Genomic DNA, 56,717 nt, shown 5'->3' with positions numbered 1-56,717 from the left:
TGTTGGGCACGACGCTTGCTCAAGCAGGTTGACGACGCTGCCTGGTCCCACGCACGCCAATCAAGCGTGCGAGGCTCCTCGATAGGCAGCTCCATCAACCAAGCGGAGGTCATATATGTTGGGAACTATTCTTCTGGTTGTGCTGATTCTTCTCCTCATTGGCGCGTTGCCGACGTGGCCGCATAGCCGTTCATGGGGCTATGCGCCGACGGGTGGTCTCGGTATCGTGCTCATCGTTGTGATCGTGCTGCTTGTCGCCGGCGTCGTTTAGCCGATCCGTGATGCGGTCACATCATCAATAAGTCCACGCAGGCCAGGCCGCCGGATCGCGATGCAGTGAACTGCGCGCAAATCCGGCGGCCTCGCTATATTCGTACTTAGACAAAAGGCACGTTCAACCCCCAAGGAATTGCGATGGAAAAGTTACTCGCCAATCAATTCGCATTGGTCACGGGCGCAAGCTCGGGCATCGGCTATGGCGTTGCAAAGGCGCTCGCCGATGCGGGCGCGTCCGTCGCTCTGAATTATCATTCGCACGCTGAATCGGCCGAGAAGCTCGCCGACGAAATCAATCAATCGGGCGGCGCTGCAATCGCGGTTAAAGCGGATGTATCGAATCCCGCTGATGTCGACGCGATGTTCGAAGCGTGCCGCGCTCGCTTCGGCACGTTGGATATCGTCGTCGCCAATTCCGGTTTGCAGAAGGACAGCGCTTTTGCGGAAATGACGCTGGAAGATTGGCAAACGGTGTTGGCCACCAACCTGACGGGGCAATTCCTCACCGCTCAGGCAGCCGTAAAAGAATTCCGCCGACGCGGACCGACGTCGGTATCGAAAGCGGTCGGCAAGATCATCTGCATGAGTTCCGTCCACGAGGTGATTCCGTGGGCCGGACATGTTAACTACGCCGCGTCGAAGGGTGGGATTCAGATGTTCATGAAGTCACTCGCGCAGGAAGTGGCGCCGGAGCGCATCCGCGTGAACTCGATTGCGCCCGGCGCGATCCGCACCCAGATCAATCGGGACGCGTGGGACACGAGCGCGGCGCGCGACAAACTATTGCAACTGATCCCTTATGGCCGCGTCGGCGAAGTGGAAGACATCGGCAAGGCTGCCGTCTGGCTTGCATCGGATGAAAGCGACTACGTTGTGGGTACAACCTTGTTTGTCGACGGCGGCATGACGCTGTATCCGGGATTTGCCGACAATGGCTAGACGTCAGTACAGTCGTTGTCGCCGTGACCTTCCAGCAGTTTTTCGAACAGATCGATCTCGCCCATCTGACCGCCTTTGAGCATTAGCTCGATGCCATCCAGTTGAGGACTGTCGGCGTGGACACGGCACACGCTCACCCCAGCCGACAGCGGTGCAAGATACGACAAGCCCCATGCGCCGAGTGCTCGCACAGCGATACTCGATGTGTCACCGCCCGCAATGCCGACACGCTGTAATTTCTCCGCGTCGAGCACTTGCCTCAACAGAACCGCACAAGCGTGAGCAAGCCGAGGTAACGCGCCGGACGATTCAACAGCGCTCGGTTCGCGCCGCGACGTGAAGGCCAGTACATTGCTTCCATTGCGCAACGCGTCGGCGATTGCTGCCACTTGCGCCATTAGATAGCTGTGTGCCGATTCGCCCGTCATCTGCAGCGGGTCCAGTTCAATGTGGCGATATGAGCGCGCGGCGCGAATCTGCACCTCGGTCAACGGCGACAGGCTGCCCGCCATCACGAATACCGGACTGCGCGCACGAGCCAACCGTTCGCACCGCGGCGTCGCTTCACCCGCGGCCGATTGGCCAAGCGTGGAGACATACGCCTGCGCGACACTGCTTGCGCCCACCGCAAGGAGCGGCGCGGCGCTTCTCGCCTGATTCGCCAGCAAACGCCCAATCGTTTGAAGATGCGAATCGTCGAGTACATCGAATAGCACCGCATCGGGCCGCAAAGTGAGCCGGCGTTCCAGCTCTGTTTGCAGCGCGGCGTCGCCTGCCGCATAGCAGCGCCAGTCGATGGACTGCACGTTCTCCACGCCCTGCCGCTGCAGATGCACGCGCAGGTCCGCCTCGCTCATCGGCGTAACGGGATGCCGGCTCATGGTCGGATGACGATCGATCCGGTAGATGGACGATTCGCCATCGTCAGCGCCCGCCGCTGCATACAACTCACCGAACACGCAATAGCGCCGCAGACTGGGCTGTCCGCCAATCACTGCGACAAGCGGGTTCGCGCAATACTCGCGCAATGTGCGGATCGCCACGCCGATGCTGCCCGTTCGCGGCGCGCTGTCGAAAGTCGAGCACACCTTGTAGTGCATCACCCGCACGCCGAGTTGGGCAAACGCCTGACCGACACGTGTCAGCTCCGCGCGCTGCTGATCCGGCGACATCGTCCGCGCGGCGCCCGCCACGCCAATCGCATCGAGCGGGCCGAGCTTTCCCAGATGCGTTGGGTCCGGTGGCGCTAACAGCAGCATGGTGCGCAATCCGGCGCGTGCCAGATGCGCGAGCGTATCGGTCGCGCCGGTGAAATCGTCGCCGTAAAACGCGTATTGAGGGCCGCCGGCGATATTGCCGCTGCTCGTGTCGTCGTTGTGTGTGTTCACCCGCGGCCACCGAAAAACTCGAGCGCGCGCCGCAGTTCCGGCATGCGCTCCGCGTAGACGGGCACAGGCGTGCGCGCTTGCACTGCGGCCCATGCCTGCCTGACACTCGTGACACCGGCCGCGGGGCCATCGGGATGCGCGAGGATGCCGCCGCCGGACATGAACAGCAAGTCGGTGGATTGCACGGCATCGAACGTAGCCTGTGCGGTACCTGCCCACTGTCCTGAAGAAAACGCCGGCAATACCGTGTCATCGCAGCCGGGAGCGAGCGGCGTCGCGCAGTCGCGTGCGGACTCGATGACCTCGGCATCGCTCTGTGCGAATTTCCCGGCGAGACCATGTACATGCATATGATCGACGCCAGCGAGACGCCACAGCGTCTGATAAGCCTGAAACGATATGCCAAGCGAGGGATCGCGCGACATCATGCCGTAGCCGTTGCGATGTGCGTGCAGCACCAACGGCGTGGCGCGGCGCAGCGTCTGAATAGCGGAAAAGCCGCACCAGTTGATGCTCGCCATCACACACGCGCCGCCCTCGCGCTCCACCAGTTCGGCGTGCCGACGCATCGCGTCCAGGTCGTCGGTGATATTGAAGGCGACCATTACCGGGCGGCCGCTGCGTTCGCGATAGCGACGCACTTCGGCCATGACCGCGCGCACCCGTTCGGCAAGCGGTGCATGCGCGGGGTTCGCGCTTACTTCGTCATCCTTTATAAAATCTACGCCTGCCTCGCACAACTCGCGCACGAGCGCCGCGGTTTCCTGCGCACTCAGACCCACGTTCGGTTTGATGATGGTGCCGATCATCGGCCCGTCGATTACCTGAGTCAACGCACGCGTACCCTTCACACCATGACGCGGCGTCTCAAAGCGTGCGCGATAAGACGCCGGCAAACGCAGCGACAATAACCGCATGCCGGTGACTTCGCCGAGGTCGTATAAATTGCCCGCGACGGTTGCGGCGAGCGTCGGCAAGTTCGCGCCAATGTTGGCAAGCGGAAAAGACAGCGTAACGCGCGCGCGCCGCCAGGGTCCGAGCGCGCCTTTCCGGGCGAGCCATGCGCTATGAAGGCTCGGCTGCGCCACGGGTTCCAGCTCCTCGATGCGCAGCACGCTTGCGCGGCTTCGCGCGCGCAATGCGTCGGTTTCGTTGGCCACGCGCACGAAAGTGCCGCTAGACTGCTCGCCAGCCATGATTTCGGCGACGCGCGCGAGATCGAGCGGCGTCTCGATCAGATAATCGGCTTCGAGCGAATCGCGGTCGCCGCCACGCGGCTCCTGTGTGTAGGTCATAACGTGCTCAAATCGGGAAAGCGGCGCACCGGCTCACGGCCGTCCCAATCGCGTGAGGCCGCGTAGATCATGTCGAAGAGCTTCCCCTTTGGTCCCGCAATCTCCGAAAGCTCGATCACCGTTCCCGGATGATTCTCAGTATCGAAGTACACGAAGCGGCCATTGCGGCCGACTTCGCCGCTCATCGCAACCTTGAAGCCTTGCTGCTGCAAACGCGCGAGGTCGGCGTCGAACGAAGTTGTCCAGTATGCGTTGTGCTGAAGCCCTGTATTGCCGGCGGTGAGAAAGTCGCGATACATGGAGGGCGCCTCGTTTCTCGTCTGAATCAGTTCGACTTGAAGCGGCCCGGAGTTGGCGAGCGCAACCGAGTTATGAACTTCGTATGATTGCCCGCGATAGGTGTAGTTCTCAATGGGCACTCGCTCGTTGTAAAACCACGGTCCCACACCGAGCACGCGGCTCCAGTAATCCATGGCGGCCTCGATATCGCGCACCACGTACCCCGCCTGGCGAATCTCGCCAAAGAATCGACTCATGAAAATCTCCCCACGCAGCAATTATTGATAGACGAGCAACTCCCGGCGCGGCAGAAAATGCAGCGCCCGAAGGTCGAACGGAAAGACGGCAGTTAGAGAAAGCCGGTTGAAATCCAGGGTATCGCGGCCACGACAATCAGCCCCACGATCAACGCCCCCATATAGCCGACAATAGGACGAATGCCCGCGTCGGGACTGACCTTGCTGATCGCGCACGCCGAGTAATAGCCCACGCCGAACGGCGGCGAGAAGAGGCCCACTCCCATCGAAAGAATCACCACGATCGCGTAGTGAACTTCATGCACGCCCGCAAGCCGCGCGATTGGAAACAGCAGCGGTCCGAACAGCACAATCGCCGGAATGCCTTCGAGTACGCTGCCGAGCATCACGAACACGACGATCGACACCGCGAGAAAACCGTATGCGCCGCCGGGCATCGCACCCATCCATTGCGCAAGATCCTGCGAGAAGCCCGACTGCGTAAGCGCCCATGCCATTGCTGTGGCGCAGCCGATAATGAACAGAATCGCGCCCGACAATGTGGCTGCATCGACAAGCATGCGGGGAAGGCGTCGCCACTCGAAACGCCGATAGATCAGGAGGCCGATTAGCATCGAGTACGCAATACCGATAGTCGACACTTCGGTGGCAGTCGCGACACCTTCGACGACCGCGGCCCGGATCACGAATGGCAACGCCAGCGCGGGCAGCGACACGATGAACAGCCGGCCTATCTGCCGCTTGCTGAAACGTTGCGTGCCGCTCAGATCTTCCTTCCTATAGCGCCACCACACGACGACGCACAAAATGAGCGCAAGCACGGCGCCCGGTAACATGCCCGCAGTGAAGAGCGCGGAAATGGAAAGTCCTGTGACGGAGCCGATCGTAATCAGCACGATGCTCGGCGGAATGGTTTCGCTTTGCGCGCCGGTGGTGGCGAGCAGCGCGACCAGGTCGCCCTCGGACGCGCCGCGCTTTTTCATCTCGGGAAACAACACGGGCGCGATGGCTGCCATATCGGCCACTTTCGAACCGGAGATGCCGGACACGAGATACATCGCGCCGATCAGCACAAACGACAGACCGCCACGCACGTGACCGACAAGACTCGCGAGGAACTGGATCATCGCGCGCGCCATGCCGGTCATTTCGATGAGCAGACCGAGAAAGACGAAGAGCGGCACCGCCAGCAGCACGAGATGCGACATGCCTTCGTCCATGCGCCCCACGACTACTTCCAGCGGAGTGAAGGTCGAAAGGCCTAGATAACCGAACGTGGCCAGCGCGAACGAAAATCCGATTGGCACGCCGGAGAAGATGCCGATAGCAACCACGCCCACGAAGAAGATGATCAGATTCGCCTTGCCGAGCGTCTGGAACCACGGTCCCGCCCATATCGCCGCCGCGCCGAGAAGCGCCGCGATCGCCAGCGCAATAACGACGTCACGCATCCGGCTAGTCTGCGCAAGCCGGATCAGGCCGACGACCAGCATCAGCGCGGCGCCAATCGGCAATGCAAATGCACGCCACGCGTTGCTGATTTGCAAAGCAGGGGTGACGATGGCCGCTTCGCCGGACGCGTAGTTATAAGCGGGCGCGACGAGCAGCGCCAGCAACGCGACCGAGGCGGCGATGGCCAGCGTATCGACAAAGGCGCGACGCTCCGTGGATAACCGGCTGACGAGCACGGTCATACGCATGTGTTCGCCGCGCCGCAATGCGAGAACAGCGCCCAACATGGCGAGCCAAAGGAACAGGATGCCGGCCAGTTCATCCGACCACACCAGAGGCTGATGCAACGCGTAGCGCGATACCACGCCCGCCAGCATGACCACGATTTCCACAGCAAGCAGCAACGCCGCGCACACTTCGACGACCGAAATCAGGCCGCGGTCGAGCACCTTCAGCCACCGGCGCGGCGTGCTCACCGTCGGCAACGGCACAGCGGCTTGCGCTGCATTCAATGCGTGATTCGACATGCTGCTATCTCCTCGCGGCGGGGCGCCGCGCGTAGTCCGATGCTTGCCCGCGCGATGTTGCATCAGGCCAGTTTGCCGACCGATTGTTCGAGCAGGTCCCACGCCTGATTGCCGAATTTATCTTTCCATTGCGCGTAGAAACCCGCTTGACGCAGCGCCGCGCGAAACGAATCAGGCGCGGGCCGGTTGATCGCAAGACCCTTGCTTTGCAGATCGGCGACGGCCGCGTCGTTGAGCTTGCGTACATCTTCGCGCTGCTTCAACGCACACTGATTGAACGCATCGCTTGCAATGCCTTGCAGGTCTTTCGGTAGACGCTGCCATGCGCGCGGATTGAGTACAAACCAGTAGCCGTCCCACATGTGATTGGTCAGTGAGCAATACTTCTGCACTTCGTAGAGTTTTGCGACCTGCACGATTGGCAACGGATTTTCTTGCGCATCGACAATATGAGTTTGCAGCGACGAATACACTTCGCTGAATTGCAAACTGGTCGGTGCGGCGCCGAGCCCCTTGAACATGTCGATGCTGAGCGGACTCACCGGTACACGAATCTTCAGACCGCGCATGTTCTGCGCACTCGTGATCGGCCCGTTGCTGGTGGTCGTCTGACGAAAGCCGTTGTCCCACATCTTTTCAAACGATTCGAGCCCGGCCTTCTGCATCGCCGCGCGCACATAGGCGCCGAGCTTGCCGTCCATTGCAGCCCACACCTGGTTGTAGTCGTTGAACGCAAAGCCGACGGCGTTGATCGCGACTGACGGCGCGAGCGTGGATACGACGAGTGCTGAGGGCGTGAACATTTCAATGCCGCCGCTACGCACCTGCGCGAGCATGTCCGTATCGCCGCCAAGTTGGTTGTTGGGGAATATGCGGATCTCCATGCGCCCCTTCGACGCCTCGCGGATCTGATTGGCCGCCTCCTGCGCGCGAACGTTCAGTGGATGCGTAAGCGGCAGGTTATTGCCGTACTTGAACACGAACTCCGGGCCGGATGCAGCACGCACGATCGCCGGAAATCCGAGCGCGCCGGCCACGGGAGCGGCGGCTGCGGCACGCAGCAATGCGCGTCTCGCGAGGTTGGTCATTTGAGTGTCTCCTTGCTTATAATTGATGTGACTGTCCAATCCATCAAAACACATCATCACTTGCTGGCAACGTGCTGACTTCCGATCAGGTGCGTTGAGTCGTCGCGTGACAGCTGCAAGACTAGGCGTGCGCGGCAATCGCTGTCAAACCGCGAACTTGATGGTTTTTGATGGACTTCCAACCTGCGAAGGACGGTTATGCCCGATCCGCTTAACTCTGCCGCCGCTGCGCGTGCCCGCATTCCGGACATCGCGCGCGCTGCGGGCGTCTCCACGGCCACAGTGGATCGCGTGCTCAACAGCCGCGAAGGCGTGCGCGCCGTCACTGCACAACGCGTGTTGCAGGCGGCTGCGCAACTCGGCTATCTGCTCACACAAGAAGGGCCTGCCACGCCCGCCTCCAAACCCATGCGCATCGCGTTTCTGCTGCCCGCCGGCACGAATCGCTATCTGCACATGCTGGGCGACTATATCGACTTCGCGCACGATCAATGGAATGCGCTCGACATGAAGTGCCGCGTCCATTACGTCGAAAGTTTCAACCCTAAAGAACTGGCCGACCGTCTGCTGCATTACGGACAACGCGCGGATGGCGTGGTGTTCATGGCGCTCGAGCACCCTGTGGTGCGCGATGCAGTCAATGCGCTGGCCGACCAGGGCGTGCCCGCGATCACGCTGATTTCCGATCTGTCGAATGCGCGGCGGCTAGCTTACGTGGGTATCGACAATCGTTCAGCGGGACGCACAGCCGCATTGTTGCTCGGGCGTTTCATGGGTCCGCGGCCGAGCGGGAAGATCGCGATGCTGGCGGGCAGCCTCAACTATCGCGGACATGAAGAACGTGAGATCGGTTTTCTTCATTTGATCGAATCCACGTTCCCGCAAGTGCGTGTAATCGGACTACGCGAAGGACAGGACGACAGCGAGCGCAATTATGTGCAGACGCGCAGGCTGCTGGAGCAGCATCCGGACCTCGCCGGCATTTACAACAGTGGCGGCGGATCGGATGGCGTGGCGCGCGCAATCGTCGAAGCGCGCTCGGATCAGAAGATTCTTTTCGTAGGACATGGCCTGACGCCGGACACGCGCGCGTTGCTAATCGACGGAACAATGGACGCATTGATCACACAGACTCCGCAGGCAATGGTGGGAAACTGTTTGCGCATTTTCCGCAACGTGCGCGATAAGCGCGATGCAATGAGCGACGTGAAGCCGGTGCAGTTCAGCATCGTGTTACGCGAGAATTTGCCTTGATTTACGGGGCTTTCGCGCGCCTGACGTCCACATGCAGCGATCGGAAATAACCCGGGCACGCGAGATGCTCAATCTCCTTCGTGTTCCAACCTTATACGAAAGGAGATACATCATGCCTTACCTACTTGGCTGGCTTCTCGGTGTTCCGGTAATCGTGCTGGTAATTCTGTACCTCATCTTCCATTGATCTCGTGAGACCTGTCCCGTGGCGCGGCCCTTATGTGGCCGCGCGTTTTTTAATGCGGGTCTAGATGCGGCTCGCGACGCTCGTCGCCATACGTGCGATACATGCTGTACGTGCGATATGTGCGATACATGCATTCGTGCCAGAGCGAGCATTCACTGCGATACGGTAGCGTCGCAGTTTCTCTCATGCCGCCTTCGGTAAAGGCAGCGATCACCCATAGCAGCTTGTGGCCGCAAGGGGCCCGTTTGCGTCGAGCCTGATGGTTGTCCCGGGTACGAATGCACCCTGAAAATATACCGGTCACCGTGCTGGATAGGCTTCCGAATACGCCACGCGACGTTGCGCCTATCGGGACGTTCTTCCGATAGAATTAAGGTTAGACGAACAACCTTCCGGGTCGGCCATGAGCCCCAAAAATCGCGCGCTGGACAATCAGGATCGCAGGATCATGCGCGCATTACAAAAGAACGCGCGCTTAAGCAATGCGGAACTGGCGGAACTGGTCGGCATGTCGACCACGGCATGCTGGAATCGCACGCGTCAACTGGAAAACGAAGGCTACATTCGCGGCTATGTCGCGCTGCTGGATCAGCAGAAGCTCGGCTTCGCCGACATCGTGCTGCTCGAAGTGACGCTCGACCGTCACGACGACGATGCACTCGCGCGCTTCGGCGTCGAGCTCGCGACACTCACCGAAGTGCTCGAAGCGTACCTTGTGTCGGGCGATTACGATTACCTCGTCAAGGTCGCTGTTGATGGCACCGCGGGTTATGAGCGCTTCTTGCGCGAGAAGCTATACAAGATCGCGGGCATTCGTCATAGCCGCTCGATGTTTGCGCTGCGCTGCATGAAGAGCATTCCGTCCGTGCAGGTATAAGGCGACACCGCTCCCGGTCAATACACGCATTCAATTCCGACGCAGCGGTCTTTGACATGCGGCGAGCACAGCGCCGCCCGCCAGCAACAGCGCGGAATAGATGAGGCCGCGAGCGAGACCTGCTCCGTCGGACACCCAGCCGATAACCATCGGCCCAACGATCTGCCCAAATGCAAAAACGATCGTGAATGCGCTGATGCCTTTTGCCCAGTGGCTCGTCGGCAGGTTGTGGCGCACGAACGCCGTCGTCGATGCAACGGCGGACAGGAACGTCGCGCCGAACAGCGCGCCCGATGCGAACGCGATCCACGGTTGCGTGAATAGCGCGGGCAACAGCGTCGCGACCGCCAGCAACGCATTGAGCACGGCGAGCGCCTGACCGCCGCGCATGCGGTCGAGCAGCCCTGACCACAGGCGCGCGGAAAGCACCGTCGCGATGCCGAGCAACAGATAAAAACCCGTGACGACCGTGGCGCTCATGCCCGCGTTGCGCAACAACGCGACAATGAACGTCATGTAGCCGATATAGCCGACGCCGAACAGCGCATAGCCGCCGAGCGCACGAGCGAAACGCGGCCAGCGCGGGGCGTCGTCTGTATTGCCCAAGTGCGCCGGTGCCGTTGCCGCCACCGCGTGCACGCCCTCGATCTTGCGCGCGGCGCCGATGGCGGCCACGCTGAATGCCGCGCATGCGGCAGCCAACGCAAACCACGCAAACTGCCAGCCATGCGCACGGTTGAGAATGGTCAACGGCACCAGTACGGACGAAGCGACGATGCCCCATCCCGTGCCCCCGTAATACAAGCCGAGAACGAGGCCCGCATCGCGCGGACTCGCCGACGCAAGCCGCGCGGCGAGCACGCCACCGCTAATGAAAACCGCAGCGCTGCTCGCGCCAGTGATCACGCGCAGCACAAGCAGCGAATTAGTGTCGGCAAGCAGGCCGCTGGCCGCCATGAGAAACGCGGTGCCTACGCAGCCGGCCACGAACAGTTTGTCTGCCTGCCAGCGACGCGCGAGTCGCGGAAACGCCAGTGCGCCGAGCAGATAGCCGAGCGCATTCGCAGTGTTCATTGCCCCGGCTTCGGCGAAGGTCCAGCCGAGGTCCAGTTTCATCGACGGTAATAGCAGCGCGTAGGCAAAGCGCGCGAGGCCCAGCGCAATTGCGCTCCCCAGCGACAACGCGGCAGCCAGCATCAACATAGGAAGGCGCTGCGCCGCGTAGTCGGCTATGGGAGGTGCGGCAGCGTCGGACGGATGTGTCGGCATGGCTAGTCTGGATAGAGAAGCATTGTTGCTAAGCGGTTCTGGTGCCCGGCTTTGCCGCGCTTTGTCATCATATCGGGAGGCGGGGTGCGGGGCTGACAGTTAGTTGCATTGAGTTGCATTGTGATGCGCGGCAACGCACGTGCTGACAGTCCGCGTGTTACTGCGCACGCGACGACATCGACGTCGACAGCGACCACGCAACGCACGCGGCATAGCCATGCGGCGCCTCTATCCATTGCGCGGCGATCTCACGCATGTCGTGCGCAATGGCATTGCGCAGCATCACGCGATTGCCTTCGCGCGGCAGTACGGCGAGATGCTGCAAGCCTCGCGTGATGCCGACGCCCGTTGTTTTGACGAGCGCTTCCTTCGCCGTCCATGCGTCGTAGAACGCGGTCATCTGTTCGGAAGGATCGAGGCGCTCGATCCACGCCGCTTCGTCTGGGTCGAGCGTCAGCGTCATGATGGAACGCCAGTCGAATCTGTCGCTGTGCTGTTCGATATCGACACCGACGCGCCGAACATTCGACATCGCGATCAAAGCAAAGCTTCCCGCATGGGACACGTTGAAATCGGGCGCTGTCGAATCCGCGAGCCGTGGCCGCCGGTTTGCGTCGAGTGCGAAGCGCACAGCGTGAGCTTCAACGCCCATGCGTTGCGCGAGCAACTCGCGCAACGCCGCGCGCGTTGAGGCGAAGCGCAGCCCGTCGTCACGCTGGCGGAAGTTGTGCGCTCGTTCGCGCTCGTCGTGACTGAGGCACGCGAAACGTGCGGCATCGAGCGACATGTCGAAACGCAGATCGATCCGCCACAACGAAACGTCGGGCGGCCCTTGATGCTGGAGTGGAAGCGGTTCGATGGTGTCAGACATCGGAAGAACTGAGCGCAGTGGAATTACCGCGACTCTACATGATGATTCCCCTTCTGCACGGCGGGATTTCACGCGCTCGTTGCTTCTTTCGGCACGCCGATTAACAGCGCGACACCGCTCGCGAACAGCAATACCGTCAATATATAAAGCGCGCTATCCATGCTGCCGGTGTGCGCCTTGATCAGCCCGATCACCCACGGGCTGACAATGCCGCTCGTAATACCGATGCTGCTAATCAACGCTATGCCGCCCGCCGCCGCAGCGCCTGACAGGTAACTCGACGGCACGGTCCAGAAGATTGGCAACGCAGAGAAGATCAACAATGTTGCGAGCGACAGAATCGCGAGCATCGCCGGAAAACTGCTTAAATGCAGCGTCAAAAGAGACAGCGCGATGCCCCCGCCAATCGTGCATACCGCGAAATGCCGGCGACGCTCTGCGCGCCGGTCGGAATGACGCGCGATCAGCACGAGACCAACCGCACCGATTGCATTCGGAATGACGCTGTAAAGACTGATTGCGAGAACATCGCGAATGCCGAAGTCGCGAATCATCAACGGCATCCAGAAACTGAGCGTCAACGACGCACACGTCAGCGAAAAATAGATGAACGCAAACAGGTAGACGCGCGGATTGCGCAAAGCCTGGATGAACGAGTGTGACGAATGCGACGATGCGGTGCGGTTCTCATCGCGCTCGGCGATCAGTTGGGCTTTCTCGCCCGCCGTAAGCCATTTTGCGTGCTGCGGGCCGTCGACGAGATAAAACGCGGCGACGAGCCCCAGCACAACGGCCGGCGCGCCTTCAATCGCAAACATCCACTGCCAGCCGTACAGACCCAGCACGCCGCCCATATCGCGCATGATCCAGCCCGACACCAGGCCGCCGAGCACGCCCGCAACCGCAACGCCCGCGAAGAAAACCGACAGCACGGACGCGCGCCGGCGCGCCGGATACCAATAGGTCAAATACAGTACGATGCCCGGAAAAAAGCCGGCTTCGAAGACGCCAAGCATGAAGCGCAGCAGATAGAAGTGCGCGGGCGTCGACACCATCATCATGCCAACCGACGCCACGCCCCACAGCAGCATGATCCGCGTGAACGTGCGGCGTGCGCCGAATCGCGAAAGCAGGAGATTGCTGGGCACTTCGAACAGCACATAGCCGATATAGAACACGGCTGCGCCGAGACCGTACATGGCGTCGCTGAAACCAAGGTCGTGCTTCATCTGCAATTGCGCGAAGCCAATGTTGATCCGATCCAGAAACGACACGACATAACAGAGAAACAGAAACGGCACGATACGCAGCGATACTTTGCGATACAGCAGATCGTCGTGCGCGGCAGTGCTTGAACTCGGCTCGAGCGCGCGGGCAAGTGATTGACTCATCGGTTATCTCCAAACATGAGGCGTGAAGGGTCCTACGGACCCACGGGTCCGGTGTCTTGATGCACCGCGTTGTTGTCTGCTGAGGTGGCGGCGTGCGAATGCGCGGAACCGCCCTACTGTCGCGATGAAGTGCGCGCGACCCTGGGAGCCGGGCGCGCGTTCACGCTACATGCAGCGTCGATTACGCTGCCAGTGGATGGATCTCGCCGCCTTGTGTCGCTGGATCAGCCACGCCTTCGCGTGCGAGACGGATCGCTTCGAGCAGCGTCGCGTGATCGCCGATATGGTTGGCTAGCAGCAGAATGAGTTGCGCATTGGCGGACTGACTGCGCGCGTCGTCGAGGTCGCGATGCATGTCGATCAACGCCTCGTAGAAATCGTCGGGACGCGCGAGATTCAGTTGCGTGTTCAGTGCCATGTCGTGTCTCCAGATCCTATTTATCGCTACGCCTGCGGTGGATTCAGGCCGTACCTTCCACGCACAACGCGCGTTTCAGCGCGTTCTCCACCGCGCTCGCGTCGAGTCGCCGCCAACGAGCGCATACATGCTGGTCCGGCCGGATCAGATAAAACGTGCCGGGTTGCGCGTCGTAGCGCGCGCTCGCCACGCCTTCCACGTCGCGCACAATCTTCGCGTGCGCTATCGCGGGCGCCGCCGCTTCGCCACGGGCGACCACAACGAGTTTCATAGGAATCGCGCCTGTGAGAAGGCTATTCAACGCGCCTTCGGTTTGCGCGTCGATGCCATCTTCGCCACAGAACAGCACGCCAGTGAATTGCTGACCAAGATGAGCGAGCAGCCACGCCGGTTCGCGCGCCGCCTGCACTGGCGCATCCACACAGGCCGCACCCGGCACCATCGCCCCCTCGAAGCTGTCGTTATCCGGCGTATTCAGCGGCGAGCCGCTCAGCACCGCGGGCACCGACAAGCGGCCACTGTTCGCCAGCTGCCGCGCAAACGGATGGTGGCGTGCGAGCTTCAGCACAGCGTCGCGAAACACGCGGCTCACCGGACTCTTCGGGGTGATGAAATCGGTGGACCGTGTCGAGTTGCGGATGTTTTCGTCGGCGGCAAATTCGCGTTCGCTTGCATACGTGTCGAGCAACGCATCCGACGCCTTGCCTTCGAGCACCATCGCCAGTTTCCATGCGAGGTTCTCCGCGTCCTGCACGCCGCTATTGGCACCGCGTGCGCCAAACGGCGACACACCATGTGCGGAATCGCCCGCGAACAGCACGTTGCCGTGCCGGAAGCGCTCCATGCGCAAACACGAAAACGTATAGACGCTGACCCATTCCAGTTCGAACTTTGCATCGGGTCCGAGCAACGCGCGCACACGCGGAATGACGCGCTCCGGCGTTTTTTCCAGCACCGGATCGGCGTCCCATCCAAGCTGGAAATCGATTCGCCACACGTTGTCCGGCTGACGGTGCAGCAGCACCGACTGATTCGGATGAAACGGTGGATCGAACCAGAACCAGCGCTCGGTCGGAAAGTCCGCTTCCATTTTCACGTCGGCGATCAGGAACCGGTCTTTGAACGTGACGCCTTTGCTGTCGAGTCCCATCAAATTGCGAATCGGACTACGCGAGCCATCGGCGGCGACCACATAGCGGCCGCGCAAAGCGTACTGACCGTCGGGCGTGTCGACGGTCAACGTCACGGCTGCGTCGCACGTTCCCGGCGTTCCGCTTTGCTCCACACCGACCACTTTGCTTTTCCAGCGAATCTCGATGTTCGGCATTTGCTGCGCGCGTTCGAGCAGAAAGCCTTCGACGTAATACTGCTGCAAGTTGATGAACGCGGGCCGATGGTGGCCCGCTTCCGGCTGCAGATTGAACGAATAGACGAGTTCGTCTTTGAGGAACACTTTGCCGACATTCCAGCTGATGCCCTTGTCCACCATTCGCTGACCGCATCCGAGGCGATCGAAAATATCGAGCGAGCGCTTCGAGAAGCAGATCGCGCGCGAGCCCGTGGACAACGAACAGTCGTCGTCTACAAGTACCACCGGCACGCCCTGCTGCGCGAGGTCGATCGCCGTGGCGAGGCCCACCGGGCCCGCGCCAACCACGATTACCGGGTAGGCCGGCTGCTCCGCGCCGCTATGCATGTCTTGCGCGCTCTGTTCGCGGCACGGCCGGTATTCGAACGACAGCCTCTGGTAGTCGATGCTCATCTTGTGTCTCCGTCCTTCTCCGCTTGGCTCTGCTGTGCTTCCCTGCTTTTATTCGCTTCTATTCGTATGCAGATCAGGCTTGCAGTGCGTCCCACATTTCCTTGTCGCGTTGCGCAGTCCAGACGCGCGGATGTGTGATGCCACTCGCTTCATCGAAAGCACGCGAGACATCGAACGGCAAGCAATGTTCGTAGATGAACACGTGCCCGAACTTCGGGTCCATTGCTTTACGCGTGTGCGCCATCGCGGCTTTCAGATCGAGCTTCTGTGCGACGGCTTCGCGACCTTGCTGCAACAGCGTGGTGACGAAATCCTTCGTGTAATCGAGGCCCTTGTTAACATCTTCCGGCGTGGTCAGCGCTGGGCCGCGGCCCGGCACCAGCTTCTCCGCATTGAGCGCACGCAGTGCTTCGAGTGTGGCGGGCCACTGTTCGAGCTGGGCGTCGCCGCAATAGCATGCCGCGTCGTATTCGACGAGATCGCCTGAAAACAGCACCTTCTGCGACGGCAGCCACACTACCGTGTCGCCCTTCGTGTGACCCGCGCCGAGATGCGCGATGCGCACTTCGAGCTTGCCGAGGAACAGCGTCATTTCCTTTTCGAACACGAGCGTCGGCCACGTCAGGCCCGGCACGGTTTCGACGCCGGCAAAGAGACGCGGGAAGCGCTCGATCTCCGACTTCATGTCCGCTTCGCCACGCTCGACGATCATCTCGTACGTGCCGCGGCTCGCAATCACTTCCTGCGCGCCTTCCTTGAAATACGCCGACGCGCCGAGCACGCGCACCGCGTGATAGTGCGAAAGCACGACGTATTTGATGGGTTTGTCGGTCACGCTGCGAATCTTCGCAATGAGGTCTTGCGCCATGGCCGGCGTGGCGGTGGTGTCGACGATCAGCACGCCGTCGTCGCCAATGATCACGCCGGAATTCGGATCGCCTTCCGCCGTGTACGCGTAGGCGTTCTCGGACAGTTGCGTCCACGTGACTTTCTTGACTTCCAGATCGGCCTGAGATGCGAATGCCTTTGCCATGCTTGTCTCCCTCAAAAGTTGGACGTGAGGCGAGACGGCCGGCGGCGCGCCTTGGCGCGAACTGACGGTATTGGAGGTTGTCTCGCCCCGTTTTTGACTCTATGACTGCGCCGGTGTATCGGGGTGAATGCATCTTATGGCCGCGTCAGTTTATTTGTCAATAGCGAAATCTATCGCTATACGCAAATGCTCGAACGTCTAACATGACGGTGTGAACAGGCAGGGTTTGCAGCCGGGCTTCGGTTAACATGGACGCTTTTTCGGACGAACACGGGCGTGGGCAAAGCAGCGAAACCATCCGCGGGCGAAGGCTCGGGCGGCAGCCAGACGACAGACAGCGGCAAGACGCAGCGCGGCATTCAGAGCGTCGAAGTCAGCGGCCGGGTGCTGCTCGCGCTGGCGCGGGCGCGCGCGCCGTTGGCACTGTCGGACCTCTCCACCGCCGCCGAGCTCGCGCCGGGGCAGGCGCACGCTTATCTGGTCAGCTTGAGCCGCCTTGGCCTCATCAAGCGGGACGAACTCACCGGCCGCTACGAGCCCGGTCCGTTGTCGTTGCGCCTGGGCCTCTTGCATCTGGAGAATCAACCGGCGTTTCGCGCCGCCGTACCGCGCGTGGCCGCGCTGGCCGAGGCAATCGGATTTAGCGTCGCGATCTGCATTGCGGGGCCGCAGGGGCCGACCATTGTCCGCTACGAACATGCGGGGTTTCCATTGCATGTGAATCTGCATGTGGGCACGGTGATGTCGCTGCCGGCCACGTCCACGGGACGCGTGTTTTGCGCCTATCTGCCGCGCGAGACGCTCGACACGATGTGGGCGAATCAGTCCGGCGCTGCGCCGGGCATGTCCACCAAACCGGGCGAAGACGCCGCCTTTCAGGCGGCGGTGGACAAGATTCGCGCGCGCGGCCTGGAGTGCAGCGTCGACGCGCCGAGTCCGGGCATCAGCAGCCTGAGCGCGCCAGTGTTCGATCCGGACGGTCATTTGGCCCTAGCGTTGACGGTGATCGGCTCGACCGGCGCCATCGACGCGACCGTCGATGGCCCCATCGCTCGCGCGTTGCTCGCAACGGCTCGCGACATCGGCGGTGAACTCGCCGCCGGATCTTCCCTGCTTGCATCGACCGCACCGTGACCGCGCCTACCGACACTTCTTCTCTACCACCCGCTTCCGCCGATGCGAAGCCGCAGCGCGGCATCCAGTCGCTCGACAGCACCGGCGAGTTGCTGGCGGCACTCGTCGCCGCCGCGCGGCCGTTGACGCTGCGCGATCTGGCCGCTGCGGCCGGGATGCCGCCGGCGAAAGCGTTCCCGCATCTGGTGAGTCTGCTGAAAATCGGCTTGCTGAGCCGCGATGCGTCCGGCTGTTTCGCCGCGGGGCCGCTGGCGCTGGAACTCGGTTTGATCGGCCTGCAGCGACTCTCGCCCACGCGCGAGGCGGAGCCGGAAGTGGTCGAACTCGCGGCATCGACGGCCATGAGCGTCGCGATGGCGGTGCTCGGTCCGCTTGGACCGACAGTCGTGCGGCTGGAAGAATCGGCGCGGCCGTTGCATGTGAGCCTGCGGGTGGGCACGGTGATGTCGCTGGTGAATACGGCGATCGGCCGCGTGTTCTCCGCCTATGTAGCGGACGACGTGCGTGCCGGTCTGCTCACGCAGGATCATTTGCGGCTGGCGGGCTCGAACGCTGCCGATGCGCTAGCGGACAAGCACGGAGCAAAGCTGAAGGAAGCGTACCGGGAGCGTCTCGCGCAAGTTCGCGCGGGAGGCATGGACAGTGCGCTGAGCCGGCCGGTGCCCGGCATCGACACATTGGCCGCGCCTGTGTTCGACCACACCGGCAGCATCTGCCTCGTGCTCGCGTTGATGGGACCCAGCGGCAGTTTCGACAGCGACGCGACGGGCGAACCCGCGCAAACGCTGTGTGCGGCGACGTTGAGGTTGTCGCGGAGATTTGGGTGGATGGGAGCGGGTTGAGCGCCTAATCGCCGGTCTGCGGCTCATGCGACGATAGCCTCGCCTTCGCATGCCGCATCTTCTCCAGCGTCTTCGGCCCGGCCTTGAGCGCGACGCCGATTGCCAGCGCGTCCATGATGCAAAGATGCACGAGCCGCGAGACCCCGGGCGTATTCGGATCGATCGGGCTCGGCACGCGCAGCAGCAGCGGTATATCCGCGAGCCACGCTAGGCGCGAGCCGACGTTGGTGAGCGCGATTGTCGTCGCGCCGCGCTCTTTTGCGATCTGGATGCTTTCGTTCACTTCCGTGCTGCGTCCGGAATGCGAAATGGCAAAGGCGACGTCGCCCGGTTCCATCATGCCCGCATACAGGCGCTGCAAGTGACCGTCGGTAAAAGCCGTGGCGGCGATGTCGAGGCGCAGGAAGCGCAACGCCGCGTCTTGCGCGACCAGCCCCGATCCCGAGCCGACGCCAAAGAAGAACACGCGTCGTGCGCTCGATAGCGCGGCAATCGCGCTTTCGACCACCGCAGGATCCAGCGCGCCGCGCGCGTGCGTGATGCCATCGACGGCGGCTTCGCCCACTTTGTCCATCAAGGTCTGCACGTCGTCGTCGCGCGCGATTGCCGCTGACGCATACGGCAAGCCGCCCGCCACGCTCTGCGCCAACTGCATCTTGAAGTCGCGCAGGCCGTGCGCGCCGATCGCGCGGCAAAACCGAGTGACAGAGGGCTCCGATACGTCCGCTCGCTGCGCAAGTTCAGTGATGCTCGCACGCATCGCGAAGTCGACGTCGCTCAGCACCATGTCCGCGACCTTGCGTTCGGCTGGCCGCAAATTGGCGAGTGCGCTGCGGATGTGGGGAATCAAGTTCGGTGCGGACACCCGGTGTTCCTTAAGGGTTAAATGAATCCGCGTGGGTCGCAGCTTCGATCGGCAACACGCGGCTCAGACCAGTCTGCGCCCACTCTCCGTATCGAACAGGTGAATATGTGCGGCCGGCAAGCGCAGCGTGACGCGCTCACCAGGCTCGACCTTCGAACGTTGACGTGTCGTCACACACCACGTGTCGCCGCCTATCTTCCCGTACAGATGCGTTTCGGCGCCAGTCGGCTCCACGACTTCGACTTGCATTGTCACGTCGGGTGTCTGCGTAATTGTCTCGATGTGTTCGGGCCGCACGCCCAGCGTGACCTTTGCGCCGACCGTCGCGGAAGCCGGCGCGCCTTCGAGCACGATCTCGCCGCCGTCCGCGAGTTTCAATGCGAGTCCCGAACCTTGCGTGCGGTTCACGAGAACGCCTTCGGCGAAATTCATCGACGGCGAGCCGAGAAAACTTGCGACGAACAGATTCGCGGGGTGATCGTAAAGCTCCAACGGACGCCCAATCTGTTCGATCCGCCCGGCGTTCATCACGACGATGCGATCGGCCATCGTCATGGCCTCGATCTGATCGTGCGTCACGTAAATCACCGTGTTTTTCAGGCGCTGATGCAATGCCTTGATCTCCGTGCGCATTTGCACGCGCAGCTTCGCGTCGAGATTGGACAACGGTTCGTCGAACAGAAACAGGGACGGCTCGCGCACCACCGCGCGGCCCATCGCGACGCGCTGGCGCTGACCGCCCGACAACGCACGCGGCAAGCGGTCGAGATAACCGCCCAGATTGAGCATCTTCGCGGCAGCCTCGATTCGCGGCTTGAAATTGGCAGGCGACTCCTTGCGGATTCGCGGGCCGAAAGCGATGTTTTCGTACACCGACAAATGCGGATACAGCGCGTAGCTCTGGAACACCATCGAGATATTGCGCTGTTGCGGCGCGAGATTATTCGCGCGCGTGCCGCCGATCATGAGATCGCCGCCGCTGATCTCCTCGAGGCCCGCGACCATCCGCATCAACGTGCTTTTGCCGCAACCCGACGGGCCCACGAGCACGACGAACTCGCCGTCGTCGATATGAAGGTCGATGCCGTGCACGACCTGCGTGTCGCCATAGCGTTTGAAGATGCCGCTCAGTTGCACTGCTGCCATGCTTTCCTCATCGTCTTGCGGTTTCTATCAAAGCGATTCGAGCGTCAACTCTTGAGCCATCAGACGGTTGCCGGCCATCAATCCGCCGTCTACAGGCAACGCTACACCGGTGATCACACGCGCCATTGGCGAAGCGAGAAAGAGCACGGCGTCGGCGATATCGTCGGGCGTTGCGAAATCGCGCAACGGGTACCACTTCTTCAGATCTTCGAAGACCTGCGGATTCTTGTCGACGCGCGCCTGCCATGCCTGCGTCTTCACGGTGCCGGGACAGACGATGTTCGCGCGAATGCCGTAACGGCCCAATTCCACAGCAAGGGCCTTTGTGTAACTGATGAGCCCGGCTTTTGCCGCGCTATACGCGGGATGTCCGAGCGCCGCCAAACCGTTCACGGAACCGATCAGCACTAGCGCTCCGCTCTTGCGCTCGATCATCGACGAACGCACTGCCTCGACAGTGTGATAGGTGCCGTTCAGGTTCAGGTGAATGTCACGCTGCCAGCTCGCGGCATCTGTCGTGGCCAGCGTCAGACCTTCGGCTGCGCCCGCATTGGCGACGAGCACATCCACCGGTCCGCGTTTTTCCACGGCGGATGCAACGGCTTGCTGCACCGCGGCCGCGTCGCCGAGATCGACCGCTATCGGGCTGACCTGCGTTTCGCCGAGTTGCTTCGTCAAGCGCTCCAGCGCCGCCACATCGATGTCGAGCGCGAGGACCGTGTCGCCCTGCTCGACGAAACGCTTGCACAACACGCTGCCGATGCCGCCGCAAGCGCCCGTCACCAACACCACACGATTCATGTCCGCCTCGCTTTTCACGCTTGCCGCGTCTATCTAAATCGTCTGTAAATTTATTACAGCATGGAAGCCGCGTCGCACTTCGTCATCCCGAATATTGGGTTTTTGCACCGCATGCCACGCGCAGAATATGCCTTGCCTACAGGCATCTTATGCACAAAACCATCGCGAACGAAATATCGCAGACCCTACGTGACAATGCATTTTTAGCCGTGTAGGATTTTTTCAAACAATTCAACCACAGCGGCCGGCGACGGCAGCGGACCATCCCACCAATCGTTGATGGGACCTTGGTAAGCGCTAATGCACTGACTAAGGTCGACACAGGAGAGAGAAATGTCGTTGCATGCCCGTGCTTCCCTCGCGCTCGGCAAAGTTGCCGTGGCGCTCGCGTTTGCAGGTATTGCCGTGGCGGCTCACGCCGACACGGTTCGCGTGACCGTCGCGCACTACAGCGATGCAACCGCGCCGTACTTCGAAAAGATGGCTCGCAACTTCGAGAAAGCCAATCCCGGCACGACCATCAAAATCGAAGACGTGAACTGGGACACGCTGCAACAGAAACTCCAGACGGATATTTCCGGCAACGCGAACGCCGATCTCGCGATCGTGGGCACGCGCTGGCTGCTCGACTTCGTTAAGGACGACGTGGCGGAGCCGCTCGACGGCTACATGGATGCAAGCTTCAAAGGCCGCTTTATTGGTCCGTTCCTCGCGCCGGGCGAGATCAACGGCAAGGTCTATGGCCTGCCGATTGCGGCTTCCGCACGAGCGCTCTATTACAACAAGGATCTGCTTGCGAAAGTCGGCTATCCCGACGGCCCTAAAACATGGAACGACGTAATCGAAGCGTCGAAGAAGCTGAAGGCGCAAGGTATTGCCGGCTTCGGCCTGCAGGGCAAAGAAATCGAAACGGACGTCTACTTTTACTATGTACTGTGGACGAACGGCGGCGAAGTAATCGGCAAGGACAACAAGGCGGCGTTCAACTCGCCCGCGGGCATCAAGGCCGCGACGCTCTACAAGTCGATGATCGATCAGGGGCTGACACAGCCTGGCGTCACCGGCTATAGCCGTGAAGACGTGCAGAACCTCTTCAAGCAGGGCCGCGTTGCGATGATGATCTCCGCACCGTTCCTCGCTAAACAGATCAAGAAGGAAGCGCCGAACCTGAAGTACGGTATCGATCCGATTCCGATGGGCACCACTCACGCCACCTACGCGGTCACGGACTCGATCGTGATGTTCAAGAACTCGAAGGTGAAGAAGTCCGCATGGAAGTTCCTCGACTATCTGTTCACGAAGGAACCGCGTGTCGAGTTCACGACGACCGAGGGCTTCCTGCCGACCACCAAGGCTGAATCGTCGGACCCGGCGTTCAACGATCCGGATACCAAAGCATTCGTCGCACTGCTGCCCACGGCCCGCTTTGCGCCGACCGTGACAGGTTGGGAAGACACCGCGAAGGCCGTGACCGACGCAATGCAGTCGATCTATCTGGGTAAAGCCAAGCCCGCTGACGCGTTGAATGCGGCGGCCACGCAAGCCAACAAGTCGCTCGGTCATTGAGCGGCGCTACGCGGTGAGATTGCGGTAATTCGCTGCACACGGGACACGCGCCGCGCGGCTGCAATAGCAGCCGGATAGAAACGCGCGGCGCGCATTCCGGCCATCATGCTGGCCGTAATCGACTGTCATCGACCGTTATCGACTATCCGGCCCATTCCGTCGCGCCCGCTCCGTTGTGCAGGCGCGTCTCACGATCGAGCACGTATGAGCCGTTCCGCTTCTTCACGCCTGCAAGCGCCCTGGTTGCTGATTGCGCCGAGCCTCGTGCTGGCGCTTTTTATCATCAGCTATCCGATTTTCAACATTGTCTGGCAATCGCTGCATGAGGTGTCGCGCTTCGGCGCCATTCGCGATTTCACGGGCCTGCAGAACTTTTACACGATCTTCGGCGATCCCGCGTTTCTCGCGGCAGCGAGGCGCACGATAGTCTGGACCGTGTTCGTAGTAGGCGGCACGGTGCTGATTTCCGTGCCCGTTGCGCTCGTGCTGAATCAGGATTTCTATGGACGCGGCGTCGCGCGAACGATCGTCATGCTGCCGTGGTCTGTCTCGTTGACGATGACCGCCGTTGTGTGGCGCTGGGCCTTCAACGACGACTACGGCATGGTCAACGTCACGCTTCAGCGCCTCGGCCTGATCGGCGGACCGATTCACTGGCTCGCGACGCCCGAGTTCGCTTTTCCGGTAGAGATCGCGGTCGGCATTCTCGTCTCCATTCCGTTTACCGTGACGATTCTGCTCGGCGGATTGTCATCGGTGCCAGGCGACATCTACGAAGCGGCGCGCATCGACGGCGCCAGCGCATGGCAGCAGTTTCGCAAGCTGACGCTGCCGCTGCTGCGGCCCTTCATCAATATGACCATCTTGTTGAACGTCATTTATGTGTTCAACTCGTTTCCGATTATCTGGGTCATGACGCAAGGCGGACCCGACAACAGCACGCATATTCTCGTCACGTATCTGTATGAACTGGGCTTCAGGCTCGGACGTCCAGGCGAGGCCGCGGCCGTTTCGCTCATCATGCTGGTCATGCTGTTCGTTTTCTCGATGGCGTATCTGCGCTTGCAGCCCGCGAAAGAAGGAGAACCGTCATGACGCTCAGCGCAAAAGCGAAACGCTCGTTGTGGTGCTGGCTCGCATTGTCGCCGCTCGTGGTGGTCGTGCTGTTCCCGTTCGCCGTCATGCTCTTCACCGCATTGAAGCCTGCTTCGGAGATCTTCGTGTATCCGGCGCGCTGGCTGCCGGTGCATTGGCAATGGAGCAACTTTGTCGATATGTGGCAAGCCGCGAATTTTGGCGTGGCGCTGCGCAATAGCACGGTAATCAGCTTGCTTTCGACGCTGCTCGCGCTCGCAGTGAGCTTGCCGGCGGCTTACGCATTGGCGCGGTTCCCGTTTCGCGGACGCGGAACGTATCGCCAGTTCCTGCTCGTCACGCAAATGCTGTCGCCTATTCTGCTGGTGGTCGGCCTGTTCAGGCTCGCGGCCATGATTCCTTATGGCGACGGCAACCTCGTCGATTCGAAAATCGGCGTGATCGTTTCTTATGCCGCGTTCAATATTGCATTCGCTGTGTGGATGCTGTCGTCGTATTTCCAAACGGTGCCGCGCGATCTCGAAGAATCAGCGTGGCTCGAAGGATGCGGTCGCACGAAGGCCGTTTTCAAGGTGTTTCTACCGCTTGCCGTGCCCGCAATCGTCGTTACGGCGATCTTCACGTTTATCAACGCCTGGAATGAGTTCGCCGTGGTGTACACGCTGATCCGCTCGCCGGAGAACAAGACGCTCACCGTGCAGGTGACCGATATGGTCGCCGGCAAGTACGTGGTGGAATGGCATCTCGTGATGGCCGCTACGCTTTGCGCGACGTTGCCTGTGTCGATCGTGTTCGCGTGGTTGCAGCGGTATCTGGTGAAAGGGCTGGCGTTGGGCGCGGTGAAATAGGTCTTTGCGGACCGCGCTGTTGTGCCCTGCGCCAGGTGCAGTCACGGCGGTCGAGGTGTCGGCCGCCATAAACAGCACTATTTAGCGCACTCTCAGCGAATTACTCGGCGCCGCGGACGATCCGCAGATCGCGCTCCACCGCATCGCCCAAAGCCGCGAGCGCCTTCTTGTAGTCGTCGCGATCATACGCGGCGACTGCGTCTTCATACGACGGGAACTCGATCACCACCGTCCGCTCCTTCAGGCCCTGCTCGTGAACTTCATCCGCGACACCGCGCACGAGAAACTTGCCGCCGGCAGCGGCCACGGCCGGGCCCGCCAACTGACCGTAGGCCGCCAGCTTCGACGGGTCTTTGATCTTGCGATACGTGGTTACCCAATACCCCTTGCTCATTTGACGCTCCTTCTACGTGTTGGCGATGAGTCGAGCAGCGTAACAGAGAATGCCCAGCGTGCCTTTATTGCCCCGATGCGTTGCGGGTTCTCCGGAAAACCAGCAAAGCGCCGGTAGTCGCCTCTACAAATAGCGCCACACTTCTAAAAAAGATGGCCCGAAACGTTGAATAACGGCGGGTGACAAATAGCCGACTTCTCTAGAAACTCTTCGTACGATCCACGTAATGCGTCGACGCCTGGCCGCTCCTGCATGATTTGCAACCGAGTGCGTCACGGTGAGGCAACGAGTCGTCGTTTATCATGGACCTTACACTGCCTTGAATGAAGCTTCAGTTTAGATATGACGAATACCGGCAAGACGTTGATTATCGGTCTGGTGCTAGCGGACCTGGTGGTCTGCGGCTATTTATTTTATCCGCGTGAGGACAGGAAGTCGGCGCCTCCAGCCGAGGCGGCCTTGACCGCGCCAGACACGACCGAGTCGCGCTCCTACGGCGAAAGCCATGTGATCGCAGGCAGTATCGCGCGTCCTGGTTCGCCGGACGCGAATGCGAACGCGAGCGCTAAATCCAATAGCGGCACGATTGTGAGTGGCGGCGATGTGCGGGCGCCCGCACCGGCCGCGCCTATGCCGACGACGCCTGCAGCCACGGCGGCACCTGCAGCCACAGTGGCGAATATCCCAGCGGCGGAGATGCAACCTCAAGCACAAGCACAAGTCGCGCAACCCGTACAACCGCAGACGCAGACGCAGGCGCAGCAGACGCAGGTGCAGCAGACGCAGGTGCAACCTCAACCTCAATCGCAGCCTCAACAGCAACCGCAGCCTCAGCGCTACAGCGCCAGATCCAAGGCCACGCAGCATGCGGACGACGCGCGGAGCCATGAAGATCTGCGTCGCCATGGTTCCAGCGACGTCGGCGCCTTGATGACGGAGTTGCTCGTCCGCGAATCCGCGAAGCTCGATCCGTCGTTGCCGCCGCCGCCCGCGTCTCCGACACCGCCGCCGCCGTCCGTGACGGATCGCGAGCCGATCAATCGGCGCAACTCGAATCCTGTCGCGGCTGCGATGACCGATCAGTTGGTCAAGGAGTCGGCTCGGGTGACGCCCGCTTCAGGCGCGCAGAGGCAACCGGGCACGCAATAGCCGCCGACTGCTCGAGCGGATGGCCGCCTGGGTTGCGCCAGCGATCTCGGTGTGCGGCGCGCATCTTCATTTGAAACGGCATCCGGCGGTTTTCTCGCTGGATGCCGTAGACACTACCTGGTGGCTGCTCAGTCTCCCGACGTTCGGCCTGTCATTCCCCGCAAGACAGCCCCTTTCTCGCGCCGTCTCGTTCACACAGCCTCGTCCTCCAGAATCGGTTCGCGAGCCATGAACCAGTAGAACAGTGCCGCGCATCCGGCAATGGCGCCGCCCGAGATGAAGGCAAGCGCATAGGAACCGGTACGGTCCACGATGAACCCAGCGACGACCGGCGAGAACGCACCGCCAAAATATCCGCCGAAGTTCTGGATCGAACTGACAGACGCGATCATCGACGACGGCGCAATGTCCGCCGCCAGCGCCCACGCCGAACCGACCACGGCCGCAATGAATGCGAGCCCGACGGTGAACAGTGCGAGAGTGACGTTCAACGCGTGAGTGAACGGCAACGCAATTGCGCACACGGCGGCGCCCACCGCGCAGCACGCAATCAATAACCGTTTCGCGGCAATCGGCGACGCGAATCCACGGTCCACCATCTTCTTCGCAAGATAGCCAACCGCGATCTCGCCGAGGGCGCCGCCCGCCCAGGGAATGCCCGCATACACGCCAAGCTGCGCGAACGAAATATGGAACCGGTCGAGCAGATAGAGCGGCAAGAATACGAGGAAGATATTCCACAGCCAGATCGTGCAGAAGTAGCCGAGAATCATGCCCCACACGCTGCGTCGCGCGAACAGCGACCGCCACCGCAGCTTTGAATTGACGAGCGACCGTTCGTGACCGCCGCCACCTGCTTCGATGTATTCGCGCTCGTCTTTGGAGAGACGCTTACTGTCCATCGGATTGCGATACAACATCAGGAACAGCAGCGCAAACGCAATGCCGAAAGCGCCCGTCACGTGAAAGAGCGAGCGCCAGCCGAACGCGACCATCAGCGTGACGAGCATGGCCGGCGCGATGGCCGGCCCCCACTTTGAAGACGAATCCCATACGCCCGTCGCAAAGCCGCGCTCTTTCGCCGGAAACCACGCGGCAGTGATCTTCGCCGACGTCGGCCAGCACGGCGCCTCGCCCACCGCGAGCAGCGCGCGCATCACGATGAGTCCGGAGATCGAACCGACCACGCCGGTGAGCCACGTCGCGACGCTCCACCAGATCATGGCGAACGCATAAGCGCGTTTCGCGCCGAAGCGGTCGATCACCCAGCCCGCCGGCAATTGCATGACCGCATACGTCCACGCAAATACGCTGCCTAGCAGGCCGATCTGCGTGCGCGTCAGGCCAAGTTCCTGGATCATGCCCGGCGCGGCGATAGAAAGACTCGCGCGGTCCATGTAGTTGATAATCCCGCCGATCAGCAACCAGATGAGCACATGCCAACGAAAGTTGAACCGGGCGGGACGCACTGCGGCGGCCGTGAGCGAACTGGTGGGCTTGTCCAAAACGTGTCTCCGTCAAGATGGCCGTTCAAGACCATTCGTCGTTGTCGGTATGCATGTGCGGTGCAGCGTGACGCTGTACTTGTATGCACATGCTGAATGACAAGTGTACGGACGCAAACGCGAGAGCTCCAATGTCGAAACGGTATGTGGCGATAGCGTTTTCGTTATCGTTACCGTCAGAACGCCATGGTCGATGCAGCGATCGATGCTCGGCGTTCATCCGACGCACCGGTTCCGGATGCCGCCTGCCGCGGCACACTAAACTATCGGGCGGCGCGCGTGCCCATCATCGTTCGATACAAGTGGAGACAAAGTGAAATTCGACACGACAACCGTCCGGCTGATGCTGACCATTGCGGAAGAAGGCAGCATCTCGCGCGCTGCCGACAAGCTGAGCCTGGCAGTCGCGGCAGCGTCGCGACGCGTGTCGGACCTGGAGGATCAGCTTGGCGCGAAGCTCTTCAGGCGCGTGCCGCACGGCGTGGAGATCACCGAGTCAGGCGCGAAGTTACTGGCGTATGTCCGGCAGATCGACAACCTGATCGACCGCATGGAAGGCGACGCACAGGCGCTCAATCACGGGCTCGACGGACGCATCATCATTGGCGCGCCGAAAGCGGTTGTCATTCAGTTCCTCGCTCGTGAAATCGCCGCGATCCAGCGCAAGTACCCTCGCATCGCCCTGAAAATCGTCGAGGAAAACAGCAAGATCGTGCAGCAACTGCTGCGCGACAAAGTGATCGACGTGGGCATCTACGAGAAGAAAAGCGGCTTTCTGGATCTGGACAAATTCGCGTACAGGGAGGATCGGCTCGTGCTGGTTTATAGCCGCGCACATTTCACATTCGACCGGGTGCCCGTGGGCGTGGACGACATTCTCGACCTTCCGATTGTGAGTCTGGGCAAAGGCTCGGCGGTGCTGTCCGCGGTCGAGCGCGCATATCGCAGCCGCGGGCGGCTGTTCCCGAACAACTTCACGGTGAACGGCTTCGACACGATGCTCGCCATGGTGCGCCACGGTCTCGGCGTCGGCTTGATGCCGCCCGATGTTCTACAGAGCTTCCATCCCGAGGATTCGCTCGCTTCGGTCGAGCTCGACGCAGACTGGTCCCGGCGTAGCTACGTGTTGTCCTGCGTCGAAGGACACGCTCAGGAGCAAACGCTGCGCAACGTCGTGGCTCAATTGCTGGAAGGCGGCGCCTAGCCATAATACGGGCGACGGTTTCGCGAACGGCGAAACCAGCCATGACGCGGCGATTCTTGCGGCACCCTGCGCACTCGGCGACAGTGGAGCTACAACACACCACTTATCCGAGGAGGAAGCTCGACATGACGGAATCTGCGCATCTCCCACTGCAAGGCATTCGCGTGCTGGACGTGAGTCAGGTCATGGCGGGCCCGTTCGCCTGCATGATGCTGGCCGACCTCGGCGCGGATGTCATCAAGGTCGAACCGCCAGAAGGCGATCAGACCCGCGGTTCAATGGGCTTCAAGATGAAGGGCCCCGACAGCATGGGCTTCCTTAATCTCAACCGCAACAAACGCTCCGTCACGCTTGACCTGAAGAGCGACGAGGGGCGCGAGCTGTTTTATAAGCTTGCCAAAACGGCCGATGTGATCGTGGAAAACTACCGCCCCGGCGTCGTCCAGCGTTTGCGAATCGACTACGAGTCGATCAAGGCGATCAACCCGAAGATCGTCTACGCGAGCATCTCAGGCTTCGGGCAAAGCGGGCCCTGGGCGTCACGGCCCGGCTTCGATCTGATGGCGCAAGCCATGTCCGGTGTGATGAGTGTAACGGGCTACAAAGGCGGCAAGCCTGTCAAGGCGGGCGTGCCGGTGGCCGATATTGGCTGCGCGATGTTTGCAGTGTACGGTCTCCTGTCGGCTTATATCGGTGCGCAGAAGACCGGGGAAGGCCAGCATATCGACGCGTCGCTGTTCGATTCGATCATGGCCTTCTCGATCTGGGACATGTCCGACTACTGGGGCACGGGCGTGCCGCCGACGCCGCTCGGCACGAGCAACAAGATGAGCGCGCCTTATCAGGCGGTGAAGGCCCGGGACGGTTACTTCGTCATGGGCGCGACGAACCAGAAACTATGGACCAAGCTGTGCCACGTGCTGGAGCGGCCGGATCTGATCGACCATGCCGACTACGCCAACGTGTCGCTGCGTCTGAAAAATCGCGAGGCGATGATCGAAGTGCTGGAGCAGGAATTCGGCAAACGCGACAGCAACGAATGGGTCGACATATTGCTCGCCGCGGGCATACCAGCGGGTCCCATTCTTTCGTATCCCGAAGCGTTTGAAAGCGACCACGCCCGGCATCGCAACATGTGCATGGAAATCGATCATCCGAACGAGGGCAAGGTCAAGAACATCGGCTTTCCCGTCAAGCTGCTCGGCACGCCGCCGACCGTGCGCCGCCATCCGCCGCTGCTCGGTGAACATAACGAAGAGATCTTTGCGGAGATCAACGGAGCCGCATCATGAGCGAACTGGTCAGCCTGAGCGTCGACCCTTCGGGCGCGGCGGAGATCCTGATCGACAGACCCGAGCGGCACAACGCGATGACGCTCGACATGTACGAGTCGCTACTCGCACTCGTCGGGAAGTGTGAAGCGGATATCAGCGTGCGCTGCATTCTGTTGCGCGGGGCCGGCGGCAAGTCTTTCATCTCCGGCACGGACATCGGCTATTTCACGGGCTTCCGCGATGGTCGCGACGGCGTTGCATACGAAGCGTTCGTCGAGCGCGTGATCGGCACGGTCGAGCGAATTGCGAAGCCGACCATCGCGGTGATAGACGGCTGGGCCGTAGGTGGCGGTCTGGCGCTTGCCACGGCGTGCGATTTCCGTGTTTGCAGCGACGCATCGCGCTTTGGCGCGCCGATTGCGAAAACGCTGTCCAATACGCTTTCATCGCGCAACATCGCGCGGCTCCAGGCGGCGTTGGGCACGCCGCGCGTCAAAAAGATGCTGCTGCTCGCCGACTATCTGACGGCCGACGAAGCGCTGGCCTGCGGATACGTCTATCAGGTCTGCGCGCCTGGCCTGTTGCAGGAAGCGGCGCATACGCTCGCAGAGCGGTTGATGGCGCTCTCGCCCGTCACGCAGAAAGCCGTGAAGGAGAGCTTGCGCCGCATCGTAGTCGAACAACGACTCGACGATGACGACCTGATTGAAGAAGTGTATGGCAGCGCCCGCTTCAAGGAAGCGGTGCTTGCGTTTACGTCGGGATCTTCGAAGGCATAAGTCTCCGGGCCGCACGTGTATTGCCGGTGCGGTCCCGAAGCATTCAGGCGTACCGCTTAGTCGTAATGCCGATGCTTATGATGCTTCTTGCCCGAGCGGTAATCGCGCGAGTAGTCGTCGGCATACGAGTTCGAGCGCGAGATATTGCCGCCGAGCGCGGAGCCCGCGCCGCCGCCTAGCGCTGCGCCAATCAGGCCGCCGCCACGTCCGCCCATGGCGTTGCCGGCCGCGGTGCCCGCACCGCCGCCCAGCGCGCCGCCTACGATGGCGCCCGTGCGCTCGCGGCGGTTAGACGTCACCGCGCCGCCCGCGCCGCCACCCACCGCGCCGCCGATCACAGCGCCCGTGCTGCCGCCGACCGCGCCGCCCAGTGCCGCACCCGCTACGCCGCCGAGCGCGCCGCCAAGCGCATTGTTCATATCGCCGGCCACAGCCGACAACGACGCCGCGCTCGTGAGCGCTGCAACAGCCACAATTTTCAGGATTCGCTTCGACATAAGAGGTCTTTGGTTTTTATGAGACGGCGCGAGTATAACCGGCGATTCGAAAGGCTTCTGTAACCGCCTCATCGCGTACCGGTAAGACGTGTAACAAAACCTGCCGCGCCGTCCCTTCCCCTTGCTTCTTGCCTCTCCCCGGCTCGCGCGTCAGCGCTTGCGTTTCTTCTTCAGCTCGATGGTTTCGAACAGTTCATAGTTCGATGTAGGCGTCTGGTCCGCGCCGGGTGCGTGATAGTAGTTCATCGTGATGGTCGTCTCGCCGCCCGGATGGCCCGGCTCATGATCGAACACGGCGATGCCGTAGCCGGTGCCGGTGTCTCGTTGCGCGGACCAGATTGCGTCTTCCACCGCATCGGCGCTTGCTCGCACGAACGTGCCCGCCGTGCTGCCTGGAACCGGACGGTTAGGTCGCGTGAAAATGCGTGCTTGCGGCAGGCCGGTGCCCGCGTCGAGGCCATACACGTCGAGCGGTGCGCTCGTGCCGCCGCCGCCGAGAATCAGGTGGATGGTGCCGTGGCTCGTATCGAATGTGGACGCCCCAGCGGATATTGCCGACATGACCGGCTTGGGCTGCAATGTATCGACCGGACGACCCGTTGCGATATCGGTGCCCTTGTTGTGATTGCAGCCGCGCACGGGATAGCTGCGCTCATAGTCGTGATCGTGGCCGCATAGCACGAGGTCCACGCCATAACGGTCGAAAAGCGGAAGCCAGGCTTCGCGGATGCCCTTGTCCGAACCGTTGCCCGTCTTCGAAGAACTCAACGCGTCCTGATGCATCTGCACGACGATCCAGTCGACGTCGTCGTCCTGGGCCGCGTGGCGGAGCGTCTTCTCCAGCCAGCGCGTTTGCTCGCCCCCGCTGTAGCCTCGCACATAAAAGGACGTGCCGGGCTCGATCGGCGGATTGCCGGTGCTCGCTGCCGGCACGAGCGGTGCCGGCCCGCCCACGAATGCGGCGGCGTCCTGATAGACGACGTCGTCGGCATCGAGCGAAATGAACAGCACCGAGCTCACGCGGAAGCTGTACCACCGCCCCTGAAATCGCGTGTGATTGTCAGGCAACGCGTAGCGCGCGAGGTACGACGCGAACCCTTGCTCGCCGTTGTGAAACTCGATCTCGTGATTACCGGGGCATGGCATCCACGGACGATTCGCGGCTGAAGTTTGGCAATTGTTGCCGAAGTCGCGCCACACTTCGGGCTGCTGTGTCGGGTTCAGATTCGCATAACAAAGGTCGCCGTTGAGCAGGTGAAAGAGCGGCTGAAAGCGCTCGACCGCCTGCACGGCGAACCGGCTTTGCGGCGACGAGAGCACCCAGCCGGTATTCGGCGTGGCGAGGTCGCCATAACTCGTCCAGCGAAACGGTGCGCGGCCTCGCGGCGCCGTGCGGAAGCTGCCGCTGAAGGGCTGCGCCGCGTTGCTGTCGTTATCGGCCGTGACCTCGTATTCGTAACTCGTGTCCGGCTTGAGATCGCGCAGACGCGCGTGATAGTTGAATACCACTTCGCCGTTGAGGCCGTCGGTGTACGTAGTCTGCACGCCATGCACGATCCGTTTGCCTTCTCCAACGCGGCCAATACGCAAATGCGGCTTCACGGCAGCCGCGAGCGACGCCCACGACACCGTGACTTCATTGGATGGATCGTTGCCCCAGGTCAGGTGTACCTGCTCCGGTGTGCCGTCCGGCGTCGTGCCTGCGGCGCGCGCCGTTGACAGCGCGTTGGCTGCACTAGCGAGACTCGATGCGCCGGCGAACTTCAGGAACCCGCGACGCGAAACGATGGAAGCGCCCTGATCGGCTGGCGAAGCCTTAGCGTTTTTTGTGTTCGACATGTCTATGTTTTGTGGGTTGGAAGGACTGGCGGCTTGACCAGTGATCCTAGTCGCGAAACAGTGACAGTTGAATGAAACGGGTCAAACGCTAACGACTGGGAGGCTGTGGGTTGTTGGCAGGATTCGTATCGAACTTCGAAATGCGCTCGATACCGCTTTCAATACCGCCGGATGCGCCGCTCTCACCGCATAGCGCCAATAGTTCGGTCTCCATTGCATCGGCGGTTTGCTTGTCGTAGATCTGTTCGCCATTCACGTAGACCGTGAACGAGCGCAGGTACTTCGCTTTCTTCTCCGGGTTTTCGATCGTCTCGCGCGTCCACTGATAGAGCGGATATCTTTCGATGCCGAGCCGCTCCGCCTCGCTCACATAATCCGCGAATGCGTCGTACTGACAAATTACGGTCGCGTTATGCCGATGCAAAATCCGTTGAAGCGGGACATGCGCCGCGCCGGAAGAATCGGCGCGCAATGCGCCGGCAAGTTCTGGCGAGACGGTGAGCCGTAGCTGGAATCTGAGTGTCGAGTCCACGTGTTCCTCACTGTCGGATAAAGGCGCCGTATTGCGCCGCAGTCATGAAACCGCCTAGGCCGGATTCACCGACTGCGCCGGCAGCTTTTCGTCGATGCGCGCGATCTCGCAGCCTTGCACCGGTCTGCCGAGTAAAAAACCCTGCGCATGTGTGCAGCCGGAACGGCGCACGAAGTCAAGTTGCTCTTCAGTTTCGATGCCTTCCGCCGTGGTCGGCATACCGATCTCGCGTGCCAATGCGACGATCCCACGCACGACCGCAGCAGATTCGCGCCGATGCACCGACTCCTTGACGAACGAACTGTCGATCTTCAGCTTGTCGAATGTGAAACGCACGAGCGTCGACATCGTCGAGAAGCCCGTGCCGAAATCGTCGAGCGCGAGGCCGATACCCAATGCACGCAACCGCGAAATATTGCGCCGGGTCACGACGTCGTCGTTCAGCAGCACCGTCTCCGTGACCTCGATGTTAAGACGCTCGGGCGGAAGACGCGTCTTGCGAAGCACGCCCGCAACGATCGACGCAAACGTCTCTTCACGCAATTGCACCGGCGATACATTGACTGCAACCGGAACCTTGTCGCGCCACATGACGGCTTCCTTGCACGACTGCAATAGCGCCCATTCGCCGAGCGCGAGGATCAGGCCGGTGCGCTCGGCAGTCGGAATGAAAGCCGAGGGCGACAGTTCGCCGCGTGTCGGATGCTTCCAGCGAATCAGCGCCTCGCGGCCCGTCACAAAGCCGCTGGCCACATCGACAATCGGCTGATACTCCATGCGCAGTCCGCTGAACGAACGCAGCGCCCCTTCAAGGTCGCTGCGCAGCAGGCTCAGGTTTTCGTCGGATACATGTTGCTCCGCGTCGAAAATGACGTACGCGCTCTTGCCGCTGCGCTTGACCGCATACAACGCGCGGTCGGCGCAGATCAGCAATTGCGGCCCGGTCGTCGCGTGCTCGGGACACAGCGCGACGCCCACACTCGCGCCAATATGCACGAGCGCCTCGCTCAACGCGAAGGGCCGGGCCAACGTTTTGACGATTCTGTCCGCGAGCACGCGGACATCGCGGGACGGGTCGGGTGCTTCTGAAATGACCACGAATTCATCGCCCGCAAGGCGTCCGACGATGTCGGCGGCAGGCAGCACTTCGCGCAAGCGGACCGCGGCCTCCTGAAGAATCTGGTCGCCGGCGGCATGACCCAGGCTGTCGTTGATTGCCTTGAAGCCGTCCAGGTCGATCAATAGAACGGCGAACAATGGCTCGCGATGCGACGAGCCTACCGCCGTGCGCTCCAGCAGCAGTTCGTTAATGCGCGCCCGATTCGGCAAGCCCGTCAGGCTATCGTGATGCGCAAGCCGCTGACTGTTTTCGCGCGCGAGCAGGAGCGCGACCGTATCGCGATTACTGCGCAGCGCAACGGTCAGGAAACCGGCGGCACAGAACGGCGCCTGAAACAGCAGTACGAGTTTTCCCGAGCCGGGCGACAGCGCAGCGCCGACTCCCAGTAAACCGAGAATAAAGAGGATCTGCAGCATGACCAGCCGCGGCGTGGCCGCATTGCGTCCGGCCAGCCCGCCGACAACGCCGACGGCGCATACATTGCCAAGCAGAAAGAGCGTCGCGTCGCCGCTGATATTGCACAGCAAACTACCGAAGCCAAACAACGCGCTCCACAGAATACTTGCGAACACAAACGCGGAGGTAGGCGTGGGCAAATCCCGCGCACTACAGCGGCGACACAGCCAGATAAGCCAGAGACGCACCATGAGCAGCGCAACAACGGCGCCTGTCCAACTCGCATATAGCAGGTTTGGATACAGATAGTAGGCCGTGGCGCAGACGCTGATTTCGCAGATCGACGCGAACACGATTGACCACGTTCGCGTGAAAAGATTGGCGAGAAGTATTTGCCGGTTCTCGGCGCTCAGGTTTTGAGCCGAAGAGACGATCCACCTGAAAAATGGAGACCTTGGTTCGCTAAAAGCCATGACCTGCGCATTTTTAATGGTTAGTGAATCGAAACGGCAGCGTGGCCGATTATTACGTAAACCTAAGTCGAAAGGTTAAATCGGACAGGGAAGCGGCGTAAATCGCCTTCCCAATTGTTGGGCATCCAGAGCAAACCGAAGGCTGCTGGTCGTGCTTACGAACACCCAAATCGACAAGGTTCTCTATTTCCGCCTTTCGTAAGGTTAACCCCGATTTAAACGCAAACCAACAAAAGGGACATTCTGTTTGCTGCGTGTAATCAGAGTGCAAACCAATTGACGCCTCCGCGAAGCTCCGGCTCCGCGGCTGGCGCAGACACCCAGACATATCTCGCGCCCGAAAGGAGAGCAATTTGGTCCTGGAACTGGAGCAAGTGAGTGTCGTTTCTGGCGGGCAACCGTATCTGTACGGCGTGAATTTGCGTCTCGTGCCAGGCGCCATCAATGTGTTGCTCGGTCCTACCCAGGCCGGCAAGACAACGCTAATGCGCGTCATGGCGGGACTGGACAGGCCAAGCGCGGGCCGCGTGCTCGTAGACGGCCAGGACGTGACAGGCGTGAGTGTGCGCCAGCGCAACCTTGCAATGGTTTATCAGCAGTTCATCAATTACCCGGCGATGACGGTGTTTCAGAACATCGCCTCGCCGCTCCAGCTTCAGAAGACCGACCCCGCGGAAATTCGCCGGCGCGTGCAGGAAGTCGCGGCAAAACTGCATATCGAGCATCTGCTGGAGCGGCGGCCGAGCGAACTGTCAGGCGGCCAGCAGCAGCGGTGCGCGCTGGCGCGCGCGCTCGTGAAGCGCACATCGCTTGTATTGCTCGACGAACCGCTCGTCAATCTCGACTACAAGCTGCGCGAAGAATTGCGCATGGAACTCGCCACGCTTTTCGCGGACGGCAAGACGACCGTGGTGTACGCGACCACCGAACCTCTTGAAGCATTGCTGCTCGGCGGCTATACGGCAATCGTCGATAAAGGCCGCGTGCTGCAATTCGGCCCGACGCTCGACGTCTACAACGCACCGGTCGACGTGGACGCCGCGGCCGTCTTCAACGATCCGCCTATGAACATGCTCACGAGCGAACTGAACGGTAACGGCAGCGCGCGACTGCCGATCGGCATCGACGTGCCGATCCATAGCGGCACCGCTGTGAACGGCACGTGCCGCATCGGCATCCGGCCCGGGCACTTGCGTCTTGCGGCGAAGACATCGCATTCGATCGCCGTTCCATGCCGGCTCGAACTCGCCGAACTGAGCGGCTCGGAAACCTATCTGCATCTGCACACGCTCAATGGCGGCATTGATCTCGTCGCGCAGTTGCAAGGCGTGCATCAGATCGAACTCGGCACGCAACTCGACGTATTCATCGACCCCGACGAACTGTTTGTGTTCGGCGCGGATACGAAGCTCGTGTCCAGTCCGGAGGCCGCCTATGGCGCGCATTGAGTTTCAGAATCTCGCGCACGCGTATCGCCCGAATCCGGCGACGCTCGACGACTACGCGCTGCAACCCATGAGCATGGTCTGGGAAGACGGCGGCGCTTACGCGTTGCTCGGACCATCCGGTTGCGGCAAGACCACGCTGCTGAACATCGTGTCGGGTCTCGTCAAGCCGTCAGAGGGCAAGGTGCTGTTCGACGGACGCGACGTGACCGCGCTGGGCGCACGCGAGCGCAACATCGCGCAGGTGTTCCAGTTCCCGGTGATCTACGACACCATGAGCGTGTTCGACAACCTCGCGTTTCCGCTGCGCAACCGCAAAATACCGGCAGCCGAAGTCCGGAACCGCGTGCACGAAGTGGCCGACATTCTCGACATGACGCGGGATCTGCCGCATAAGGCGAGCAACCTCGCAGCGGACGCGAAGCAAAAGATTTCGCTGGGACGCGGCCTCGTGCGCCAGGACGTCGCAGCGATCCTGTTCGACGAGCCGCTGACCGTGATCGATCCGGCCATGAAATGGATGCTGCGCCGGCAGCTGAAGAAGATCCATCAGCAACTCAAGCTCACGCTCATTTACGTTACGCACGATCAGGTCGAGGCACTCACCTTCGCCGACGAGGTCGTGGTCATGACAAACGGTCGCGTGGTTCAGAAGGGCGGCGCCGATGCGCTTTTTCTACGGCCGGATCACGCGTTCGTCGGCTACTTCATCGGCAGTCCCGGCATGAATCTTTGCCCAATCGAGCTTGACGCGGAAGGCGCGAGGATCGGCGCCCAACGGCTTGCTCTGGACACTGACACACTCGCCACGCTAAGACACGCGCATGAGCATGCAAACGGCTCGCTCACACTCGGCATTCGCCCCGAGTTCGTGCGGCTCGCACAGGAAGGTGAAGCGGGTGCGGTCAAGGCGCAGGTATTGCGCGCGCAACAGCTCGGCAACTATCAACTCGTCACAGCGCAATGCGACGGCCATCTGTTCAACGCCAAACTTGAGCCGCATGTGCGCGTGGTCGACGGACCGGCCTGGCTGCGCCTCGCCGCGCCTGAAACGGTGTTCTTCTGCAACGACGAAAGAATCGACGCACGCATCTCCGAAGGAGCGGCCAGATGAACAAGCCCGTCAATCAGAAAGCGTGGCTGCTGGTCGTGCCCGTGTTTATCTGCGTCGCGTTCTCCGCGATCCTGCCGCTGATGACAGTGGTCAATTATTCGGTGCAGGACATTATCAGCCCGACACAGCATGTGTTCGTCGGCACCGAGTGGTTTCGCAACATCATGACCGATCCCGACCTGCGCGACGCGCTCGGCAGGCAGATCATATTTTCCGCTTGCGTGCTGCTGTTCGAAATTCCGCTCGGTGTGGGCCTCGCGCTTGCGATGCCGGCTTCGGGTTGGCGCGCATCCGCGGCGCTCGTCATACTCGCCATGCCGCTCCTGATTCCATGGAACGTGGTCGGCACGATCTGGCAGATCTTTGGACGCCCGGATATCGGTCTGCTCGGTTATTGGCTCAATAGCCTCGGCTTCGACTACAACTACACGGCGAGCCCCACGGCCGCGTGGCTCACCGTGCTCGTGATGGACATCTGGCACTGGACGCCGCTCGTCGCGTTGCTCTGCTATGCAGGCCTGCGCGCGATTCCCGATGCGTTCTATCAGGCCGCCGAAATCGACGGCGCAAGCCGCTTTGCCGTGTTCCGCTACATCGAATTACCGAAGATGCGCGGCGTGCTGATGATCGCCGTGCTGCTGCGCTTCATGGACAGCTTCATGATCTACACGGAGCCGTTCGTGCTGACAGGCGGCGGTCCTGGCGATTCCACGACGTTTCTCAGCCAGTACCTGACGCAAAAAGCGGTCGGCCAATTCGACCTCGGTCCAGCCGCCGCATTTTCGCTGATCTATTTCCTCATCATTCTGCTGCTGTGCTTCATTCTCTACAACTGGATGAGCCGTGTAGGCAAAGGCGGCCCCGCTGCGGAAGGAGACGAACATGCAGGATAAGCACCGCTGGATGCGCACGTTGGTGCTCGTCGTTTATATGTTGTTCGCGCTGATTCCGCTGTACTGGATGCTGTCGATCTCGTTGCGCACGAACGAAGAGACTATGTCGACGTTCGCGACACTGCCGCAGCATGTGACGTTCGAGAACTACAAGATCATTTTCACCGATCCGTCCTGGTACTGGGGCTACATCAATTCGATCATCTACGTGTTGATGAATACGGTGATGTCGGTGCTCGTCGCGCTGCCTGCCGCTTATGCGTTCTCACGCTACCGCTTTCTCGGCGACAAGCACATGTTCTTCTGGCTGCTCACCAACCGCATGACGCCGCCCGCCGTGTTCCTGCTGCCGTTTTTTCAGCTCTATTCGAGCGTCGGGTTGACCGACACGTACATCGCCGTTGCGCTTGCGCACATGCTGTTCAACGTGCCGCTCGCGGTGTGGATTCTCGAAGGCTTCATGTCGGGCGTATCGCGCGAAATCGACGAAACAGCGTACATCGACGGCTATACGTTCCCCGCTTTCTTCGTGAAGATTTTCCTGCCGCTGATCAAGTCGGGCGTCGGCGTGACGGCTTTCTTCTGCTTCATGTTCAGTTGGGTCGAACTGCTGCTCGCACGCACGCTGACCTCCGTGAACGCGAAGCCGATTGCAGCGGTAATGACACGCACGGTGTCCGCGGCCGGCATGGACTGGGGCGTGTTGTCCGCGGCGGGCGTGCTGACCATCGTTCCTGGTGCGCTAGTGATCTACTTCGTGCGCAACTACATCGCGAAGGGCTTTGCGATGGGGAGAGTCTGATGTTCACGTGGATGTACTGGACGCCCGAAGTGGCGCTCTTCTTCGGCTGCATTGTCGTAATGCTGGCCGGCATGACGATGTGGGAACTGCGCTCGCCGACGACCGAACGCAAGGGCTTCCTGCCCATCTCGACCACGCGTGGCGACCGTCTGTTCATCGGTCTTCTCGCGGCGGCGTATGTGAACCTCGCATGGATCGGCATCAGCGCCGAAGGCTCGAATTCGTGGCCGGGATTCGTGGCTTCGGTGCTCGTTCTGCTCGCGATCCTGTGGAAAGGCTAGCAAGTCGACACATGCAATGAAGGCTGGCAACTCCCGGTTCCGCTGATGCCCCGAGCGGGCTCCGGCCAGATTCAAGGGGCACGAAAGACACAGGAGAAGACCATGCAACAGAGGAGACGGATCGTCGCGCTCGCAGTGGCAGGCATCGTGTCAGGTGCCCTTGCGAACCAGGCGCAAGCGGGCATGCCCGAAGCGCAAAAATGGGTCGATAGCGAATTTCAGCCAAGCACGCTTTCGAAACAGCAGCAGATGGACGAAATGAAATGGTTCGTCGACACGTCTGCCAAACTGAAGTCGCAAGGCGTCAAGGAGATACACGTGGTGTCGGAAACTATCGACACGCACATCTATGAATCGAAAACACTCGCCAAAGCGTTCACCGAAATTACCGGTATTCAGGTAAAGCACGACATCATTCAGGAAGGCGATGTCGTCGAAAAATTGCAGACGTCGATGCAATCCGGGCAAAGCATTTACGACGGCTGGATTTCCGACTCCGACCTGATCGGCACGCACTATCGCTACGGCGTGATCGTGCCTCTGTCCGACTACATGACGGGCGAAGGCAAGGACTATACGAACCCTGGCCTCGACATCAAAGACTTCATTGGCACGAGTTTCACGACCGCGCCGGACAAGAAGCTCTATCAACTGCCCGACCAGCAGTTCGCCAACCTTTACTGGTTCCGCGCCGACTGGTTTGCGCGCAAGGACTTGCAGGACAAGTTCAAGGCGAAGTACGGCTACGAGTTGGGCGTGCCGGTGAACTGGTCCGCGTATGAAGACATTGCCGAGTTCTTTACCAACGACGTGAAGAACATCGACGGTGACAAAGTCTACGGTCATATGGACTACGGCAAGAAAGACCCGTCGCTCGGCTGGCGCTTCACGGACGCGTGGCTTTCCATGGCGGGCGAAGCCGACAAGGGCATCCCGAACGGCATGCCGGTCGACGAATGGGGCATACGCGTGACGCCGGACGGCTGTCATCCGGTGGGCGCGTCGGTGTCGCGCGGCGGCGGCACCAACAGTCCTGCGGCGGTCTATGCGACGACCAAGTACATCGACTGGCTCAAGAAATACGCGCCGCCCGAGGCCTCGGGCATGACCTTCAGCGAGGCGGGCCCGGTGCCTGCACAAGGCAAGATCGCGCAACAGGTCTTCTGGTACACGGCGTTTACCGCGTCGATGCTCAAGCCCGGCAATGTCACGAATCCTGACGGCACGCCGAAGTGGCGCATGGCGCCGTCGCCGCACGGCGCATACTGGAAAGACGGCATGCAGAATGGCTACCAGGACGTCGGTTCGTGGACCTTCTTCAAGTCGACGCCGCCCAATCAGCGCGCCGCAGCCTGGCTCTATGCGCAGTTCGTGACGGCAAAGAGCGTGTCGCTGAAGAAGTCGATTGTCGGCCTCACGTTCATTCGCGACTCCGACATTCATAGCGACTACTTCACGAAGAACGCGGACAAGTACGGCGGTCTGATCGAGTTCTATCGCAGCCCGGCACGCGTCGCGTGGACGCCGACCGGCAACAACGTGCCTGACTATCCGAAGATGGCACAGCTCTGGTGGAAGAACGTCGGCACGGCAGTCGCCGGTGAAAAGTCGCCGCAGGCCGCAATGGATAACCTCGCGAAGGAAATGGACCAGGTGTTGTCCCGTTTGCAACGCGCCGGCATGAAAGTGTGTGCGCCGGAGCTGAATGCGCAAAGCGATCCGTCGAAGTGGTTGTCCGATCAACACGCGCCGTGGAAGAAGCTCGCCAACGAGAAGCCGAAGGGCGAGACGGTCAAGTACGAGCAGTTGCTGTCGGCGTGGAAGGCGGGCAAGGTGCGCTAGGCGGCTGATCTGAAAATTGGCGGTTAATAGACGGGCGGCACCATGCGTGCCGCCCTTTTTCATGCCGCCGATGCCGCCGATGCCACAACCCGCATGCGCTATTCGTTCGCCATGTCTACCAGCTTCGCAACCGTGTTCATGTTGCGTGCGGTTCCCGTTCTGGCGGCCGGGATTTTCAGCTTCGTGTCTGCCATTCCGTTGTTGTAATGCACGTAGATTTCGCGCGTGCCGAGCGCCATTTCTTCTTCGCGCTGGCCGCTCGCGTGAGTCAGCGCGTCGGCGGGCGGCGGTGTGTCGAGGAAAATCGCGACCGTCCGGTTCGGCGCGGCGGACTTGAACGGATTAGCGGTCAGCACCTGCGCAAGTTCCTCACGCGTTCGCACCGCAACACCCACCGGCTTGCCCGCGTACTCTTCAAGGCAACGCTCGAGCCGGCTTTTCACCGATGCCTCGGCAAGCTTGCTGTCGAACACGACGTTGCCGCTCGCAATGTACGTGCGCACGTTGGTGAAGCCAACGGCCTCGCACATGGTTCGCAATTCAGCCATTGGAAGCTTGCCGGTGCCGCCGACATTCACAGCGCGCAGAAAAGCAACGTATCGGGTCATCGAGTGAGTTCTTCTGATGTCGAATACAAGTCTTTACACGAGCGAGGCGGCTCGCACGATCATAAACAAGCCGGCGCCGATCACCACAAATCCAATGCCCCGCGCGATGAACTCGCCGTGTGGCGCCACGCGTTCGAGCGTAATAGCCGCCGTGACCGCCGCCATTGCACGCAGATCCATCACGCCGGCCACGGCAAGCACCGCAGTCAAGCTTGCACAGCACGCACAGCAATGGAGGCCTAGCCGCACACCATATCTTATCGCGGCGACCGCGCGCGTAGGCAGTGCATGAAGGCCGGATTGAGCCGCGTGACGGCAACAGCGAAGATAACGCGCCTTCAGCGCCGTGAGTTGCAACGCGCCCGCGCTGAGCACGATTACGCCGGCCGCGACGGGAACAACGCGAGAAACCGCGGGCATGCGCATCTCAAGCGCCGCTAACGTCGCGCCGAACACAAACAGCGCTGTACCCAACGCGGCCCACACAGCGAAATAGCCCACGCCGGCAAGCAACGTCATAAGTGCTGCGCGCGCGTGCCCTGCTCTGCGAAGCGCCTCGTCGTAACGCCACAAAACAGGTGCGAGGGACGGCAGCATCATCGCGATCATCATGACGACCCACATCCCGACGAACCTTGCCGCCACGCCCGGCCACGTGCGGCCGCACATGGGCATCCACGTCATCGACATGGCCCAGCCGCCGGGCATGGGCATGTCGCCCATGGTCGACATGGACCCGCAAGCAACGACAGTTGCCGCCGCGCAGACTGCGAACAGCAACGCACAGACACCGTAAAAGAATGCGCGCGAGCGAAGAGCGCGCATGTCGAGGTATTGCGTCGCGAAGTCACCACATCGGCTTGCGTGCACGGGCTTCATCATGCACCTCAGCCCTTTGCGTACTCGTCGTGACGGCGCCACCAGATGCCCGTCTCGTTGCGGCCTTTCGGCGCGCGGTCGAGCCATTGGTACATGCCCCACAGGCCGTCCAGTCCACGCGCGTAGGTGGAATACGTGTGGTACACCGCGCCGTCTTCCCGCACGAAGGCGCTCAGTCCTGGCCGGTCGCGCGCGTAAGTGGATGCGTCGGTACCGCAAGTCGCCGCGAATTGCGCGACGGGCTCCGGCGCCGGTACCGCGTCCATTGCATGACGGCCGCGCTGATAGTTGTATTCGACGGTGCCCTCGCGCTGCTGCTCCTCGGTAAAGGAGATGTTGAAGTCGAAGTTGAAGTCACTGCCCGCCGACGAAGCCCACGGAAACGTCCACCCCATGCGCCGCTTGTACTCCTGCAGCTTCGCGAGCGGCGCACGGGATATGGCCGTCAGCGCCACGTCGTGATTGGCCAGATGAATCGCGATACCGTCGAAACCATCCGCGATCGACGAGCATGACGGGCATCCCGCCTTGTAGTCCGGCCCGAACATGAAGTGATAGACGAGAAGCTGCGAGCGTCCGCCAAACAGGTCGGCAAGCGATGCGACGCCCTGCTCGGTCTCGAACCGGTATGTCTTGTCGATGCGGACCCAAGGCAATTCCTGGCGTCGGCGCGCCAGTTCGTCGCTGCGCCGCGTGAGCTCTTTTTCAGCGTTGAGCAGATCGATGCGCGCTGCCAGCCACTGCTCGCGTGTTCCGGTCGTATGTGTCGTCGTCATGATTCTCTCCGTTCGGTTTTCCTCGTCGCTCGATCGCTTTCGATGCGACGTACTGGTTGGCGGTCGTGCTAGATTAGTGTCGGGAATCCGGACGGTGGGAGTGACAAGTGTGGCGCGATTTCAATCAGCATGGACCCGCTAATCAAGGCCGCCGCTCAGGCGCTCGCAGCGGGTGATCCGCTCGGCGCATTGAAGCGCGTTGCGTTACGCGGCGACGCGCCGGCGCTCGCGCTTCGCGGCATCGCGATGGCGCAACTGGGCGACTTCATCCGCGCCAAGGCGCTCGTGCGAAGCGCGGCGCGCGCGTTCGGTTCGAATCAAGCCGTGGCCCGCGCGAGATGTGTCGTGGCGGAGGCAGAGATCGCGCTGGCGTCGCGTGATCTTGCTTGGCCGGCGAAAGCGCTGGGCGCTGCGCGCGCGACGCTCGAAGCACACGGCGACCGAGCCAATGCCGCGCATGCGGGCTATCTGGAAGTTCGCAGGCTTGTTCTGATCGGACATATCGACGAGGCCGAGCGCATGCTCGGCACATTCGATTCCGCGCCTTTGCCGCCCATGCTCCGAGCGGCACACCAGCTCATGGTGGCGAGCATCGCGCTACGGCGTTTGCAGGCCAACAAGGCTCGCGCCGCGTTCGCACAAGCGAGGCATGCGGCACGAGCTGCCAAGATTCCCGCGCTGATCGCCGAGGTCGAAAGCGCATCGAATACGTTGAACGTGCCGGCCGCGCGCCTGATCGAAAGAGGCGAACAGCGGCTGTTGCTGCTCGATGAAGTCGAAGCACTGTTAATGTCGAACGCGTTCGTGGTCGACGCCTGTCGCAATGTCGTGCAGAAATCCGGTACGGCTGTCTCGCTGGCACGGCGTCCGGTACTGTTCAATCTCGCGTACCAGCTTGCCGAAGCATGGCCCGCCGATGTATCGCGCGACACGCTGATCGCACGCGCATTCAGAACGAAAGATGCCGATGACTCGCACCGCGCGCGTCTGCGGGTGGAGATCGGCCGGCTTCGCACAGTGCTTGGCACGCTGGCCGATATAAGCGCGACGCCGCGTGGCTTTGCATTGGCGCCGCGCGACGGGCAAGAGGTTCGGGTACTCGCGCGGCCCGTCGACGAGACTCATGCGGCCATGCTCGCGCTGCTCGCGGATGGCGAGTCGTGGTCGAGTTCTGCGCTCGCGCTCGCACTCGGCGCAAGCCAGCGCACCGTGCAGCGCACACTCGATTCGCTCGCCGCCGTTGGCAAGGCGCAGTCGTTCGGCCGAGGCCGGGCGCGCCGCTGGATGGCCCCGCCAGCGTCTGGATTCGCGACAACGTTGTTACTCCCCTCGCCCGTCACGCTCAATTAGGATGGCAGCATGAATCGATCGAACGCCACTATCATCCGCGAATATGGTCCGTTCCCGGACGTGCAGCAAGTGGCTGGCGTCACCTACGACGGCCAGCAGGTCTGGATTGCAACGGGCAAGACGTTGAACGCATTCGATCCTGCGAGCGGGGAGACTCTGCGCGCAATCGAAATCGCCGCCGATGCGGGCACAGCCTTCGACGGCCAGCATCTGTTCCAGATTGCCGCGGGCCGCATCCACAAGATCGACCCGGCAACCGGCCGCGTGCTTTCGAGCATCCCTGCGCCGGGAGGCAATGGCGCGTCGGGACTCGCGTGGGCCGAGGGATCGTTGTGGGTCGGCGAGTATCGCGAGCGCAAGATCCATCAGGTCGATCCCGAGACCGGCGTCGTGCTTTCGAGCATCGAGTCGAACCGTTTTGTGACGGGCGTCACGTGGGTAGACGGCGAGCTTTGGCACGGCACCTGGGAAGACGATGCAAGCGAGTTGAGGCACGTCGACCCACGTACCGGCGAGGTACTGGAAAGCCTTGAGATGCCCGAGGGCGTGGGCGTGTCAGGTCTCGAATCCGATGGCAGCGGGCAGTTCTTTTGCGGCGGCGGAAACAGCGGGAAGGTGCGCGCAGTGCGCCGTCCGCAACGCGAGACGGGCGACGTCAGCTGATTCGCTCTGCTTTTGCGCCGCGAACCACGGTCTTTTTCACGCAGCACTACGCACTTCGCGACGCACCGCCTGCGGCGGCACGCCAAATCCGCGTATGAACGCCTCGCGCAAATGGCGGCGGTCGCGAAAGCCTGTCTCTTTCGCAATGACGTCGAGCGGATGCCGGCTTTGCTCGATCATCAGGCGCGCTGCTTCGAGGCGAAGGCTTTCAATCGCCCGCGCAGGCGATTGCCCCGTTTCTAGCGTGAACACACGGCTGAACTGCCGCGGACTGAGGTTCGCTTTATCGGCCAGCTCATCGACGGTAAGTGGCCGGCTCAAGTTCTCACGCGCGTAGTTCAACGCGCTTTGAATGCGGTCCGACTTGGGCGCGAGGTTGAGCATTTCCGAATGCTGCGATTGGCCACCCGAGCGCCGCTGATGCATGACGAGCTTGTGCGCAACGGAGCGCGCCACTTCGGCGCCAAGATCTTTTTCGACCATCGCAAGCGCGAGATCGAGCCCGGCGGTCATGCCGGCCGACGTCCAGATCGGACCGTCGACGATATAAATGCGGTCGTCTTCCACGCGAACGTCGGGAAAGCGCTTCTGCATCTCACGCGCGTAAGCCCAGTGTGTCGTGGCGCGACGCTGCGATAACAGCCCCGCCTCAGCCACCACGAAGCCGCCTGTGCAAATACCGCCGATGCGCCGCGCGCGCGGACCGGTCTTGCGCAGGAACGCGAGCACGTCTTGGGGCGCCGGCGATGCCAGCGGATCGTTAACGCCTGCAACGATCCACGTATCCGTTTGACGGCGCGATTTGAGCGGACTCGTGCTCATGGTCATACCTAGCGACGAACGCACCTCGCCGCCCGCAGGCGAAAAATTCTCCACCTGATAGAACGGCTCGCCCACTACGAGGTTCGCGTATTCGAAAACAGCTTGCGTGGCGATCGCCATGACCTGAAAGCCGTCGCTCAGCAAATATCCCACGCGGTGCATGTCCGTTCTCCGTCCAAGTGGATGTCCTGAAACCTAACCATATATGTCATTTGCGTCGCCGTCAAAACGGGACAGAATTCGTTCACACCATCAACGGTTGATTGCAAAGGAGTGACATCATGACTGAAGCACACAAGGGCACTGCACTGATTACGGGCGCGTCGTCGGGCATCGGTGCAATCTACGCGGACCGCCTCGCGCGGCGCGGCTACGATCTCGTCCTGGTCGCCCGGAATCGCGAGCGCCTCGCCGCGCTGTCCAGTCGCATCACGACCGAAACGCGCCGTAGCGTCGAGATACTGGACGCCGATCTGGGCTACAAAGCGGGGCTCGCAGCGGTCGAATCGAAACTGAAACAGGACGCGAGCATTACGCTTCTGGTCAATAACGCCGGTGTCGGCACGCATACGCCGCTCGTCGACAGCGACGTCGATGCAATGCAGCGCATGATCGACCTGAATGTCAGCGCGCTGACGCGGCTCACGTATGCGGCCGTGCCCGGCTTCGTCGCGCGCGGCAAGGGGGCGTTGATCAACATTGCGTCCATCGTGGCTATTGCGCCGGAGGTTCTCAACGGCGTGTATGGCGGCAGCAAGGCGTTCGTGCTGGCCTTCAGCCAGTCGCTGAAACACGAACTGGCCGACAAGGGGATTCAGGTGCAAGCGGTTCTGCCGGGCGCAACCGCCACCGAGTTCTGGCAAACGGGCGGCCTGCCGCTGGAAAACCTCGACAAGGCAATCGTGATGTCCGCCGACGACATGGTCGACGCAGCACTGGTCGGCTTCGATCGCGGCGAGCTGATCACCATTCCGTCACTGCATGCGGTTGAAAAGTGGGAAGACTACGAGGCTGCGCGCCGCGCGATGTTCTCGCTGTTGTCGACCAATGCGCCGGCGCCGCGCTACAAGGTAGCTTGACCCGCGACAGTGGAAAGTAGCGGCGGATCGCGGCGAATTCGTGCAAATTGCATCGGCATGCGCGATTCGCCGGATGGCCGCAAGTTGCATTGATTCGGCGCCCGGAGGCCATCGCATCAGGCGAGAGGTCCTTCGGGCGCTTTGCGGCGCACCGCGACCGCGATGGCGCTGCCCACGATCATCAATATGCCGGCCACCGACAGAAGCTCCAGCGTTTCCCCCCACAGCACATAGCCGAAAAGCGCCGCCCAGACGATGCTCGTGTAGTTATACGGAGCCAGCGCGCCTGCATCCGCGCGGCGAAAGGCTACCGTCATCAGCATTTGGCCCGCGGTCGCGAAGACGCCGAGTGCGGCCATCACGAGGAGTGCGTCCGCCGAAGGCGTGCGCCACTTGAAGAACAACGTGCAACCCATGACCACGGTGCCCATTGCCGTGAAGAAGAGAACGGTGGTCGCGGAGTCGTCGGTCGGGCGAATGCGTTTGATCTGGACGATGGAGAGCGCACCGCAAAACGCGCTTGCCAGCAGGATCACGGGCCCTAGCCAGGACGTCTGCGCGCCGCCGGGCCGTACCACGAGCAGTACGCCGAGAAAACCCACAATCGCGGCTGCGGCGCCGCGTGGCGTCAAGCGCTCGTTGAGCATCAGCGGGGCCAGCACGATGACGATCAGCGTCTCCGAATAGGCAAGCGCGACTGCTTCGCTGAGCGGCACATAAGGCAGGCCGGCAAAGAACAGAGCCGAGGCGCCGAGGAGTGCGATCGCGCGCGTGGTCTGCCCTTTAACGTCGATATTCCGCAAGCGGTCGGACAGCGGCCGGCCTCCTCCGCAACACAGCAAAATGGCGGGAAACAGGCCGAAAAGCATGCGGAAAAACGTGACCTCGTTGGCCGGATATTGCAGCGCAACCGACTTGGCCAGCGCATCGACCACTGCAAAGCAGAACATCGAGGCAAGGATGGTGCCGACGCTGCCAAGCGAGAGTGAACTACCGTGGGTGGACGCGGAAGTCGGCATGTGAGAACGCAATCCGTATGGGGATTTGCATGATCTCACAGACGCACGGGCTGGCGCTTCACACTACGTGGTGTCGGAAACCGGCAGCGCAGCGACGGCTTCACCGGCGGCAAAGCGCGAGTTACATGATGCGGCGGGCTTTACCGCGCCGCACCTGACAGTCAGGCGTGACGATGACCGTGCCCCCGGTCGCCCATTGAGCGCGGCTCGTCGTATTCCTGCGAAATGTCCTTGTTCGTGTAGTCGCCGAGTCGCGAAGCGGCGAACAGGCTGAGCACTCCGCAAACGAACACGTAAACCGCGATTGCGTAGCCGGAATGATAGTAAGCGAATAGTGCGGTCGCGATCAGCGGCGCAGGACCGCCCGCGATCACCGAGGCCAGCTGATAACCGAGCGACGCCCCGCTGTACCGCAGCCGCCCCGTGAACGACTCTGCGATCAGTGCGGCCTGAGGGCCGTACATCATCGAATGCGGGACTAGCGAGAGTACGATCGCCAGGAAAATCAACGTCGGATTGCGGGTGTCGACCATGGCGAAATAGACGAACCCGAACAAGCCCGCTGCGGCGGCGCCGATCATATACATGCGGCGACGTCCGATAAGATCGGAAATATGGCCGAACAGCGGAATGGTGCCGAATTCCAGCACCGAAGCCGCCAGCACCGCTGTCAACAACAGATCGCGCGACGCCCCGAGTGTCGTCACGCCATACGTGAAGACAAAGGCCGTGAAAATGTAGAACGGCGCTTGCTCCGCCATGCGTGCCACGGCCGAAAGAAGAATGTCTTTCGGCTGGCGGCGCAGGACTTCGAGCATCGGTGTCTTTTCGATCTTGCGCTCAGCGAGAAGCTTCGCGAAGATCGGCGTCTCCAGGATGTTCAGCCGGATATAAAGCCCGATACCAACCAGCAGGATGCTCAGAAAGAAAGGCACACGCCAGCCCCAGCTGACGAAGGCGTCGCCGGAAATCGCGCTCATTGCCAGCACGGCGAGATTAGCGAGGAACAACCCCGCGGGTACGCCAAACTGCGGCCACGATGCGACGAAGCCACGATGCGCGTTGGTGCGGGCCCATTCCATCGACATCAACACCGAGCCGCCCCACTCTCCGCCCACGCCGACGCCTTGAATGAACCGCAGCACGGTAAGCAGCACGGCGCCCCAGATGCCGATCGACGCGTACGTCGGAACAAATGCCACGGCGAATGTGGCGAGTCCCATCAGCAGGAGCGTGACGATCAAGGTAGCCTTGCGCCCTATTCGATCGCCATAGTGTCCAAAAATGGCAGCACCGACCGGCCTCGCGATGAAGCCGACTGCGTAGATCAAGAAAGCTTGAAGTGTGCCGACCAATGGGTCCGATTGCGGGAAGTACAGCTTCGCGAAAACGAGACCCGTAACCGTACTGTAGAGAAAGAAGTCATACCATTCGATCGTAGTACCGATCGTACTGGCGACGACGGCGCGACGGAGCTGCCGCCGCGCGTCCTCTTCGGAGAGGGGCGCAGCCCCCAGTTGAGTGGCAGTCATTTGGCATCCCCTGATAAAAGGGCGACATCTGATATTGACCGCGGGGACGCGCAGAGGTTCCGGTTATGCCTCTGCTTGATCAGATATGCTTACTAACGGCGTGGCATTGCTAGTGCTCAGGGGCTTTGGGCGATCGCGAAAGCGCTTGAGACCTGATCGGCGCACCGCGCGCTATCGTTTATCGTGTGAAGATTCGGCGCGTCCTCTCCGTCACGGGCCCGTTCTACACAAAAACGGCCGCGAGTCTCGTGAACTCGCGGCGGTTTTCTGCCACCCGTCATTGCGATCTATACGATGACGATTGATAGTCACGTATCGATCAGTAGTCCCACTGAACCGGCACAAAACGGAAGCCGTCGCCGTTCTTTGCGATATGACCGATGGACGGGAACGCGACATGCGCTGCGGCCAGCAGAGCGCCGGTTCTGGCGGCTTCGTTCAGCAGCGACATGCGCACGTCCACAGCTCCTTCAGGATCGTGTTCGAAGCCGTTTTGCCATTGCGGATTGTCGAAGTTGACTTCGAAAATCGCGTCGCCTACGAACGTCAGCTTCTCGCCCTTCGATGCGACGTCCACGACGCAGTGCCCCGGCGTGTGGCCACCCGTCACGCGTGCCGATACGCCCGCTGCCACTTCCACGGTCTGATCGAACTGTACGATGTTTTCGCTGTATAGCTTGACGAACTTTGCAGCGGCCTTGCGCAGCGCGGGAGGAACCGTTTCCGGCATCACCGTCTTGCTGAAGTCCGGATTTTTCCAGAACTCCACTTCGGCGCGCGATACGTGAATGCGCACGTCCGGGCGCAGCCTGGCTTTGACGCCGTCGACATTCAGTCCGCCGACGTGATCCATATGCATGTGCGTAATCACGATATCGGTGATTGCAGCCAGGTCGATGCCAGCCGATTCCAGGCGCATCACCGACCGGCCGGCGCGAGAAAAGTATTCGAAACCATCGCCCACGCCGGAGTCGATCAGGATCAGGCGCTCACCGCTGCGCACGAGTGCGACGTTCAGTGCCCAGTCGAACATGTCACGTTGCAGGAAGCGGCCATCGAACCATTCGTTGCGGTCTGCTTCGCTCACGTTGGTGGACATGGTCGAGGTCGGCAGCGGCAGAACGCCGTCGCTAATCAGCACGACGTCGACATCGCCCACGCGCACGGCATAGCGGGAAGACACGAGTTCGCCTGCACCCTCTTTACCAAGGCCGGCGATCACGGGCTGCACATTGCGGGTTGTTTCGCTCATCTTCAATAGTCCTGTTGATTAAGTGGGGTAAGCCGCACGGTGCGGCTCACGAGCACGACCACGAATCTCGCGCGCTTCGGTTGCTCGCCTTTCGACCGAGCCTGCGACGCATTGTAGGTAGGGCCGGCGAACGCCACTAGCACTGCGAAGGTGTTCACCATGTTGTCTCGATGACAACAATCGGCGATGAGCGGGCGATTAGAGCGACGCGAGTAGCAGGCTTATCGATGAGCGGTTACAGAGGACACGCGCGGCCTTGCGGTGGATGACCGCGCCACGCGATCCGGAGCAGTCGGACGATGCCTTAGGCAGGCATCGTCCGTTCCGAATCGGGAGCTAACGTTGACGGGGAGCTAGAGGCGCGACTACTCCACTGCGCTCACAGTGAGGCTGCCGCCTTCGTCGAGCCATCCGGTGATCCCGCCAATCATTACCTTCACCGGCCGCCCAAGCAAAGCAAGCCGTATTGCACCACGCGTAGCGCCGTTGCAATGGGGACCCGCGCAGTACGTGACGAAGACCGTTTCAGGCGGATAGTTCACCAGCTTGGACTCGACTATTTTGCCGTGTGGCAGATTGACCGCGCCCGGCACATGACCCCGCGCGAACAGCGTCGGACTGCGCACATCGAGCAGCACGAATCCCGGCGTGCCGCCAGCGAGCGCGCTGGCGACATCGGAGCAATCGGTCTCGAATTGCAGCGTCGCGCGGAAGTGGGCAAGCGCGACTGCGCTGTCCGCTGGGGGCACGGCGGTGACGGCGTTGGTAGTCGACATATTTGAACTCTGCATAAATCCTCGGATGAACATAGCGCCTGGCGATTTGATCCAGGAGCTCCATTCTGGCGTCGCGCGGCGATCCGGATAAGTGGCGTAATCGTCAATCTTCGGTAACATCACGCCATGGACAATCATCTCGTCGTTGCGCTGGCGTACGACCGGCTCTGTACTTTCGAATTCGGCTGCGTGACCGAACTGTTCGCGCTCGAGCGTCCGGAGCTCGGTGTCGACTGGTATCGATTCGCGGTTTGCGCGAGCGAGCCAGGCCCGCTCCGCGCCGCGGGCGGCATCACGGTCTCTGCGCCCTACACGCTCAAGGTGCTCGATCGCGCAGATACCATCGTGGTGCCAGGTTGGCGCGATGCGGACGAATTGCCGCCCGAGGCGCTGCTTAAGAAGATCCGCAATGCTTACCGCCGTGGAGCGCGTCTTTGCTCGATCTGCTCCGGCGTGTTCGTGCTGGCAGCGGCCGGCGTGCTCGACGGCAAGACTGTGACGACCCACTGGCGATACGCCGCGAAACTGCAGCAGCGTTACCCGCAAGTTCGAGTGCAGCCCGATGCGTTGTATGTGGACGAAGGACAGATCATCACGTCGGCGGGCTCCGCTGCGGGGCTGGACATGCTGCTCCATCTGGTGCGACGCGATTACGGTGGAGCGGTGGCAAATCGGGTTGCACAGAGGCTCGTGGTGCCGCCTCATCGGGAGGGCGGACAGGCGCAGTTCGTCCCGCGTCCAATGCCGCAGGACGACAGCGGGCGCCTCGCGAAATTGATGGATTGGGTGCGCCAGCATCCCGCTTTGCCGCATACGCTGCGCTCGCTTGCAGAACGGGCTGCGATGAGTCCGCGCACGTTGCAGCGGCAATTTCATGACGCCACCGGCATGGCGCCATACGAATGGCTCGTGCGTGAACGCGTGACGGTGGCCCGTGAGATGCTCGAGGCACAGTCAGCATTACCCATTGGCCGCGTCGCCGAGTTAGCAGGGTTTGGCTCGGAGGAATCAATGCGCCGGCATTTCCGACGTATCGCGCTCACGAGTCCGGCCGCATACCGGGCGAAGTTTGGCCATGGCGCGAAGGCCCAGAAAACTGGTTTTGAAATCGGGGGACGGTCGGGCGGAATTCGGGTTGACGCGCAGCGCGACTGATCGCAAATGCAATGCGGAGAAAGTCAGTCGCGATACAAGGCCGATGCCGGGAAGAACGGTTAGAGGTTTTTTAGCGCAGCGCGCACGAATGGGACGAATCGTGATGTAACCGGGTTTTTCTGGGCATCCGCCCACACAAGCCCTACACGCCACTTCGCGTGCGCTCCGCGCAGCGGCAGGACGGTAGCGTTCCGGAGCAAATGCTGCGCACGTGACGGCACAAATGCCACGCCGACGCCTGCGGCAACAGATGCCAACACGGACTGCACATCATCGGCTTGTTGCGTCACATTGGGTACGAAGCCCTGTTCGCGACACCAGGCGTCGACTTGAGCAGCGAGTCCGGGCCCGCGCCCACGCCGCAACGCCAGGAAACCCATTTCGTTCAGCTTGCCAAAATCGGCAGGCAGACGCACTCGCTCGAAACTGGGGGGCAACGCCAAGGCCAATGTTTCGTCAATCACGCGAACCGACGAAAGACCCTCGACCGACGGCACCCGCATGAACCCCACATCCAGCTTCCCCGACAGAATGCGGCGAGATTGCTCATCGGAAGACAGGTCGCTCAATGCAATCGCAATGCCCGGATATTGCTGGCGGAAGTCGGCGATGATCTGCGGCGCAATCGTCAGCACCGACAGGCAAATGCCGATTCGCAATTGCCCACGCCTGCCGCTGCCTGCCTCTCTCGCACGAGCGAGAATCTCGTCCGCATCGTCGACGAGCGCGCGTGCGTCGGGCAAAAAGGTTTCTCCGAACCGCGTCAACTCTGCGCCGTGACGACCCCGTTCGAACAGCTTCGCGCCAAGACTCGCCTCGAGTGCGCCAACCTGCTTGCTCAACGCCGGCTGGCTGATGTGCAGAGCGTCCGCCGCCCGCCCGAAATGACGCAGTTCGACGACGGACAAAAACGTCCTTAAGAGCTTCAGTTCCATTCTCTGCCGTTATCGTATCGATCAAATCATTCATTTTACTAATCGATGGCCGAGTTGTTCAATGCGAGTACATCTTCTCGGCGAGCGACTATCAAATGGCTTCGACAAACTCCAGGCGTCAATCACACGGGCCTATGCCTGCAGATGTCGAGTCAGGTGACGACACGGGAGAACCTGATTCGACGCCGCGCTGTTCGGCCGGTCACGAGCGCCGCTCCCGTCGCTCTCGCCTCGCTGACCTTATAGAGGCGGACGAAAGCCACGCTAAAGGAGGGGCGATCGCGGTGAGCTTCGCCGTCGTCTCCAGGAAGCGATGGCCGCGGTAATGGAGACCTCTCAACCCGATGAACGTCGTCGTCAGTTGAGGCGCGGCATGCTTCATGACCATGGGCTACTGACGAGGCAGCGGACCGTCATCGTCCGCATGTGTGGATCGCACGTTCCAGACGCGCGTTCAACTGGCCCTCGACGTGACGGCTGTCCGGCTTTCGTCGTCCCGATCCCATGGCGGCGTCCCGCCGAATGCATCGACCAGGAAATCGATCATCACCCGCACCCTGGCGCTCAGGTGTCGACGGCTCGGATACATGGCGAGTATGTCGATCTCAGGCAGACAATACTCGGGCAACACGCGAACGAGCGTGCCGGCACGTAGGTCGTTGCCGATCAGGAATGTGGGTTGCCAGATCACTCCTTGCCCGGCGAGTGCTGCTGCGCGCGCTGTATCGCCGTTATTCGTATGCAAGTGACAGTCGACCTTCACCGTGTGGGTCTTGCGGCCAGCATCGATCAGTTGCCACTCATCGCCGGTGGCTGCATACGTGTACCCGATGCAGCGATGTTCCATCAGGTCCGCTGGCGTCGCCGGCACTCCCGCGCGAGCCAGATAGTCCGGCGACGCGCACAGAATGTTCTGCGATGTCGCCAGTTTGCGGGCTGCATGGTTCGATGAACCGGCACGCGAAATGCGGATAGCAAGGTCGTAGCCTTCATCGACGATATCGACGACGCGGTCGATCAGTCCAACGTCGATTTCGATGCCGGGATACTTCCGCATGAACTCCGGCCATAGCGGCGCCAAATATTGAATGCCGAAGCTCACAGGCGCGTTGATACGCAGGCGTCCGCGGGGCTGCACCGACGCCGACGACACCAGCCCTTCTGTATCGGCGACATCGTCGAGAATGGATTTGCAGCGGGCGTAAAGCGTCTCGCCGCCCTCGGTTAGAGAGAGCGTTCTGGACGTGCGATTCAACAAACGCGTGCCCAAGTGTGCTTCCAGTTCGTTCACATAGCGGGTCACGTTGGCGGGCGACGTGCCTAGCACTTCCGCTGCGCGCGCGAAGCCGCCGCGGTTCACTACTGTCACGAAAACTTCAAAGGCCCGCAAGCGGTCCATCTCGACTCCGATCATTCACAAAAGCTGACTGATACGACCATGTTTTTGGCCTTTCCGCTATCAGGACTGAAGC

The 56,717-nt window shown here is 61.4% G+C and carries 54 protein-coding genes; 23 read left to right on the top strand and 31 right to left on the bottom strand.

Annotation, left to right across the window (positions count from 1 at the left end):
- The first annotated feature begins 115 nt into the window (after positions 1-115).
- Positions 116-271, top strand: coding sequence for a DUF3309 family protein (locus H281_RS36060; protein WP_020068823.1), 156 nt, complete (start codon positions 116-118; stop codon positions 269-271).
- Between the two features lie 143 nt (positions 272-414).
- A complete protein-coding gene (locus H281_RS0119415) occupies positions 415-1,215 on the top strand; it encodes an SDR family oxidoreductase (RefSeq protein ID WP_020068822.1) in 801 nt (266 codons plus the stop codon).
- On the opposite strand, the gene H281_RS0119410 is transcribed toward H281_RS0119415, so the two are convergent.
- The 5 genes from H281_RS0119410 to H281_RS0119390 all read right to left on the bottom strand — a co-directional run bounded on the left by H281_RS0119410 (position 1,212) and on the right by H281_RS0119390 (position 7,501).
- On the bottom strand, positions 1,212-2,603 hold the full coding sequence (locus H281_RS0119410) for a four-carbon acid sugar kinase family protein (RefSeq protein WP_020068821.1): 1,392 nt from the start codon (positions 2,601-2,603) through the stop codon (positions 1,212-1,214). The genes H281_RS0119415 and H281_RS0119410 overlap by 4 nt on opposite strands.
- Positions 2,600-3,898 carry a ribulose-bisphosphate carboxylase large subunit family protein gene (locus H281_RS0119405; RefSeq protein WP_020068820.1) on the bottom strand — a complete coding sequence of 433 codons (1,299 nt, stop codon included), beginning with the start codon at positions 3,896-3,898 and terminating at the stop codon, positions 2,600-2,602. The genes H281_RS0119410 and H281_RS0119405 overlap by 4 nt, the downstream gene beginning before the upstream one ends.
- Positions 3,895-4,434: a VOC family protein gene (locus H281_RS0119400; RefSeq protein WP_020068819.1), complete on the bottom strand. Its 540-nt coding sequence runs from the start codon at positions 4,432-4,434 to the stop codon at positions 3,895-3,897. Before H281_RS0119400 ends, H281_RS0119405 begins: the two co-directional genes overlap by 4 nt.
- A gap of 92 nt (positions 4,435-4,526) precedes the next feature.
- Positions 4,527-6,413 carry a TRAP transporter large permease gene (locus H281_RS0119395; RefSeq protein WP_020068818.1) on the bottom strand — a complete coding sequence of 629 codons (1,887 nt, stop codon included), beginning with the start codon at positions 6,411-6,413 and terminating at the stop codon, positions 4,527-4,529.
- 62 nt (positions 6,414-6,475) lie between these two features.
- Complete coding sequence (locus tag H281_RS0119390; RefSeq protein WP_020068817.1) at positions 6,476-7,501, bottom strand: TRAP transporter substrate-binding protein; 1,026 nt, start codon at positions 7,499-7,501, stop codon at positions 6,476-6,478.
- Between the two features lie 198 nt (positions 7,502-7,699).
- On the opposite strand from H281_RS0119390, the gene H281_RS0119385 reads away from it, so the two are divergent.
- Positions 7,700-8,755 (top strand): LacI family DNA-binding transcriptional regulator, encoded by a 1,056-nt coding sequence (locus H281_RS0119385; protein WP_020068816.1) that lies wholly within the window; start codon positions 7,700-7,702, stop codon positions 8,753-8,755.
- Positions 8,756-9,345: 590 nt separating this feature from the next.
- A complete protein-coding gene (locus tag H281_RS0119375; RefSeq protein ID WP_020068814.1) occupies positions 9,346-9,819 on the top strand; it encodes an Lrp/AsnC family transcriptional regulator in 474 nt (157 codons plus the stop codon).
- A gap of 30 nt (positions 9,820-9,849) precedes the next feature.
- On the opposite strand, the gene H281_RS0119370 is transcribed toward H281_RS0119375, so the two are convergent.
- The 6 genes from H281_RS0119370 to H281_RS0119345 form a co-directional block, all read right to left on the bottom strand.
- The gene (locus H281_RS0119370; protein ID WP_027804763.1) at positions 9,850-11,088 is read right to left on the bottom strand and encodes a YbfB/YjiJ family MFS transporter; all 1,239 of its coding nucleotides are present in this window, start codon (positions 11,086-11,088) and stop codon (positions 9,850-9,852) included.
- Between the two features lie 157 nt (positions 11,089-11,245).
- A complete protein-coding gene (locus H281_RS0119365; RefSeq protein WP_020068812.1) occupies positions 11,246-11,959 on the bottom strand; it encodes a 4'-phosphopantetheinyl transferase family protein in 714 nt (237 codons plus the stop codon).
- 68 nt (positions 11,960-12,027) lie between these two features.
- Positions 12,028-13,350 (bottom strand): MFS transporter, encoded by a 1,323-nt coding sequence (locus tag H281_RS0119360; protein WP_020068811.1) that lies wholly within the window; start codon positions 13,348-13,350, stop codon positions 12,028-12,030.
- 181 nt (positions 13,351-13,531) lie between these two features.
- Entirely contained in the window at positions 13,532-13,768 is a 237-nt protein-coding gene (locus tag H281_RS0119355; RefSeq protein ID WP_020068810.1) for a DUF2783 domain-containing protein, read from the bottom strand.
- Positions 13,769-13,811: 43 nt separating this feature from the next.
- Positions 13,812-15,530 carry an FAD-dependent oxidoreductase gene (locus tag H281_RS0119350; RefSeq protein ID WP_020068809.1) on the bottom strand — a complete coding sequence of 573 codons (1,719 nt, stop codon included), beginning with the start codon at positions 15,528-15,530 and terminating at the stop codon, positions 13,812-13,814.
- 73 nt (positions 15,531-15,603) lie between these two features.
- Positions 15,604-16,563, bottom strand: a complete 960-nt coding sequence (locus tag H281_RS0119345; RefSeq protein ID WP_020068808.1) for an MBL fold metallo-hydrolase — start codon at positions 16,561-16,563, stop codon at positions 15,604-15,606.
- Positions 16,564-16,839: 276 nt separating this feature from the next.
- Here H281_RS0119345 and H281_RS0119340 point away from each other — a divergent pair, with 276 nt between their 5' ends.
- Positions 16,840-17,697, top strand: coding sequence for an IclR family transcriptional regulator (locus H281_RS0119340; RefSeq protein ID WP_020068807.1), 858 nt, complete (start codon positions 16,840-16,842; stop codon positions 17,695-17,697).
- Positions 17,694-18,539: an IclR family transcriptional regulator gene (locus H281_RS0119335; protein ID WP_020068806.1), complete on the top strand. Its 846-nt coding sequence runs from the start codon at positions 17,694-17,696 to the stop codon at positions 18,537-18,539. The genes H281_RS0119340 and H281_RS0119335 overlap by 4 nt, the downstream gene beginning before the upstream one ends.
- A 4-nt stretch (positions 18,540-18,543) precedes the next feature.
- Here H281_RS0119335 and H281_RS0119330 read toward each other — a convergent pair whose 3' ends face one another.
- The 3 genes from H281_RS0119330 to H281_RS0119320 all read right to left on the bottom strand — a co-directional run bounded on the left by H281_RS0119330 (position 18,544) and on the right by H281_RS0119320 (position 21,351).
- Positions 18,544-19,404: a MurR/RpiR family transcriptional regulator gene (locus H281_RS0119330; protein WP_020068805.1), complete on the bottom strand. Its 861-nt coding sequence runs from the start codon at positions 19,402-19,404 to the stop codon at positions 18,544-18,546.
- A gap of 63 nt (positions 19,405-19,467) precedes the next feature.
- Entirely contained in the window at positions 19,468-20,550 is a 1,083-nt protein-coding gene (locus tag H281_RS0119325) for an ABC transporter ATP-binding protein (RefSeq protein WP_020068804.1), read from the bottom strand.
- Between the two features lie 27 nt (positions 20,551-20,577).
- The gene (locus H281_RS0119320; protein ID WP_020068803.1) at positions 20,578-21,351 is read right to left on the bottom strand and encodes an SDR family oxidoreductase; all 774 of its coding nucleotides are present in this window, start codon (positions 21,349-21,351) and stop codon (positions 20,578-20,580) included.
- A gap of 333 nt (positions 21,352-21,684) precedes the next feature.
- On the opposite strand from H281_RS0119320, the gene H281_RS0119315 reads away from it, so the two are divergent.
- From H281_RS0119315 to H281_RS0119305, 3 genes are all read left to right on the top strand, one after another.
- Positions 21,685-22,917, top strand: a complete 1,233-nt coding sequence (locus H281_RS0119315; protein ID WP_020068802.1) for an ABC transporter substrate-binding protein — start codon at positions 21,685-21,687, stop codon at positions 22,915-22,917.
- 204 nt (positions 22,918-23,121) lie between these two features.
- Positions 23,122-24,012 carry a carbohydrate ABC transporter permease gene (locus tag H281_RS0119310; RefSeq protein WP_020068801.1) on the top strand — a complete coding sequence of 297 codons (891 nt, stop codon included), beginning with the start codon at positions 23,122-23,124 and terminating at the stop codon, positions 24,010-24,012.
- Positions 24,009-24,860, top strand: coding sequence for a carbohydrate ABC transporter permease (locus H281_RS0119305; RefSeq protein WP_020068800.1), 852 nt, complete (start codon positions 24,009-24,011; stop codon positions 24,858-24,860). The genes H281_RS0119310 and H281_RS0119305 overlap by 4 nt, the downstream gene beginning before the upstream one ends.
- A 100-nt stretch (positions 24,861-24,960) precedes the next feature.
- Here H281_RS0119305 and H281_RS0119300 read toward each other — a convergent pair whose 3' ends face one another.
- Complete coding sequence (locus H281_RS0119300) at positions 24,961-25,254, bottom strand: DUF1330 domain-containing protein (RefSeq protein ID WP_020068799.1); 294 nt, start codon at positions 25,252-25,254, stop codon at positions 24,961-24,963.
- Between the two features lie 342 nt (positions 25,255-25,596).
- Between H281_RS0119300 and H281_RS36905 the strand changes: the two genes are divergently transcribed.
- The gene (locus tag H281_RS36905) at positions 25,597-26,403 is read left to right on the top strand and encodes a hypothetical protein (protein WP_020068798.1); all 807 of its coding nucleotides are present in this window, start codon (positions 25,597-25,599) and stop codon (positions 26,401-26,403) included.
- Positions 26,404-26,594: 191 nt separating this feature from the next.
- On the opposite strand, the gene H281_RS0119290 is transcribed toward H281_RS36905, so the two are convergent.
- A complete protein-coding gene (locus H281_RS0119290; RefSeq protein ID WP_020068797.1) occupies positions 26,595-27,908 on the bottom strand; it encodes an MFS transporter in 1,314 nt (437 codons plus the stop codon).
- 313 nt (positions 27,909-28,221) lie between these two features.
- On the opposite strand from H281_RS0119290, the gene H281_RS0119285 reads away from it, so the two are divergent.
- From H281_RS0119285 to H281_RS0119275, 3 genes are all read left to right on the top strand, one after another.
- Positions 28,222-29,112, top strand: a complete 891-nt coding sequence (locus H281_RS0119285; protein WP_020068796.1) for a LysR family transcriptional regulator — start codon at positions 28,222-28,224, stop codon at positions 29,110-29,112.
- 125 nt (positions 29,113-29,237) lie between these two features.
- Positions 29,238-30,404, top strand: coding sequence for a CaiB/BaiF CoA transferase family protein (locus tag H281_RS0119280; protein ID WP_020068795.1), 1,167 nt, complete (start codon positions 29,238-29,240; stop codon positions 30,402-30,404).
- Entirely contained in the window at positions 30,401-31,165 is a 765-nt protein-coding gene (locus H281_RS0119275; RefSeq protein WP_020068794.1) for an enoyl-CoA hydratase, read from the top strand. The genes H281_RS0119280 and H281_RS0119275 overlap by 4 nt, the downstream gene beginning before the upstream one ends.
- A 56-nt stretch (positions 31,166-31,221) precedes the next feature.
- Here the strand turns inward: H281_RS0119275 and H281_RS0119270 are convergent, their stop codons facing one another.
- The 4 genes from H281_RS0119270 to H281_RS0119255 form a co-directional block, all read right to left on the bottom strand.
- Complete coding sequence (locus tag H281_RS0119270; protein ID WP_020068793.1) at positions 31,222-31,662, bottom strand: hypothetical protein; 441 nt, start codon at positions 31,660-31,662, stop codon at positions 31,222-31,224.
- Positions 31,663-31,812: 150 nt separating this feature from the next.
- Positions 31,813-33,501 carry a purple acid phosphatase family protein gene (locus tag H281_RS0119265; protein WP_020068792.1) on the bottom strand — a complete coding sequence of 563 codons (1,689 nt, stop codon included), beginning with the start codon at positions 33,499-33,501 and terminating at the stop codon, positions 31,813-31,815.
- 88 nt (positions 33,502-33,589) lie between these two features.
- Positions 33,590-34,033: a hypothetical protein gene (locus H281_RS0119260; RefSeq protein WP_020068791.1), complete on the bottom strand. Its 444-nt coding sequence runs from the start codon at positions 34,031-34,033 to the stop codon at positions 33,590-33,592.
- Positions 34,034-34,087: 54 nt separating this feature from the next.
- Positions 34,088-36,022 carry a putative bifunctional diguanylate cyclase/phosphodiesterase gene (locus H281_RS0119255; RefSeq protein ID WP_020068790.1) on the bottom strand — a complete coding sequence of 645 codons (1,935 nt, stop codon included), beginning with the start codon at positions 36,020-36,022 and terminating at the stop codon, positions 34,088-34,090.
- A gap of 353 nt (positions 36,023-36,375) precedes the next feature.
- Here H281_RS0119255 and H281_RS0119250 point away from each other — a divergent pair, with 353 nt between their 5' ends.
- From H281_RS0119250 to H281_RS0119225, 6 genes are all read left to right on the top strand, one after another.
- Positions 36,376-37,470, top strand: a complete 1,095-nt coding sequence (locus H281_RS0119250) for an ABC transporter ATP-binding protein (RefSeq protein ID WP_020068789.1) — start codon at positions 36,376-36,378, stop codon at positions 37,468-37,470.
- The gene (locus H281_RS0119245) at positions 37,457-38,581 is read left to right on the top strand and encodes an ABC transporter ATP-binding protein (RefSeq protein WP_020068788.1); all 1,125 of its coding nucleotides are present in this window, start codon (positions 37,457-37,459) and stop codon (positions 38,579-38,581) included. Before H281_RS0119250 ends, H281_RS0119245 begins: the two co-directional genes overlap by 14 nt.
- Positions 38,578-39,474 (top strand): carbohydrate ABC transporter permease, encoded by an 897-nt coding sequence (locus tag H281_RS0119240; RefSeq protein ID WP_020068787.1) that lies wholly within the window; start codon positions 38,578-38,580, stop codon positions 39,472-39,474. The genes H281_RS0119245 and H281_RS0119240 overlap by 4 nt, the downstream gene beginning before the upstream one ends.
- Positions 39,464-40,276, top strand: coding sequence for a carbohydrate ABC transporter permease (locus H281_RS0119235; RefSeq protein WP_020068786.1), 813 nt, complete (start codon positions 39,464-39,466; stop codon positions 40,274-40,276). Before H281_RS0119240 ends, H281_RS0119235 begins: the two co-directional genes overlap by 11 nt.
- Positions 40,276-40,557 carry a DUF2160 domain-containing protein gene (locus H281_RS0119230; RefSeq protein ID WP_020068785.1) on the top strand — a complete coding sequence of 94 codons (282 nt, stop codon included), beginning with the start codon at positions 40,276-40,278 and terminating at the stop codon, positions 40,555-40,557. Before H281_RS0119235 ends, H281_RS0119230 begins: the two co-directional genes overlap by 1 nt.
- Positions 40,558-40,659: 102 nt before the next feature.
- Positions 40,660-42,399 (top strand): ABC transporter substrate-binding protein, encoded by a 1,740-nt coding sequence (locus H281_RS0119225; protein ID WP_020068784.1) that lies wholly within the window; start codon positions 40,660-40,662, stop codon positions 42,397-42,399.
- A 98-nt stretch (positions 42,400-42,497) separates the two neighbouring features.
- On the opposite strand, the gene H281_RS0119220 is transcribed toward H281_RS0119225, so the two are convergent.
- The 3 genes from H281_RS0119220 to H281_RS0119210 form a co-directional block, all read right to left on the bottom strand.
- Complete coding sequence (locus H281_RS0119220) at positions 42,498-43,007, bottom strand: DUF1697 domain-containing protein (RefSeq protein ID WP_020068783.1); 510 nt, start codon at positions 43,005-43,007, stop codon at positions 42,498-42,500.
- Between the two features lie 33 nt (positions 43,008-43,040).
- Positions 43,041-43,832, bottom strand: a complete 792-nt coding sequence (locus tag H281_RS0119215) for a DUF2182 domain-containing protein (RefSeq protein ID WP_241077899.1) — start codon at positions 43,830-43,832, stop codon at positions 43,041-43,043.
- A 62-nt stretch (positions 43,833-43,894) separates the two neighbouring features.
- Positions 43,895-44,662, bottom strand: coding sequence for a DUF899 domain-containing protein (locus tag H281_RS0119210; RefSeq protein WP_020068781.1), 768 nt, complete (start codon positions 44,660-44,662; stop codon positions 43,895-43,897).
- A 129-nt stretch (positions 44,663-44,791) separates the two neighbouring features.
- Between H281_RS0119210 and H281_RS0119205 the strand changes: the two genes are divergently transcribed.
- Entirely contained in the window at positions 44,792-46,012 is a 1,221-nt protein-coding gene (locus H281_RS0119205) for a hypothetical protein (RefSeq protein WP_020068780.1), read from the top strand.
- Between the two features lie 9 nt (positions 46,013-46,021).
- Positions 46,022-46,675: a Vgb family protein gene (locus tag H281_RS0119200; protein ID WP_020068779.1), complete on the top strand. Its 654-nt coding sequence runs from the start codon at positions 46,022-46,024 to the stop codon at positions 46,673-46,675.
- Between the two features lie 36 nt (positions 46,676-46,711).
- Here H281_RS0119200 and H281_RS0119195 read toward each other — a convergent pair whose 3' ends face one another.
- Entirely contained in the window at positions 46,712-47,659 is a 948-nt protein-coding gene (locus H281_RS0119195) for a GlxA family transcriptional regulator (RefSeq protein WP_020068778.1), read from the bottom strand.
- Positions 47,660-47,778: 119 nt separating this feature from the next.
- On the opposite strand from H281_RS0119195, the gene H281_RS0119190 reads away from it, so the two are divergent.
- Positions 47,779-48,576 (top strand): SDR family NAD(P)-dependent oxidoreductase, encoded by a 798-nt coding sequence (locus H281_RS0119190; RefSeq protein ID WP_020068777.1) that lies wholly within the window; start codon positions 47,779-47,781, stop codon positions 48,574-48,576.
- Between the two features lie 116 nt (positions 48,577-48,692).
- On the opposite strand, the gene H281_RS0119185 is transcribed toward H281_RS0119190, so the two are convergent.
- The 5 genes from H281_RS0119185 to H281_RS0119165 all read right to left on the bottom strand — a co-directional run bounded on the left by H281_RS0119185 (position 48,693) and on the right by H281_RS0119165 (position 53,155).
- Positions 48,693-49,595, bottom strand: coding sequence for a DMT family transporter (locus H281_RS0119185; RefSeq protein WP_020068776.1), 903 nt, complete (start codon positions 49,593-49,595; stop codon positions 48,693-48,695).
- A gap of 161 nt (positions 49,596-49,756) precedes the next feature.
- Positions 49,757-51,127 carry an MFS transporter gene (locus tag H281_RS0119180; protein WP_020068775.1) on the bottom strand — a complete coding sequence of 457 codons (1,371 nt, stop codon included), beginning with the start codon at positions 51,125-51,127 and terminating at the stop codon, positions 49,757-49,759.
- Positions 51,128-51,446: 319 nt separating this feature from the next.
- Positions 51,447-52,379 (bottom strand): MBL fold metallo-hydrolase, encoded by a 933-nt coding sequence (locus H281_RS0119175; RefSeq protein WP_020068774.1) that lies wholly within the window; start codon positions 52,377-52,379, stop codon positions 51,447-51,449.
- Between the two features lie 2 nt (positions 52,380-52,381).
- On the bottom strand, positions 52,382-52,540 hold the full coding sequence (locus H281_RS36900) for a hypothetical protein (RefSeq protein WP_020068773.1): 159 nt from the start codon (positions 52,538-52,540) through the stop codon (positions 52,382-52,384).
- 204 nt (positions 52,541-52,744) lie between these two features.
- Positions 52,745-53,155, bottom strand: a complete 411-nt coding sequence (locus tag H281_RS0119165) for a rhodanese-like domain-containing protein (protein WP_408735242.1) — start codon at positions 53,153-53,155, stop codon at positions 52,745-52,747.
- A 126-nt stretch (positions 53,156-53,281) separates the two neighbouring features.
- Here H281_RS0119165 and ftrA point away from each other — a divergent pair, with 126 nt between their 5' ends.
- Positions 53,282-54,310, top strand: a complete 1,029-nt coding sequence (gene ftrA / locus H281_RS0119160; RefSeq protein WP_020068771.1) for a transcriptional regulator FtrA — start codon at positions 53,282-53,284, stop codon at positions 54,308-54,310.
- Positions 54,311-54,369: 59 nt separating this feature from the next.
- Here ftrA and H281_RS0119155 read toward each other — a convergent pair whose 3' ends face one another.
- Together H281_RS0119155 and H281_RS0119150 are read right to left on the bottom strand one after the other, a co-directional pair.
- Positions 54,370-55,245, bottom strand: coding sequence for a LysR family transcriptional regulator (locus tag H281_RS0119155; protein ID WP_020068770.1), 876 nt, complete (start codon positions 55,243-55,245; stop codon positions 54,370-54,372).
- Between the two features lie 454 nt (positions 55,246-55,699).
- On the bottom strand, positions 55,700-56,644 hold the full coding sequence (locus H281_RS0119150) for a LysR family transcriptional regulator (protein WP_020068769.1): 945 nt from the start codon (positions 56,642-56,644) through the stop codon (positions 55,700-55,702).
- Between the last annotated feature and the right edge of the window lie 73 nt (positions 56,645-56,717).

The sequence above is a fragment of the Paraburkholderia caledonica genome, assembly GCF_000383275.1.
Classification (GTDB): Bacteria; Pseudomonadota; Gammaproteobacteria; order Burkholderiales; family Burkholderiaceae; genus Paraburkholderia; species Paraburkholderia caledonica.
The sequence above is the reverse complement of the archived record's forward strand: the minus strand, read 5'-3'. Positions and strand labels throughout refer to the sequence as shown.

Bases quoted from the DNA above. Each gene is read 5' to 3' on its own strand.
- H281_RS0119320 (WP_020068803.1), bottom strand. From the start codon at position 21,351: ATGAATCGTGTGGTGTTGGTGACGGGCGCTTGCGGCGGCATCGGCAGC.
- ftrA (WP_020068771.1), top strand. From the start codon at position 53,282: ATGGACAATCATCTCGTCGTTGCGCTGGCGTACGACCGGCTCTGTACT.
- H281_RS0119210 (WP_020068781.1), bottom strand. From the start codon at position 44,662: ATGACGACGACACATACGACCGGAACACGCGAGCAGTGGCTGGCAGCG.
- H281_RS0119195 (WP_020068778.1), bottom strand. From the start codon at position 47,659: ATGCACCGCGTGGGATATTTGCTGAGCGACGGCTTTCAGGTCATGGCG.
- H281_RS0119225 (WP_020068784.1), top strand. From the start codon at position 40,660: ATGCAACAGAGGAGACGGATCGTCGCGCTCGCAGTGGCAGGCATCGTG.
- H281_RS0119360 (WP_020068811.1), bottom strand. From the start codon at position 13,350: ATGAGTCAATCACTTGCCCGCGCGCTCGAGCCGAGTTCAAGCACTGCC.
- H281_RS0119175 (WP_020068774.1), bottom strand. From the start codon at position 52,379: ATGAGCGAAACAACCCGCAATGTGCAGCCCGTGATCGCCGGCCTTGGT.
- H281_RS0119385 (WP_020068816.1), top strand. From the start codon at position 7,700: ATGCCCGATCCGCTTAACTCTGCCGCCGCTGCGCGTGCCCGCATTCCG.
- H281_RS0119240 (WP_020068787.1), top strand. From the start codon at position 38,578: ATGAACAAGCCCGTCAATCAGAAAGCGTGGCTGCTGGTCGTGCCCGTG.
- H281_RS36060 (WP_020068823.1), top strand. From the start codon at position 116: ATGTTGGGAACTATTCTTCTGGTTGTGCTGATTCTTCTCCTCATTGGC.
- H281_RS0119275 (WP_020068794.1), top strand. From the start codon at position 30,401: ATGAGCGAACTGGTCAGCCTGAGCGTCGACCCTTCGGGCGCGGCGGAG.
- H281_RS0119300 (WP_020068799.1), bottom strand. From the start codon at position 25,254: ATGAGCAAGGGGTATTGGGTAACCACGTATCGCAAGATCAAAGACCCG.
- H281_RS0119220 (WP_020068783.1), bottom strand. From the start codon at position 43,007: ATGACCCGATACGTTGCTTTTCTGCGCGCTGTGAATGTCGGCGGCACC.
- H281_RS0119400 (WP_020068819.1), bottom strand. From the start codon at position 4,434: ATGAGTCGATTCTTTGGCGAGATTCGCCAGGCGGGGTACGTGGTGCGC.
- H281_RS0119265 (WP_020068792.1), bottom strand. From the start codon at position 33,501: ATGTCGAACACAAAAAACGCTAAGGCTTCGCCAGCCGATCAGGGCGCT.
- H281_RS0119375 (WP_020068814.1), top strand. From the start codon at position 9,346: ATGAGCCCCAAAAATCGCGCGCTGGACAATCAGGATCGCAGGATCATG.
- H281_RS0119310 (WP_020068801.1), top strand. From the start codon at position 23,122: ATGAGCCGTTCCGCTTCTTCACGCCTGCAAGCGCCCTGGTTGCTGATT.
- H281_RS0119305 (WP_020068800.1), top strand. From the start codon at position 24,009: ATGACGCTCAGCGCAAAAGCGAAACGCTCGTTGTGGTGCTGGCTCGCA.
- H281_RS0119365 (WP_020068812.1), bottom strand. From the start codon at position 11,959: ATGTCTGACACCATCGAACCGCTTCCACTCCAGCATCAAGGGCCGCCC.
- H281_RS0119165 (WP_408735242.1), bottom strand. From the start codon at position 53,155: ATGTCGACTACCAACGCCGTCACCGCCGTGCCCCCAGCGGACAGCGCA.
- H281_RS0119150 (WP_020068769.1), bottom strand. From the start codon at position 56,644: ATGGACCGCTTGCGGGCCTTTGAAGTTTTCGTGACAGTAGTGAACCGC.
- H281_RS0119235 (WP_020068786.1), top strand. From the start codon at position 39,464: ATGCAGGATAAGCACCGCTGGATGCGCACGTTGGTGCTCGTCGTTTAT.
- H281_RS0119180 (WP_020068775.1), bottom strand. From the start codon at position 51,127: ATGACTGCCACTCAACTGGGGGCTGCGCCCCTCTCCGAAGAGGACGCG.
- H281_RS0119270 (WP_020068793.1), bottom strand. From the start codon at position 31,662: ATGTCGAAGCGAATCCTGAAAATTGTGGCTGTTGCAGCGCTCACGAGC.
- H281_RS0119245 (WP_020068788.1), top strand. From the start codon at position 37,457: ATGGCGCGCATTGAGTTTCAGAATCTCGCGCACGCGTATCGCCCGAAT.
- H281_RS0119255 (WP_020068790.1), bottom strand. From the start codon at position 36,022: ATGGCTTTTAGCGAACCAAGGTCTCCATTTTTCAGGTGGATCGTCTCT.
- H281_RS36900 (WP_020068773.1), bottom strand. From the start codon at position 52,540: ATGGTGAACACCTTCGCAGTGCTAGTGGCGTTCGCCGGCCCTACCTAC.
- H281_RS0119185 (WP_020068776.1), bottom strand. From the start codon at position 49,595: ATGCCGACTTCCGCGTCCACCCACGGTAGTTCACTCTCGCTTGGCAGC.
- H281_RS0119315 (WP_020068802.1), top strand. From the start codon at position 21,685: ATGTCGTTGCATGCCCGTGCTTCCCTCGCGCTCGGCAAAGTTGCCGTG.
- H281_RS0119205 (WP_020068780.1), top strand. From the start codon at position 44,792: ATGGACCCGCTAATCAAGGCCGCCGCTCAGGCGCTCGCAGCGGGTGAT.
- H281_RS0119190 (WP_020068777.1), top strand. From the start codon at position 47,779: ATGACTGAAGCACACAAGGGCACTGCACTGATTACGGGCGCGTCGTCG.
- H281_RS0119370 (WP_027804763.1), bottom strand. From the start codon at position 11,088: ATGCCGACACATCCGTCCGACGCTGCCGCACCTCCCATAGCCGACTAC.
- H281_RS0119155 (WP_020068770.1), bottom strand. From the start codon at position 55,245: ATGGAACTGAAGCTCTTAAGGACGTTTTTGTCCGTCGTCGAACTGCGT.
- H281_RS0119230 (WP_020068785.1), top strand. From the start codon at position 40,276: ATGTTCACGTGGATGTACTGGACGCCCGAAGTGGCGCTCTTCTTCGGC.
- H281_RS0119415 (WP_020068822.1), top strand. From the start codon at position 415: ATGGAAAAGTTACTCGCCAATCAATTCGCATTGGTCACGGGCGCAAGC.
- H281_RS0119355 (WP_020068810.1), bottom strand. From the start codon at position 13,768: ATGGCACTGAACACGCAACTGAATCTCGCGCGTCCCGACGATTTCTAC.
- H281_RS0119280 (WP_020068795.1), top strand. From the start codon at position 29,238: ATGACGGAATCTGCGCATCTCCCACTGCAAGGCATTCGCGTGCTGGAC.
- H281_RS36905 (WP_020068798.1), top strand. From the start codon at position 25,597: ATGACGAATACCGGCAAGACGTTGATTATCGGTCTGGTGCTAGCGGAC.
- H281_RS0119325 (WP_020068804.1), bottom strand. From the start codon at position 20,550: ATGGCAGCAGTGCAACTGAGCGGCATCTTCAAACGCTATGGCGACACG.
- H281_RS0119345 (WP_020068808.1), bottom strand. From the start codon at position 16,563: ATGGCAAAGGCATTCGCATCTCAGGCCGATCTGGAAGTCAAGAAAGTC.
- H281_RS0119215 (WP_241077899.1), bottom strand. From the start codon at position 43,832: ATGCGCGCTCTTCGCTCGCGCGCATTCTTTTACGGTGTCTGTGCGTTG.
- H281_RS0119395 (WP_020068818.1), bottom strand. From the start codon at position 6,413: ATGTCGAATCACGCATTGAATGCAGCGCAAGCCGCTGTGCCGTTGCCG.
- H281_RS0119405 (WP_020068820.1), bottom strand. From the start codon at position 3,898: ATGACCTACACACAGGAGCCGCGTGGCGGCGACCGCGATTCGCTCGAA.
- H281_RS0119350 (WP_020068809.1), bottom strand. From the start codon at position 15,530: ATGAGCATCGACTACCAGAGGCTGTCGTTCGAATACCGGCCGTGCCGC.
- H281_RS0119200 (WP_020068779.1), top strand. From the start codon at position 46,022: ATGAATCGATCGAACGCCACTATCATCCGCGAATATGGTCCGTTCCCG.
- H281_RS0119390 (WP_020068817.1), bottom strand. From the start codon at position 7,501: ATGACCAACCTCGCGAGACGCGCATTGCTGCGTGCCGCAGCCGCCGCT.